Origin of the sequence: Rhodococcus sp. 05-2256-B1 (assembly GCF_002258465.1) — a bacterium.
In the GTDB taxonomy this organism is placed as follows: Bacteria; Actinomycetota; Actinomycetes; order Mycobacteriales; family Mycobacteriaceae; genus Rhodococcoides; species Rhodococcoides fascians.
The window spans coordinates 57,672-115,139 of sequence record NZ_NOZA01000011.1; the positions used below are offsets into that span (position 1 = coordinate 57,672).

52 protein-coding genes (2 of these 52 running past the window's edge) are annotated in these 57,468 nt (G+C 65.5%); 41 read left to right on the forward strand and 11 right to left on the reverse strand.

Annotated features, from left to right (window positions below; genetic code table 11):
* From CH285_RS02185 to CH285_RS02230, 10 genes are all read left to right on the forward strand, one after another.
* Positions 1-1,395, forward strand: partial view of a non-ribosomal peptide synthetase gene (locus CH285_RS02185; RefSeq protein WP_094644427.1) — the end only. It extends 6,243 nt beyond the left edge of the window; the window shows 1,395 of its 7,638 coding nt (coding positions 6,244-7,638); the start codon falls outside the window, past its left edge; its stop codon occupies positions 1,393-1,395.
* Positions 1,396-1,483: 88 nt separating this feature from the next.
* Positions 1,484-2,557 carry an ABC transporter substrate-binding protein gene (locus tag CH285_RS02190; RefSeq protein ID WP_027495815.1) on the forward strand — a complete coding sequence of 358 codons (1,074 nt, stop codon included), beginning with the start codon at positions 1,484-1,486 and terminating at the stop codon, positions 2,555-2,557.
* A 70-nt stretch (positions 2,558-2,627) separates the two neighbouring features.
* Positions 2,628-4,499, forward strand: a complete 1,872-nt coding sequence (locus tag CH285_RS02195; protein ID WP_094644428.1) for a siderophore-interacting protein — start codon at positions 2,628-2,630, stop codon at positions 4,497-4,499.
* 133 nt (positions 4,500-4,632) lie between these two features.
* Positions 4,633-5,991: a salicylate synthase gene (locus CH285_RS02200; RefSeq protein ID WP_032388903.1), complete on the forward strand. Its 1,359-nt coding sequence runs from the start codon at positions 4,633-4,635 to the stop codon at positions 5,989-5,991.
* A complete protein-coding gene (gene panD / locus CH285_RS02205) occupies positions 5,991-6,407 on the forward strand; it encodes an aspartate 1-decarboxylase (protein ID WP_027495817.1) in 417 nt (138 codons plus the stop codon). The genes CH285_RS02200 and panD overlap by 1 nt, the downstream gene beginning before the upstream one ends.
* Complete coding sequence (locus CH285_RS02210; protein WP_032388902.1) at positions 6,404-7,699, forward strand: lysine N(6)-hydroxylase/L-ornithine N(5)-oxygenase family protein; 1,296 nt, start codon at positions 6,404-6,406, stop codon at positions 7,697-7,699. The genes panD and CH285_RS02210 overlap by 4 nt, the downstream gene beginning before the upstream one ends.
* A gap of 11 nt (positions 7,700-7,710) precedes the next feature.
* Complete coding sequence (locus tag CH285_RS02215; protein WP_032367936.1) at positions 7,711-8,769, forward strand: FecCD family ABC transporter permease; 1,059 nt, start codon at positions 7,711-7,713, stop codon at positions 8,767-8,769.
* Positions 8,766-9,827: a FecCD family ABC transporter permease gene (locus CH285_RS02220; protein WP_371829095.1), complete on the forward strand. Its 1,062-nt coding sequence runs from the start codon at positions 8,766-8,768 to the stop codon at positions 9,825-9,827. Before CH285_RS02215 ends, CH285_RS02220 begins: the two co-directional genes overlap by 4 nt.
* Positions 9,824-10,633: an ABC transporter ATP-binding protein gene (locus tag CH285_RS02225; RefSeq protein WP_057473667.1), complete on the forward strand. Its 810-nt coding sequence runs from the start codon at positions 9,824-9,826 to the stop codon at positions 10,631-10,633. Before CH285_RS02220 ends, CH285_RS02225 begins: the two co-directional genes overlap by 4 nt.
* A gap of 79 nt (positions 10,634-10,712) precedes the next feature.
* Complete coding sequence (locus CH285_RS02230) at positions 10,713-11,606, forward strand: siderophore-interacting protein (protein WP_032367547.1); 894 nt, start codon at positions 10,713-10,715, stop codon at positions 11,604-11,606.
* Here the strand turns inward: CH285_RS02230 and CH285_RS02235 are convergent.
* Complete coding sequence (locus tag CH285_RS02235; protein ID WP_094644430.1) at positions 11,603-12,796, reverse strand: FAD-dependent monooxygenase; 1,194 nt, start codon at positions 12,794-12,796, stop codon at positions 11,603-11,605. The genes CH285_RS02230 and CH285_RS02235 overlap by 4 nt on opposite strands.
* A 116-nt stretch (positions 12,797-12,912) precedes the next feature.
* On the opposite strand from CH285_RS02235, the gene CH285_RS02240 reads away from it, so the two are divergent.
* The 3 genes from CH285_RS02240 to CH285_RS02250 are packed head-to-tail and all read left to right on the forward strand — an operon-like array spanning position 12,913 to position 16,583.
* A complete protein-coding gene (locus CH285_RS02240) occupies positions 12,913-13,959 on the forward strand; it encodes an iron ABC transporter substrate-binding protein (RefSeq protein ID WP_094644431.1) in 1,047 nt (348 codons plus the stop codon).
* Between the two features lie 9 nt (positions 13,960-13,968).
* Positions 13,969-15,531 (forward strand): ABC transporter permease, encoded by a 1,563-nt coding sequence (locus tag CH285_RS02245; RefSeq protein WP_255032204.1) that lies wholly within the window; start codon positions 13,969-13,971, stop codon positions 15,529-15,531.
* Between the two features lie 2 nt (positions 15,532-15,533).
* Positions 15,534-16,583 carry an ABC transporter ATP-binding protein gene (locus CH285_RS02250; protein ID WP_255032203.1) on the forward strand — a complete coding sequence of 350 codons (1,050 nt, stop codon included), beginning with the start codon at positions 15,534-15,536 and terminating at the stop codon, positions 16,581-16,583.
* Positions 16,584-16,640: 57 nt separating this feature from the next.
* Here the strand turns inward: CH285_RS02250 and CH285_RS02255 are convergent, their stop codons facing one another.
* Positions 16,641-18,044: an MDR family MFS transporter gene (locus tag CH285_RS02255; protein WP_032371345.1), complete on the reverse strand. Its 1,404-nt coding sequence runs from the start codon at positions 18,042-18,044 to the stop codon at positions 16,641-16,643.
* Positions 18,045-18,107: 63 nt separating this feature from the next.
* Between CH285_RS02255 and CH285_RS02260 the strand changes: the two genes are divergently transcribed.
* Complete coding sequence (locus tag CH285_RS02260; RefSeq protein ID WP_094644433.1) at positions 18,108-18,992, forward strand: phosphoribosylaminoimidazolesuccinocarboxamide synthase; 885 nt, start codon at positions 18,108-18,110, stop codon at positions 18,990-18,992.
* Positions 18,989-21,127, forward strand: coding sequence for a S9 family peptidase (locus CH285_RS02265; protein ID WP_094644434.1), 2,139 nt, complete (start codon positions 18,989-18,991; stop codon positions 21,125-21,127). The genes CH285_RS02260 and CH285_RS02265 overlap by 4 nt, the downstream gene beginning before the upstream one ends.
* Positions 21,128-21,166: 39 nt before the next feature.
* Here the strand turns inward: CH285_RS02265 and CH285_RS02270 are convergent, their stop codons facing one another.
* Positions 21,167-21,841 (reverse strand): response regulator, encoded by a 675-nt coding sequence (locus CH285_RS02270; RefSeq protein WP_027495830.1) that lies wholly within the window; start codon positions 21,839-21,841, stop codon positions 21,167-21,169.
* The gene (locus CH285_RS02275; RefSeq protein ID WP_228139393.1) at positions 21,838-23,331 is read right to left on the reverse strand and encodes a sensor histidine kinase; all 1,494 of its coding nucleotides are present in this window, start codon (positions 23,329-23,331) and stop codon (positions 21,838-21,840) included. The genes CH285_RS02270 and CH285_RS02275 overlap by 4 nt, the downstream gene beginning before the upstream one ends.
* A gap of 233 nt (positions 23,332-23,564) precedes the next feature.
* Between CH285_RS02275 and CH285_RS02280 the strand changes: the two genes are divergently transcribed.
* The 5 genes from CH285_RS02280 to CH285_RS02300 all read left to right on the forward strand — a co-directional run bounded on the left by CH285_RS02280 (position 23,565) and on the right by CH285_RS02300 (position 28,141).
* A complete protein-coding gene (locus CH285_RS02280; protein ID WP_032367551.1) occupies positions 23,565-24,965 on the forward strand; it encodes a cation:dicarboxylate symporter family transporter in 1,401 nt (466 codons plus the stop codon).
* Between the two features lie 131 nt (positions 24,966-25,096).
* A complete protein-coding gene (locus CH285_RS02285; RefSeq protein WP_027495833.1) occupies positions 25,097-25,606 on the forward strand; it encodes a glutathione peroxidase in 510 nt (169 codons plus the stop codon).
* Positions 25,607-25,661: 55 nt separating this feature from the next.
* Positions 25,662-26,363 (forward strand): DUF2334 domain-containing protein, encoded by a 702-nt coding sequence (locus CH285_RS02290; RefSeq protein ID WP_094644597.1) that lies wholly within the window; start codon positions 25,662-25,664, stop codon positions 26,361-26,363.
* Positions 26,364-26,528: 165 nt separating this feature from the next.
* The gene (thiM, locus tag CH285_RS02295) at positions 26,529-27,332 is read left to right on the forward strand and encodes a hydroxyethylthiazole kinase (protein WP_032388928.1); all 804 of its coding nucleotides are present in this window, start codon (positions 26,529-26,531) and stop codon (positions 27,330-27,332) included.
* A 182-nt stretch (positions 27,333-27,514) separates the two neighbouring features.
* Positions 27,515-28,141 (forward strand): LppP/LprE family lipoprotein, encoded by a 627-nt coding sequence (locus CH285_RS02300; RefSeq protein WP_094644599.1) that lies wholly within the window; start codon positions 27,515-27,517, stop codon positions 28,139-28,141.
* Here the strand turns inward: CH285_RS02300 and CH285_RS02305 are convergent.
* Complete coding sequence (locus tag CH285_RS02305; RefSeq protein ID WP_032367483.1) at positions 28,138-28,776, reverse strand: MBL fold metallo-hydrolase; 639 nt, start codon at positions 28,774-28,776, stop codon at positions 28,138-28,140. The two genes, CH285_RS02300 and CH285_RS02305, sit on opposite strands and share 4 nt — an antisense overlap.
* 100 nt (positions 28,777-28,876) lie before the next feature.
* Here CH285_RS02305 and purS point away from each other — a divergent pair, with 100 nt between their 5' ends.
* The 5 genes from purS to CH285_RS27715 are packed head-to-tail and all read left to right on the forward strand — an operon-like array spanning position 28,877 to position 30,522.
* Entirely contained in the window at positions 28,877-29,113 is a 237-nt protein-coding gene (gene purS, locus CH285_RS02310) for a phosphoribosylformylglycinamidine synthase subunit PurS (RefSeq protein ID WP_032371340.1), read from the forward strand.
* A complete protein-coding gene (purQ, locus tag CH285_RS02315; RefSeq protein WP_027495839.1) occupies positions 29,110-29,787 on the forward strand; it encodes a phosphoribosylformylglycinamidine synthase subunit PurQ in 678 nt (225 codons plus the stop codon). The genes purS and purQ overlap by 4 nt, the downstream gene beginning before the upstream one ends.
* A 33-nt stretch (positions 29,788-29,820) precedes the next feature.
* A complete protein-coding gene (locus CH285_RS02320) occupies positions 29,821-30,171 on the forward strand; it encodes a VOC family protein (RefSeq protein WP_032388895.1) in 351 nt (116 codons plus the stop codon).
* Positions 30,172-30,178: 7 nt separating this feature from the next.
* Positions 30,179-30,364 (forward strand): hypothetical protein, encoded by a 186-nt coding sequence (locus CH285_RS02325; protein WP_032388894.1) that lies wholly within the window; start codon positions 30,179-30,181, stop codon positions 30,362-30,364.
* Entirely contained in the window at positions 30,361-30,522 is a 162-nt protein-coding gene (locus tag CH285_RS27715) for a hypothetical protein (RefSeq protein ID WP_155290191.1), read from the forward strand. Before CH285_RS02325 ends, CH285_RS27715 begins: the two co-directional genes overlap by 4 nt.
* Before the next feature lie 25 nt (positions 30,523-30,547).
* Here CH285_RS27715 and CH285_RS02330 read toward each other — a convergent pair whose 3' ends face one another.
* Positions 30,548-31,375, reverse strand: coding sequence for a hypothetical protein (locus CH285_RS02330; RefSeq protein WP_176458420.1), 828 nt, complete (start codon positions 31,373-31,375; stop codon positions 30,548-30,550).
* 118 nt (positions 31,376-31,493) lie between these two features.
* Between CH285_RS02330 and CH285_RS02335 the strand changes: the two genes are divergently transcribed.
* A complete protein-coding gene (locus tag CH285_RS02335) occupies positions 31,494-32,801 on the forward strand; it encodes a M18 family aminopeptidase (protein ID WP_032388926.1) in 1,308 nt (435 codons plus the stop codon).
* Positions 32,802-33,094: 293 nt separating this feature from the next.
* On the opposite strand, the gene CH285_RS02340 is transcribed toward CH285_RS02335, so the two are convergent.
* On the reverse strand, positions 33,095-33,859 hold the full coding sequence (locus CH285_RS02340) for a nucleoside phosphorylase (protein WP_230597351.1): 765 nt from the start codon (positions 33,857-33,859) through the stop codon (positions 33,095-33,097).
* 103 nt (positions 33,860-33,962) lie between these two features.
* Here CH285_RS02340 and purL point away from each other — a divergent pair, with 103 nt between their 5' ends.
* From purL to purM, 10 genes are all read left to right on the forward strand, one after another.
* Complete coding sequence (gene purL / locus CH285_RS02345) at positions 33,963-36,254, forward strand: phosphoribosylformylglycinamidine synthase subunit PurL (protein ID WP_032388893.1); 2,292 nt, start codon at positions 33,963-33,965, stop codon at positions 36,252-36,254.
* Between the two features lie 131 nt (positions 36,255-36,385).
* Positions 36,386-38,062 (forward strand): alpha/beta hydrolase, encoded by a 1,677-nt coding sequence (locus tag CH285_RS02350; RefSeq protein WP_255032209.1) that lies wholly within the window; start codon positions 36,386-36,388, stop codon positions 38,060-38,062.
* Positions 38,059-38,685, forward strand: a complete 627-nt coding sequence (locus CH285_RS02355) for a CPBP family intramembrane glutamic endopeptidase (protein WP_255032202.1) — start codon at positions 38,059-38,061, stop codon at positions 38,683-38,685. Before CH285_RS02350 ends, CH285_RS02355 begins: the two co-directional genes overlap by 4 nt.
* Positions 38,686-38,691: 6 nt before the next feature.
* Positions 38,692-39,078 (forward strand): sterol carrier family protein, encoded by a 387-nt coding sequence (locus tag CH285_RS02360; RefSeq protein WP_027495845.1) that lies wholly within the window; start codon positions 38,692-38,694, stop codon positions 39,076-39,078.
* 124 nt (positions 39,079-39,202) lie between these two features.
* Positions 39,203-40,765, forward strand: a complete 1,563-nt coding sequence (gene purF, locus CH285_RS02365; RefSeq protein ID WP_032367510.1) for an amidophosphoribosyltransferase — start codon at positions 39,203-39,205, stop codon at positions 40,763-40,765.
* 139 nt (positions 40,766-40,904) lie between these two features.
* Positions 40,905-42,548 (forward strand): ABC transporter substrate-binding protein, encoded by a 1,644-nt coding sequence (locus CH285_RS02370; protein ID WP_255032208.1) that lies wholly within the window; start codon positions 40,905-40,907, stop codon positions 42,546-42,548.
* Between the two features lie 3 nt (positions 42,549-42,551).
* Entirely contained in the window at positions 42,552-43,640 is a 1,089-nt protein-coding gene (locus CH285_RS02375; protein WP_045842054.1) for an ABC transporter permease, read from the forward strand.
* The gene (locus CH285_RS02380) at positions 43,640-44,608 is read left to right on the forward strand and encodes an ABC transporter permease (RefSeq protein ID WP_032371337.1); all 969 of its coding nucleotides are present in this window, start codon (positions 43,640-43,642) and stop codon (positions 44,606-44,608) included. Before CH285_RS02375 ends, CH285_RS02380 begins: the two co-directional genes overlap by 1 nt.
* On the forward strand, positions 44,605-46,242 hold the full coding sequence (locus CH285_RS28560; RefSeq protein ID WP_094644437.1) for an ABC transporter ATP-binding protein: 1,638 nt from the start codon (positions 44,605-44,607) through the stop codon (positions 46,240-46,242). The genes CH285_RS02380 and CH285_RS28560 overlap by 4 nt, the downstream gene beginning before the upstream one ends.
* Before the next feature lie 111 nt (positions 46,243-46,353).
* The gene (gene purM, locus CH285_RS02390) at positions 46,354-47,454 is read left to right on the forward strand and encodes a phosphoribosylformylglycinamidine cyclo-ligase (protein ID WP_027495851.1); all 1,101 of its coding nucleotides are present in this window, start codon (positions 46,354-46,356) and stop codon (positions 47,452-47,454) included.
* A 74-nt stretch (positions 47,455-47,528) separates the two neighbouring features.
* On the opposite strand, the gene CH285_RS02395 is transcribed toward purM, so the two are convergent.
* The 3 genes from CH285_RS02395 to ygfZ form a co-directional block, all read right to left on the reverse strand.
* Complete coding sequence (locus CH285_RS02395) at positions 47,529-47,726, reverse strand: DUF3073 domain-containing protein (RefSeq protein WP_072692062.1); 198 nt, start codon at positions 47,724-47,726, stop codon at positions 47,529-47,531.
* 248 nt (positions 47,727-47,974) lie between these two features.
* A complete protein-coding gene (locus CH285_RS02400; protein WP_032371335.1) occupies positions 47,975-48,613 on the reverse strand; it encodes an MOSC domain-containing protein in 639 nt (212 codons plus the stop codon).
* Positions 48,610-49,731, reverse strand: a complete 1,122-nt coding sequence (gene ygfZ / locus CH285_RS02405; protein ID WP_032390843.1) for a CAF17-like 4Fe-4S cluster assembly/insertion protein YgfZ — start codon at positions 49,729-49,731, stop codon at positions 48,610-48,612. The genes CH285_RS02400 and ygfZ overlap by 4 nt, the downstream gene beginning before the upstream one ends.
* A gap of 45 nt (positions 49,732-49,776) precedes the next feature.
* On the opposite strand from ygfZ, the gene CH285_RS02410 reads away from it, so the two are divergent.
* The 5 genes from CH285_RS02410 (at position 49,777) to cydC (ending at position 56,663) form a co-directional block, all read left to right on the forward strand.
* Entirely contained in the window at positions 49,777-50,643 is an 867-nt protein-coding gene (locus CH285_RS02410; RefSeq protein ID WP_032381636.1) for an aminodeoxychorismate lyase, read from the forward strand.
* Positions 50,644-50,774: 131 nt separating this feature from the next.
* A complete protein-coding gene (locus tag CH285_RS02415; RefSeq protein WP_032388921.1) occupies positions 50,775-52,259 on the forward strand; it encodes a cytochrome ubiquinol oxidase subunit I in 1,485 nt (494 codons plus the stop codon).
* A gap of 9 nt (positions 52,260-52,268) precedes the next feature.
* Positions 52,269-53,306 (forward strand): cytochrome d ubiquinol oxidase subunit II, encoded by a 1,038-nt coding sequence (gene cydB, locus CH285_RS02420; protein ID WP_032371333.1) that lies wholly within the window; start codon positions 52,269-52,271, stop codon positions 53,304-53,306.
* Positions 53,303-55,003 (forward strand): thiol reductant ABC exporter subunit CydD, encoded by a 1,701-nt coding sequence (gene cydD, locus CH285_RS02425; protein WP_032371332.1) that lies wholly within the window; start codon positions 53,303-53,305, stop codon positions 55,001-55,003. Before cydB ends, cydD begins: the two co-directional genes overlap by 4 nt.
* Complete coding sequence (gene cydC, locus CH285_RS02430) at positions 54,996-56,663, forward strand: thiol reductant ABC exporter subunit CydC (RefSeq protein ID WP_094644438.1); 1,668 nt, start codon at positions 54,996-54,998, stop codon at positions 56,661-56,663. The genes cydD and cydC overlap by 8 nt, the downstream gene beginning before the upstream one ends.
* A 193-nt stretch (positions 56,664-56,856) precedes the next feature.
* On the opposite strand, the gene CH285_RS02435 is transcribed toward cydC, so the two are convergent.
* Positions 56,857-57,468, reverse strand: the 3' portion of a protein-coding gene (locus CH285_RS02435) for an FABP family protein (protein ID WP_027495859.1). The gene runs 54 nt beyond the window's last position; 612 of the gene's 666 nt are visible here — the last part of the coding sequence; its start codon lies beyond the right edge, outside the window; the stop codon is at positions 56,857-56,859.

A 57,468-nucleotide genomic window follows, 5' to 3' on the forward strand; every position in this document is an offset into this window, starting at 1 on the left:
GACAGCCTCGATGGGTCCGTCGACGAGATCTCGCAGGCGGTGTTGCTGGAGGCTCCCGCCGATCTGACCGAGAACTCGCTGATCGAGCTTCTCGATCTCGTGGTGGCCAGGCACCCCATCCTGCATTCGAGTTTCGAGCGTCGTCCCGGCTCCGAGTCCGTGTTCACCGTGTTGCCGGACGGTACTGCCGACGTGGCCGAGTGGGTCCGTACCGAGTATGTGGACGGGCTCACCGAATCGCTGCTCGCAGAGCGTGTTGCCGCCCAGTCACGCGCGGCACGTGGTCGGCTCGATCCCCGGATCGGCCGGATGGTCGATGTGGTGTGGCTGCGCCACCACGGTGACACCGACTCCTCGGGTGAGCTCCTGATCACGCTGCATCACCTCGTGGTCGACGGGGTCAGCTGGCGAATACTGCTGCCGGACATCACGACTGCGTGGCAGCAGCGGTTGTCGGCGGATCGCGGCCCGATCGGGCCCTCCATGCGGCAGTGGGCGCACGAGATCCACCGCCTCGCCGGCTCTGCCGAGGTGCTCGCCGATCTGGAGTACTGGACACGCGTCGGCGACGGGGCGGAACGGGTTCCGATGGTGCGTCCGGTCGATCCGTCGATCGATACCGGTGCAGGCGTACGCACCACCACGTTCGCGCTCTCCCCTCAGGAAAGCGCGCGGATTCTCGCCGCAGCCCGCCCGCGGCTCGGGGTGTCCGTCGAACATCTGTTGTTGGGAACGTTCGCGGCCGCGACAGTCGAGTGGATGGACAGCGGTGCGGCGGGTCCGCAGTCGTTCGTCGTCGACGTGGAGGGGCACGGGCGGTCGGGAATCGCGTCCGATCGGGTGGACGGCTCTTCCGTGGTCGGATGGCTCACGGCTGTGTTCCCGCTCCGCCTGACCGCTGACGCGACCGACCATCGCGCCCTGATGTCGCACCGGTCCGATCCTGTTGCCGCAGAATCGGTTCTGCGTACGATCGCGACGGACGCGGCTAGGTCGAGGGATTCGGTGCCGGGAGACGGGTCGACGTACGGCATGCTGCGGTGGTGCAGCGGCGAGGCGGGTGCGGTGCTGCGGCACATGCCCACGGCCGACATCGAATTCAATTATCTGGGCCGTTTCGACACCGCGACAGGCGGTCCGTTCGGGGCCAGCCGACTGCGTAGCAGTCTCGACACCACGCCCGGCACCGAGACGCCCTGCGGCTATGCGTTGGTCGTCGACAGCTACGTGCACGAACAGGACGGGGCGTCGGTACTCGGTGTGACGTACACGTGGCCGGCAGGAGTGCTCGACGGTGTGGAGGACCTGGCCGGGCTCTGGCGGGAGGCCCTGTCGGCCGCGTGTCGAATCGTGGAGGACAGGGAGTCCGAGGACGGGCTAATGAGGCAAGGGTAACCTCATTAGTGCTACCTTGTCAGTCGCCTCGCCCGGTCGGGTGTGGACGCAGTCAGTGCGTGGTCGAGTCGAGAGGTTCCGAAGAACGATGAAGGTTCGTACGAAGTGGATGAGGAGCGCCGCGTCGATCGCGCTCGCCGGAGGGCTGACCATCGCCCTCGCCGCCGGATGCAGCAGCGACACCGAGGAGACGCCTGCCGCCGACTCCACGACGTCTGCGCAGGAGTCCGCATTTCCGGTCACGATCGACTCGGCACTCGGATCCGCGACGATCCCCGAGGCACCGAAGCGGATCGCGACCTGGGGTTGGTCGAACCAGGACGCGATTCTCGCCCTCGGAGTCGTACCCGTTGCGATGCCTACATTCGACGGTGCCCAGTACGGTGCGGACGAACGCGGCGTTCTGCCGTGGGACGCGAAGGCTCTTGCCGACCTGGGCGGCGACGCGCCGACACTGCTCTCCGGTGACGGCACCGGAGCGGTTCCGGTCGAGCAGTTCGCTGCCGCCGCACCGGATCTGATCTTCGCGCCGTACTCGGGGTTGAGCCAGGAGGAGTTCGACAAGCTCTCCGACATCGCGCCCGTCGTCGCGTACCCGGACAAGCAGTGGACCACGTCGTGGGAGGACCAGCTGACCATCGCGGGCAAGGCGCTGGGCAAGGAGAAGGAGGCCGCCGACCTGGTTTCCGGAGTCGAGGGCTCGATTGCCGATGCGGCGACGAAGTACTCTGCGCTGCAAGGCAAGACGGTCACCGTCGCGCTGCCCAACGCACCCGGCACTTTCGCCGTCAGCAAGGACAACGACGTACGAGTCGAGTTCCTCGAGCAGCTCGGTCTCGTCAACGAGCCCACCATCCAACAGGCCGACCCGGCCAAGGACCCCGACGCCGTGTACTTCGAGCTCAGCCTCGAACAGGCGTCGTTGCTGAAGTCCGACGTGCTGTTCGTCGTGGCGTACGACAAGGAATCTCTCGCCGGGTTCCTGGCCGAACCCGCCGTGGCCTCGCAGCCCGTACTTTCGCAGGGGCGTACCGCCTCCACCGAGGCCCTCAGCGCCGACAAGAACTTCGCGTTCGGTGGCCTGACGGTGCTGACGATCCCGTACATCCTCGACGACGTGGCCTCGGCGCTGAACACTGCCGCCGAGAACGTTCAGGGCTGACAACACTCGGGCGGCCCACTCGACGCGAGCACAGGCGTATTCACTTTCGACGACAGGAGCGTGTTCCACCGTGGCAAGGTCCCATCGACTTCAGGTCGTCTTTCCCGAAGTCCTGCGCACGGCAACGGTGATCGAAACACGTCAGCTGGGTTCGGGTATGCGCCGAATCGTGTTGGGTGGGCCGCAGCTGCGCGAGTTCTCGCGCGGCGACTACCGGTTCCCGGCGTTGCGCAGCGAAGGATTCGACGACTTCGTTCGGTTGTTCTTCCCGGCGGAGACCGACGGCACGGTGGTGCTTCCGACCCAGCACGAGCGCACCGTCGAATGGCCGCGTGATCCGCGTCCGGTGACCCGCAACTACACCGTGCGCAGCGTCGATCCCGAGACCGCGCAGGTGACTCTCGACTTCGTCACCCACGACACCGGCATCGCGTCGACGTGGGGTCGGCGTTGCCGCGTCGGCGATTCCATCAGCCTGCTCGGACCGGTGCGGTCGGGCCATGCTCCGGCCGATGTCGACTGGGTGTTGCTCGTCGGCGACGAGACCGCGTTACCTGCTATCGCTCGGTATCTCGAAGAGGCATTGCCGGGCCGGCGAATTCGGGTGTTCGTCGAGGTCGCCGACGTCGAGCGAGAGTTGCCGTTGCCGACGGCCGCCGACGCCGAGATCACGTGGGTCCACCGTGACGGCGTCACCGCCGGCACCGGCGACTTGCTCGACAGTGCGGTGCGGGCGGCACCCTGGTGGGACGGAACGGTGTTCGCCTGGGTGGCAGGGGAAGCGACCGCTCTCAAGGGAATCCGTCGGTATCTGCGCGAGGACCGCGGCCTGCCGCCGGAGATGGTCGACGTAACCGGGTACTGGCGTCGCGCCGAGGTTCTGACCCGCGCCGACGATCCCGAGGTGCCCGACCTCAGCGGCGGTGAGTCCGAGCCGTTCGACAGGCTCGCCGAACGTGCGGAAATACTGTCGCCCTTCGCTTTCAGGGCGGCCAACACGTTACGTATCCCGTTGCACGTGTCCCGAGGGGCGTGCTCCGTCGAATCGCTGGCGGAAGCCACCGAGACGGACGCGCGCGCCCTCGCGAAATTCGTGCGCTATCTGCGTGCCGTCGACGTCCTCGCCGAGAACTCCACCGGTGATCTGATTCTCGGCGATATCGGTGAGGCGATGCTCGGCGACGACTGGATCTCGCACTGGCTGGACCTGGACGGGATCGAGGCACGGGTGGAACTGTCGATCACAGGTCTGGTGGACAGCCTGCGGACCGGTACCGCCAGCGCGAGCCTGCTGACCGGCAACACGTTGACCGAAGACCTCGAGGCGTCCCCGCGGCTCGCCGAACTGCATCACAACCACATCGCCGACGAGGCCGCGTTCCTGGGTCCTGCTCTGGTGCAAGACTATTCGTTCGACGGGGTCTCGACCCTGTTGGTGGCGGGGGCAGGATCCGGAGTGGTGCTCGGTTCCGTTCTCTCCCGGTACGACGGAGTATCGGCGGGTGTGCTCGGGTTGCCCAGCGAACTCGACCTGATTCGACGCGACCTCGGGAAATGGCCCGAACTCGAAGGGCGAGTGGTGAATCACCCGCAGAGCGTGATGTCCGAGCCGCATGTGGAGCACGGGAACGGATTCGACGCGTATCTGTTGCTCGAGGTCACCGGACACTATCGAGACGACGATCTCGCACTGCTGTTGCGCAACGCGGCAACAGGATTGGCCGACAACGGAAAATTGGTGGTCGTCGAGCGACTGTCCAACGACGGGTCGTTCAACGAGGACCAGTCGGAATTCGATCTGCTGATGCTCTGCATGCACGGCAGCGGTGTACGAACGAAAGCCGAATTTGCCTGCGTAGCAGCCGATGCCGGCCTCGAGGTCGCGGCGTCGACGCTGGTCGGCTGGGGTATCTCGGTGCTCGATCTACGCCGTGTTCGCTGACACCGAGGAAGCCGTTGTGCTGCCGAGTCGGTTAGGTTAGCGTTCCCTATCGAAGGCGCGCGCCGATGCCGACCGCAGACGTTGCGCGCAATGCGCGGTCACGGACCGATTCACCGTCAGGAGTGCACACACAATGACCGTTGTCGAAGAAACGACGATGGACACGGCCGAGGGGACCGAACTGCAGCGGGGACTGCGTACGGTCGTCGCGTTGGCGGAGTCCGGATTGTTCGACGAGTACGTCGTGTACGAGGACCGGGGGCGCTGGGTGTTCGCGGGCGGCGTGGTCGCTCGCATCGTGCTTCGGCCCCACCTCGTGACCACCAGCTGGGGGGCCGGAGAACCGACCGAGCGGAGCTGGTCCGGTAACCCGGCAGCGGCCCTGAGCGAGGCGTGCACGGGCCTGACCCGAGAACAGTGGAACGCTTACGGATTCGTCGGTTTCGGGTTCGCAGAGCACCTGCACGACGTCGATCGGTCCACTGCCGCCGTGCGCGACGCCGACGACATCCTCGCGCACCTGGTGGTGCCCCGCGTCGAGGTCCGCTTCGGCCGCGAACACGATGCCGTCGAGGTGACCGGCAGCGACGAGGACCGCGCCTCGGTACTGGCCGCGCTCGACGCGATCGGCGGCGACGAGCTGCCGACCGTGTACGCTCTCGACGTCGGCGGAGATCTCGACGACTACCGCGGCCGCGTCGAACAGGCCGTAACGGAAATCCGACGGGGCGACTACGCCAAGGTCATTCTGTCCCGGAGCGTGCGTATCCCATTCGATCTCGACATGCCGGGCACCTACCGCGCCGGGCGTACGGCGAACACTCCGGCCCGCTCTTTTCTGCTGCATCTCGGCGATCTGCGTGCCGCAGGCTTCAGCCCGGAATTGGTCGCCTCCGTCGACGCACACGGGATCGTCACCACCGAGCCGCTCGCGGGAACGAGAGCGTTCGGACTCGGTTCCGATGCCGACTCGGCAGCGAAGTCCGATCTCGAACAGGATCCGAAAGAGATCACCGAACACGCTGTGTCCGTGCGTACCTCGTTCGAGGAACTCGAATCGATCGCCAGCCCGGGGTCGACGGCCGTCTCGGACTTCATGAGCGTGCGCGAACGGGGAAGTGTCCAACATCTCGCGTCCACCGTGCGCGCACGCCTGCGCGAGGACCTGTCCTGCTGGGATGCCTTCGGTGCCCTGTTTCCGGCCGTCACGGCGTCGGGGATCCCGAAGAAGGAGGCCATCGACGCCATCGGTCGGCTCGACGACTCACCGCGCGGCCTGTACTCCGGTGCCGTCGTGAAGGCATCATCGACGGGAGAATTCGAAGCAGCACTCGTGCTGCGCGCCGTCTACGAGCAGCAGGGTTCCGCATGGCTGCGTGCCGGAGCCGGCATCGTCGGCCAGTCCAAGCCCGAACGTGAATTCGACGAGACCTGCGAGAAGCTCGCCAGCGTTGCCCCATATCTCGTCCGTAAGAAGGAGAACGACGCCTGATGCACCGCACCATGCTGGGTGGAAAGATCCACCGTGCCACTGTCACTCACGCCGATCTGCACTACGTCGGGTCCATCACGATCGATTCGACTCTGATGCAGGCGGCCGATCTGATCGAGGGCGAACAGGTCCACGTCGTCGACATCACCAACGGCGCTCGCTTGGTCACCTACGTGATCGAAGGCCATCCGGGATCCGGCGTGATCGGAATCAACGGTGCCGCGGCCCATCTGGTGTCCCCGGGTGATCTGGTGATCATCATGTCGTTCCGTCAGGTCGAGAACGCCGAGCTGCCCACACACAGTCCCTCCGTGGTGCACGTCGACTCGGACAACAGCATCGTCGCCCTCGGAGTGGACCCTGCCGAACCGGTCCCCGGTGCGCTCGATCAGATGTCGGGGGCGAGCATCCGATGAGCCCGAGCGACGACTACAGCAGCGACCTCGACGGCGAATACGACATCGTCGGGGTCGGCTTCGGGCCCTCCAACCTCGGCTTGGCCATCGCGATCGAGGAACACAATCGACAGTGTGCTCCGGCCGAGCGCCTGACGTCGTGCTTCGTCGAGTCGAAGGACGAGTTCGCCTGGCACCCCGGAATGTTGCTGCCGGGAACCACGATGCAGATCTCCTTCCTCAAAGACCTTGCCACCCAGCGCAATGCGAGCAGCGAGTACACGTTTCTGTCGTATCTCGCCGAACGGGGCCGGCTCAACCACTTCATCAATCTGCAGACGTTCTTCCCCAGCCGGCTCGAGTTCCACGACTACCTGTCCTGGGCCGCAGGCAAAGTCGACGCCGCGGTGCACTACGGCACGCGGGCGTCCGCGGTCGTCGACACCGGTGACGGTTACGGCGTCCGCACCGAGGGGCGGCGCACCGGGACCGTCCGCGGCCGCAACATCGTGCTCGCCGGCGGCCTGACCGCGGCCCTGCCGGACGGAGTCAGCGCGTCGGCGCGGCAATTCCACAATCACGACCTGCTCGGCCACCTCGACCGGCTGCCGTCGCGCACTCACCGCACGTTCGTCGTCGTCGGTGCCGGGCAGAGCGCAGCCGAAGTGGTCGACTACCTGCATTCGACCTATCCGGACGCGTCCGTGCGTGCGGTACTGCGCAAGTACGGGTACAGTCCGGCCGACGACAGCCCCTACGCCAACCGCATCTTCGATCCGACCGCCGTCGACGACTTCTACTCGTCCTCGCATTCTCTGCGCGATCAGCTGCTGCACTATCACCGCGGAACCAACTACTCCGCCGTCGACTTGCCCCTGATCGAGGAGCTGTACGCGCGCGAGTATGCCGAGCGGGTCAGCGGACAGCGCCGGTTGTTCGTGCACGGAGCCTCCCGACTGGCCGATGTCACGGAGGAGGCGTCGGGCGTGCGGGCATCGGTGGAACACGGGCCGACAGGACTGGCCGAGGACGTGCTGTGCGACGCTGTCGTCTATGCCACCGGCTTCACGTCCCTCGATCTGCCCGACATCCTCGGGCCGTTGTTCGACGCCGTCGAATTCGATGCGCACGGTCCTCGCGTGACGCGGGACTACCGGCTCGTCACGCGTGGATCGACAGCGGGTTCGATCTACCTGCAGGGCGGCACCGAGCACACCCACGGTCTGACGTCCTCTCTGCTGTCCAACATCGCTGTGCGCAGCGGTGAGATCGTCAAGTCCGCGGTGGGTGCGAGGGTGCGTTCGGTGGTGTGAAACGGCGGGGTATCACTGCGGGCGACGAGCCGGAACAGAGCGATGTTCCGGCTCTCGTCGGTGGTCTGGCCCGAACCGATGCCGGCAGGACCGCCGGTCTGATTCTCGTCGTCGTCGTCCTCGCGATTCTGTGCCTGGTGAGTATCGCTGTGGGAGCCGAGAACATCGCTGTCGGTGACGTGTGGCACGCACTGTGGTCTTCGAACGGTTCCACCGACGCGGTGATCGTCCGCGAGCTCCGAGTTCCACGGACCGTGCTCGGTGTGCTCGTCGGTACCGCGCTCGGCGTCGCGGGCGCGCTGATCCAGGCGATGACGCGCAACCCGTTGGCCGACCCGGGCATTCTGGGCGTCAATGCCGGAGCGGCACTCTTCGTCGCCTTCGCAGTCGGGGTGTTGGGCGTGACCGACGTTCGGTTCTATGTGTGGTTCGCGTTCGTCGGTGCCGTTCTCGCCACCGTCGCGGTGTACGCGCTGGGTTCGGTGGGACGAGCGGGTGCCACTCCGATTCGCTTGACGCTCTCCGGTATTGCCCTCGGTGCGGTGCTCGGCGGCGTCACCTCCGGGATGCTGCTGCTGGACCCGGACGCCTTCGCCAGGATGCGGTTCTGGGGCGCAGGCTCGTTGGCGGGTCGAGGCCTCGACATCGCGGCGGCGACCGGCCCGTTCGTCGTACTCGGACTGTGTCTTGCGGCGCTCGTCGCGCGTCCGCTCAATGCGATCGCACTGGGCGACGAGCTGGCCCGGTCGTTGGGAGCCAATGCGCTTCGGACGCGGACCGTCGGGGTCGTTGCGGTGACCCTGTTGGCCGGAGCAGCGACTGCGGCGGCGGGACCGGTCGGGTTCGTGGGGCTGATGGTGCCGCACATGGTGCGCTGGTTCGTCGGGCCGGACCAGCGTTGGATTCTGATCCACACCGTGTTCGCGGCACCGGCACTGCTGTTGTTCGCCGACGTCGTCGGCCGAATCGTCATCGAGCCGGGGGAGTTGCAGGTCGGTATCGTCACCGCCTTCGTCGGGGCTCCCGTTCTGATCCTGTTGGTCCGCCGAAAGAAGGCGAGCGGGCTGTGATCCGGGCACCGCGCGCCGGGAACATCGACTTCGGCAGAAGGGTGTGGATCGTTCGCACAGTGCTGGGCGCACGAATCGACGTTCGTACGGTCCTCGTCTGCGCGGCCCTGCTGTTGCTGACAGCGGTTGTCGCCGTCCTCGCGATCGGCACCGGCGATTACCACGTTCCACCGGGCCAGGTGCTCGCAGCGGTGTTCGGCGACGCCCCGCGCATCACCGAGATCGTCGTGATGCAGTCGCGGTTCCCCCGGGTTGCGCTGGCATTCCTGTTCGGAGCTGCCCTGGGGGTGTCGGGTGCGATCTTTCAGTCGTTGACGCGAAATCCGTTGGGCAGCCCGGACATCATCGGCTTCTCGACCGGTGCGTACACCGGCGCTCTCGTCGTCATCCTGACGCTCGGCGGCGGTTACTATCGGACCGGAGCGGGCGCGCTCGTCGGCGGACTGGTGGCCGCCGCCGTGGTGTACGTGCTCGCCTACAAGCGCGGCGTGCAGGGCTTTCGATTGATCATCGTCGGTATCGCGGTCAGTGCCGTCCTCGCGTCCGTCAATACCTGGCTCGTGGTGAAAGCCGATGTGTCCGAGGCAATCGCAGCCGCCGTCTGGGGCGCGGGCACACTCAACGGGCTGGGGTGGCCGCAGGTGGTTCCCGTTCTCGTAGCCCTCGCTGTCGTCACCCCCGTGGCGGCGGCGCTGTCGACACGGCTACCGGTACTCGAGATGGGTGACGACGCGGCGAGAGCGCTCGGAATCCGCGTCGAGCCGACGCGTCTGATGCTGGTGATTCTCGGGGTCGCCCTCACGGCACTGGTCACGGCCGCAGCGGGGCCCATTTCGTTCGTTGCGCTCGCGGCACCGCAGTTGGCTCGGCGACTCACCGGTACCTCGTCGGTGGCGATGGTGCCCGCGGCGTGCATGGGCGCTCTGCTCCTGATCGTCAGTGACGTTGCAGCGCAACGAGTGTTCGCACCCACTCAGCTTCCGGTCGGCGTGGTGACGGTCTGTGTGGGCGGCGCGTACTTCGTCTGGTTGTTGGCACGAGAAGGGCGGAAGCAATGACGACGAGGCCACGCCTGTACGCGGACGGCATCACCGTCGGATACGACAAACGAATCATCAGCGAGAAGTTGACCGTCGACATTCCCGACGGCAAGTTCACCGTGATCGTCGGGCCGAACGCCTGCGGTAAATCGACACTGTTGCGCGCGTTGTCGCGGCTGCTGAAGCCGACCGGCGGCACGGTATTGCTCGACGGCAAGTCCATCTCGTCGTACCCGGCGAAGGAGGTCGCCCGCCGACTCGGGCTCCTGCCGCAAACCTCCATCGCGCCGGACGGCATCTCGGTGGCCGATCTCGTTGCGCGAGGCCGCTATCCGCATCAGAAGTTGATTCGGCAATGGTCCGTCGCGGACGAGGCCGCGGTGGTGGAGGCCATGACTGCGACCGGAGTGACGTCGCTGTCGGCCCGTCCGGTCGACGAGCTGTCCGGTGGACAGCGGCAAAGAGTGTGGGTGGCAATGGTTCTCGCGCAACAGACACCGCTGTTGCTCTTGGACGAGCCGACGACGTTTCTCGACATCGCGCACCAGATCGAACTTCTCGACCTGCTGGCGACGTTGAATCGGGACAACGGCAACACCCTCGTCGCGGTGTTGCACGATCTCAACCACGCATGTCGATACGCCGACCACATCATCGCGATGAAGGACGGCGCGGTGGTCACCGAGGGCCCACCGGCGGAGATCGTCACCGCCGACTTGGTCGAGGCGGTGTTCGGACTGCCGTGCCGCATCATCGACGATCCGGAATCGCACACCCCGTTGGTGATACCCAAGGTGGCCGCTGGCAGGCTAGGCAAGGCTTAGTTTAGAATTGACCAAAGTTGCCGCCGAGTTAGCCTGAGGGTTCTCGCACAGTCGGACGAGAGATGTATCGAGGACGAAGATGACCGATCAGCAGCGTGGTTTCCACTACGCCGACGTCGTTGCGGTGGAGCAGCTCACCGTGCACATGGTGCGCGTCACCTTCGGCGGCGAGCACGTCGCCGGTTACCGCACGCTCGGGGCACCCGACGAGTGCGTCGGGGTCTACTTTCCGCGTGAAGGCGAGTCGGCACCGCCGCCGATGACCGAGGTCGACGGCCTGTGGTGGTTCCACGGCCTCGAGAACGCGCCGGAGGGCCGGAACTACACGATCCGACGCGTCGATCCCGACCGCGGCCAGTTGACCATCGACTTCTTCGCACACGAGGGTGGCGTCGCGGCCACCTGGGCCCAGCAGGCCGCCCCCGGTCAGACGGTGCTCTTCACCCGTCCGCGGTCGTGGTACTCACCGCCCGCCGACGTCGATTGGCTGCTGCTGGTGGCCGATATGACCGGAGTTCCAGCACTGGGTCGACTGGTCGAACAGTTGCCCGCAGGCACCCGCGCACACGCGATTGTCGAGGTACTCGAACGCGGTGACATCCAGACGTTCGAGACAGCCGCCGACGTGACATTCGATTGGCGTATCGGATCCGGAAACGGAGACAGCGCCAGCGTGCTCGACGACGCGGTGCTCGCCTACCCGCTACCCGAGGGGCGCGGCTACGTGTGGTTCGCCGCAGAGGCGTCGTCCTCGCGCCGGGTACGCAAGTACTTCCGCAAGGACTTGGGTTACGACAACAAGTATTTCGACATCATCGGCTACTGGCGCGCTGACTCGGAGAAGTGGCTCGAAAAGTACAAGCAGTACCAGGAGGAGGCGCTCGCGGTGTACAACGGCGTCATCGAATCCGGCCGCACCGAGCAGGAAGCCAGCGAGGCGTTCGACGCGCTGCTCGAGCGGGTCGGGCTCTAACGCCGAAATTCGTAGTCGGGCAATTCCAGCGTCGCCGCGTCGGGACCGAGGAATCTGCTCGTGACCGCCTGGACCGGCTTCGATCCGGCCAGGCGCAGCACGGTGCGAAAAGCAGCTACTCCCACAGTCGTTTTCGGATGCGCGACGCGAGGCACGCCGGGCGGAAGCTTCTGAGCCTGATTCACGAACGGACGCATGCGCGCCTCGAAGGCCTCGAACCCGGTGCGATGATCGCGCGCTCGGGCGAGTTCCCCGGCGAGCACGTAGGCCCCGGTGACCGACAACGTGGTGCCCATCCCGCTCAATGGTGTTGCGCACCAGGCGGCGTCGCCGAGCATGCCGATTCTCCCGTTCGACCAGCGCGGAGCCTTCACCTGCGCGAGGTAGTCGACGTAGAGTTCCGAGTCCGGACCGAGCGAGTCGAGAATTCGGGGCACTTCCCAACCGGCGTCGGCGAACTTCGCTCGCAAGGCGGCAACCACCTGTTCGGTGGACGCGCCCTCGTACCCGCCATCGTCGGACACCCAGGACAGGCTGAAACGCGTCGTGCCGAGGTTGTCCGGGCGCAGATTGGCGACCCTGGATCCGGCGGCGTTGTACCACCGCCACCAGCCGTCGTCACTCGGTCTCTTCGGCAAAACCCCGTAGGCGGTGTACAGGCCGACCGGCGTGGTCTCCGCCTCGGCAGGAAACGCCAGTTCTCTGCTACTGGAACGGATTCCGTCGGCGAACAGGACGAGGTCGAACCTTTCCGCTGCGTTCGACGCGAACGTGACATCGACGCCGTCGGCATCCTGAGCCACGTCGACGACGCGATCGCCGTACCGGTACTCGGTTCGCGGACCGGCTGATTCGACGAGAATCCGCGCGAACTCGCCGCGCAGAATCTCCATCTCCGCCGTCGGCCCGTCGTGTGATCCGTCTCCGGCCGGAAAGGCCGCGATGGTGGCGTCGGAATCGTCGACGAATCTGGTGCCCTTCTCGGTGGTGCCGTTGGCCAGCAGGGTCTGCTCCAGGCCCATGCGCCGCAGCACCTCGCGTCCACTACCGCGGACGTCGATGTTCTGGCCGCCCAGACGCAGCTGCGGACTGCGCTCGACGACGACGACGTCGTATCCCGCTCTGTCGAGCCAGTAGGCGACGGTGGGGCCGGCGATGCTGGCACCGGTGACGAGCACGCGTTCGGTCATCGGGCGGGAATGCCCGGGCTGCCGGTCGTTCAATCCGGGGGGGAAAGTAGCTGAGCCTCACCTTGGTGGTGTACTTTCTCGAATTGTCCGTTTGACCCGTTTTCGTCAGGAGAACCGTGTTCACCGTTCGCCGTCTGGCGCTGCTCTCGTGCAGTGCAACCCTTGCCCTCGGTTTGGTCGCCTGCAGCTCTTCGGACTCCGGTGACACCACCTCCACCTCCACCTCCGAGTCCGCCACCGCAGAGTCCGCCCTGGTGGTGTACTCCGGCCGCGGCGAAGAACTCGTCGACCCCCTGATCGAACGCATCGGCGGCGGCATCGAGGTCGACTACTCGGGCAACACCAACGCCCAGGCCGCGAAGATCTTCGAAGAGGGCGACGCGACGCCGGCCGACGTCTTCTACGGCCAGGATGCAGGTGCACTGGGGGCCCTCGACGAAGCAGGGGCGCTCGCACCGCTGCCCGAGGACATCCTCGCGCTCGTCCCCGAGCAGTACCGCGGCACCGACGGCACCTGGGTCGCCACGTCCGCACGGGCCCGCGTGCTGGCCTACAACTCCGATTCGGTGCAGGCAGCAGACCTGCCCACCGGTATCGACGGACTGCTCAACCCACGCTGGCGCGGACAGATCGGCTACGCACCGACCAACGCGTCGTTCCAGGCGTTCGTCACCGCGCTGCGCGTGCAGCGCGGCGAGGAGGGTGCTCGCACCTGGCTCGAAAGATTCGTCGCCAACGAGCCGGTCGCGTTCGAGGGCAACGGTCCGCTGCTGACCGCCGTCAACGACGGGCAGGTCGCCACCGGCCTGCTCAACCACTACTACTGGTACCCGTTCAAGGACGAGAACGGTGCCGACGCTCCCGTCGAGCTGCACTACTTCGAGCCCGGCGACCCCGGCGCATTGATCAACGTCGCCGGTGCCGGTGTGCTGGCGGCGTCGGACAACCAGGAAGCGGCATTCGATTTCGTGCGCGAGCTGCTCTCGACCGAATCGCAGACGTACTTCGCCAACGAGACCGCCGAATACCCCGTCATCGACGGCGTCACGTCCGACTACGACCTGCCGCCGCTGTCGGACCTGGGTTCGACCGACCTCGACCTGGGCCGACTCTCGTCCCTCGAGGAGACCCAGACCCTGCTCACCGACGTCGGCATCATCTAGTCGGTGTTCGTGTCCGCACTCCAGCCGCTTCTGCGGCGCCACTTCGGCGGTCGTCCCGTTCTCGGGACGACCGCGTTGTGCGTGGGAGCGCTGACGCTGACACCCTTGGTGTACCTGTTCGTTCGAGCGTTCGACGGCGGAACCGAGAAGGTACTGCGGCTGCTCCTGCGGCAACGCACCCTCGACCTCGTTGTCCGGACGGCCACGCTCGCGCTCACCGTGGTGGTCGCCTCCGTCGTGGTGGGCACGCTGCTCGCCTGGTTGACCGTCCGAACCGATCTACCGGGTCGACGCATCTTCTCGATGATCCTCACGGCACCGCTGGCCATCCCGTCGTACGTGTCCGGTTATCTGTGGATCGCTGAATTTCCCTCCCTTGCAGGATTTTCCGGTGCTGCGCTGGTGCTCACGTTGTCGTGCTTCCCGCTGGTGATGTTGCCGGTGTCCGCGGCGTTCGCCACCGCGGACCCGTCGTTGGCCGAAGTGTCCCGCACCCTCGGCCGCGGGGCGGTACGCACCGCACTGACCGTCGAGTGCCGTCGCGTCGTTCCGGCTGCGGCAGCAGGCGCGTTGTTGGTGGCGCTGTACGCCATCAGTGACTTCGGGGCGGTGGCACTGATGCGGTACGACGCCTTCACTCTGGGCATCTACAGCGCCTACCGCGGCGGGCTCGATCGCACCGCGGCCGCTGTTCTCGGGTTGGTCCTCGTGGTGGGCGCGTTGGTGTTGACCCTCCTCGAACGGCGTGCTCGACGCGGGGCCACGGCGCGGGTGGGATCGGGAACCGACCGGATGGCCGAGCCTGTGGTTCTTGGCCGGTGGCGCGTGCCTGCTCTGGCCGTTATCGTTGCAGCCCTCGGTGTTTCGGTGCTGGTACCGATTCTGGCCCTGGCGCGATGGCTCACTCGATCGCTGCGCTTCACCGTCGACTGGTCGGACGTGCTGGCTGTCAGCGCAAAGACGGTCCAGTACTCGGCGACTGCTGCTCTGCTGGTCGCCGTGCTTGCGTTGCCGGTGGCGTTGTTCGCGGCCCGGTCCACGTCCCGCAGTGCGCGCACCGCCGAGTTGTCCACGTACATTGCGCACGGTCTCCCGGGTATCACCGTGGGACTGGCGACGGTGTTTCTCGGAATCAGATTTCTGCCGTCGTTCTATCAGACCGCGGTGCTGCTGGTGCTGGCGTACGTGGTGCTGTTCCTGCCGTTGGCCGTCGGCAGCACCCGATCGGTCGTCGACGCCACTCCGGTTGTGCTCGAGGATGTTTCACGGACCCTCGGTGCCGGGCGAGTGCGCACCGACCTGCGGGTGACGATTCCTGTCGCCGCGCCCGGCATCGCGGCCGGAGCCGCCCTGGTGTTCCTGACCGTCGCCAAGGAATTACCGGCGACGTTGATGCTGCGTCCCCGCGGTGTGGACACGCTCGCGACCACGCTGTGGTCCACCACCGAGGCATTCCGCTACGGCGAGGCAGCCCCTTACGCCCTCGCATTGATCCTGATCTCTGTCGTCCCGACGATCGTCCTGACCCGGGCGCTGCGGCGTACGACGCGAAAGCGAGTGACACTGTCATGAGCATGGTGATGTCCGATCTCGTTGCCTCGTACGGCAGTACGACGGTGCTGCACGGAATCGATCTCGACCTCGGCGACGGTGAGATGCTCGCCGTTCTCGGACCCTCCGGCTGCGGCAAGACGACTCTGCTGCGATCGATCGCAGGCCTGCACCGTATCGATGCGGGCCGCATCACCGCCGACGGGCGCGACCTCTCCGTCGCCGGGCGTGTTCAGGTGCCACCGGAGAAGCGGGGGGTGGGCCTGATGCCGCAGGAAGGTGGACTGTTTCCGCATCTGACGGTGCGCCGGAACATCGAATTCGGTTTGCGCACAGGGTTCGTGCGGCCGTACCTGTCCGGCCGAGCCGAGCGGGCCCGACGCGTCGACGAGATGCTCGAGCTCGTCGGACTGCCCGACGCCGGTGCGGTTCGACCCAGCGAACTCTCGGGCGGGCAGCAGCAGCGGATCGCGTTGGCGCGCGCGTTGGCCCCGGCTCCCTCGGTGGTGTTGATGGACGAGCCGTTCGCTGCTCTCGATGCAGGTCTGCGGACCTCGATTCGGCAGGACGTGCGAGAGTTGTTGCTCACCAGCAAGACCGCGTCGATTCTCGTCACCCACGATCGGGCCGAGGCTCTGGGCACCGCGGATCGGGTTGCGGTCCTGCTGGGCGGGCGCTGTGCGCAGGTCGATACGCCGCGTGCACTGTACGAGCGGCCCACCACGCCGGCTGTGGCGAGCTTCGTCGGCGACGCCTATTACGTCGACGCTGCCGCGCGCGACGGTTGGGTCGACACCGTTCTCGGTCGTCTCGAATCCACCACCAGGGCAACGGGTATGGGGCAGGTCTTGCTCCGGCCCGAACAGTTGGTGGTCTCGGAGCGCGAGGACGGCGAATTTCTCGTCGAACACGAAGTGTTCACCGGCCCCGAATGCTCGGTCACTGTGCGACACCGCGATACCGGGCTCCGGCTGCGCGCCGTCGCTCGGGCCTGCGACCGATTCGCTCCCGGTACAGCCGTAAACGTCTCGGTGACCTCGCCGGTGCACTGGTTTCCGCGTTCGGTGAGTTGATGCCGTGACGCAGGGTTCCGGTCGCGGTACGCGGCGGAACCCTGCGCAGTGGGCGAGTTATCGGGCCGTGCGCTTGGGCATGAACACCGCAGCGACAGTCATCAGGACGGCGGCGACCAGCACTCCGATGAAGACCAGATGGATGGCGTCGGACAGTTGTTCGGGTTCTGGATCTCCGGACACACGGGCGTTGACGATGGCACCGAACACCGCGACGCCGACGGCGCTACCGAGTGAACGGGCGAACATGTTGGTGGAGGTGACGACGCCGCGTTCGGCCCACTCGACGCTCGACTGTGCGGCGATCAATGTGGGGCTCGCGATCAACCCCATGCCGAGGCCGATGACGAAGCACATCGCCGCGACGTGCCAGATCTGCGAATCGGCGTCGAGCAGAGTCGTCAGTGCCGTGCCCACGATCCCGATCGAACCGCCGACCACTGCCGTCGTGCGGAAGCCGAAGCGCAGATACACCCGCCCGGACTGGGATGCCGCGATCGGCCAGCCGAGGGTCAGCGTGGACAGCGAGAAGCCGGCGATGATGGCTCCTGTGCCGAACACGCCCTGTACGAAGGTCGGGACGTAGGACGTCAGTCCCAGGATCAATGCGCCGACGAGCAACGAGATGAAGCTGCTGACCACCAGCACCCGCCGGGTGAACACCCACAGCGGCAGGATCGGCTCCTCGGCGCGGGACTCGACCCATGCGAACACCGCCAGCAGTAGGAAGCCCACGACGAAGATCGCGATGCTGATCGGCGAACCCCAGGCCCAGGACTGGCCGCCTTCGAGCAGGCCGAGGAGCACCATCGTCGCGCCGACGGTGAGCAGAGCGGCACCGAGGTAATCGATCTTCGGCTTGGCGCGTTCGACTGCGCCTTCCTCGAACTTGCGCAGCAACATGAACGCCGCCACCGCGCACAGCGGAATGTTGATGAAAAAGATCCACCGCCACGACAGGTACTCGGAGAAGACGCCACCGAGGGCGGGGCCGAGCACCGAGGAAATCGCCCACACGCTGGCCAGGTAGCCCTGCACCTTGGCGCGCTCGGGCAGCGTGTAGATGTCGCCTGCGATCGTGATGGACATCGGCTGGACGGCACCCGCACCGAGTCCCTGAATCGCGCGGAAAGCAATCAGAGCAGGCATGCTCCACGCCAGGCCGCACAGAATCGAGCCCAGGCAGAACACCGCGATGCCGAACACCATGATCTTCTTGCGCCCGAACAGATCGGACAATTTGCCGTAGAGCGGCACCGAGACAGCCTGTGCCAGCAGGTAGATCGAGAACAACCACGGGAACTGCGCGAACCCGCCGAGGTCGCCGACGATGGTGAGCACCGCAGTGGCGATGATCGTCGCGTCCAGCGCAACCAGCGACGAGCTGAGCATCAGCGCGATCAGGATGGGACCGCGTTCGGAGCGGAATCCGATGTCCGGGGTCGATTCGGTCGTTGCCATTGCTACTCATTGTGATCCCTGCCCGCTGACGTGGCGGCACCGGCCCAGATAGTGTTGAGTCTCGTGCGACCATCACTGAGTAGCTACGAGCATCTGGCCGGCGGCAAGGTCCGCGATCTGTACACGATCGACGACGCGCATCTGCTGCTCGTCGCGAGCGATCGAATCTCGGCCTACGACCACATCCTCGACACCCCGATCCCGGACAAGGGACGGGTGTTGACGGCGATGAGCGTGTTCTTCTTCGAGGAGCTCGGCGGCGTCAACCACCTGGCCGGTGATCCGCTCGACGAACGCATCCCCGCCGAACTGCTCGGCCGCGCCCTGGTGGTGAAGAAGCTGAACATGGTGCCGATCGAGTGCGTTGCTCGCGGCTATCTCACCGGATCCGGGTTGGCGGATTACAACGCGACCGGTGCCGTGTGCGGCGTCGAACTGCCGCCCGGCCTGATCGAATCGAGCAAACTCGACGAGGTCATCTTCACTCCTGCCGCCAAGGCCGAACTGGGCGAGCACGACGAGAACATCAGCTTCGACCAGGCCGTCGAACTGGTCGGTGCCGAGCTGGCCTTCAAGCTCCGCGAAGACACCATCGAAATCTATTCGCGTGCAGCCAACTTCGCTCTGGAACGCGGAATCATTCTCGCGGACACCAAGTTCGAGTTCGGGACCGATGCCGACGGCAACCTCGTTCTCGCCGACGAGGTGCTCACCCCCGATTCCTCGCGCTACTGGCCTGCCGATTCGTACGAAGAAGGTCGCGTTCAGCCCAGTTTCGACAAGCAGTTCGTTCGCGACTGGCTGACCGGCGAATCCGGCTGGGACCGAGCGTCCGACACCCCACCGCCACCGTTGCCCGACGACGTCGTCGCCGCAACGCGCAGCCGCTACATCGAGGCCTACGAGCGCATCTCGGGCCTGAACTTCGACGATTGGGTCACGCCATGACGATCACCCCTCCCATTGCCAAGAAGGTGCCGCAGGAGCGCACCCATCACGGCGACACGTTCATCGACAACTACGAGTGGTTGCGCGCCAAGGAAGACCCCGAGGTGATCGCCTACCTCGAAGCCGAGAACTCGTACACCGAGCAGCAGACGGCCGGACTGGAAGCACTCCGCGGCAAGATCTTCGACGAGATCAAATCGCGCACCCAGGAGACCGACCTGTCCGTGCCGACGCGCATGGGCCAGTGGTGGTACTACTCACGCACCGTCGAGGGAAAGTCGTACGGCCTCCAATGCCGTTGCCCCGTCGACTCTCCCGACGACTGGACACCGCCGACACTGTCGTCCGACGTGGATGTGCCGGGGGAGCAGATCCTGCTCGACGCCAACGTCGAAGCCGAAGGCCACGACTTCTTCTCGCTCGGGGCCTTCTCCATCAGCCTCGACGGCACGTTGCTGGCGTACTCCACCGACACCGAGGGCGACGAGCGGTACACGCTGCGTTTCAAGAACCTCGAGACCGGTGAACTGCTCGCCGACACCATCGAGAACGTCGCGCCGGGAGCCACCTGGACCGCCGACGCCACGCATGTCTTCTACCTGACGGTCGACGAGTCCTGGCGTCCGGACACCGTCTGGCGGCACAGGCTCGGTAAGGCCGAGGACGTCAAGGTCTTCCACGAGCCCGACGAGAGCTACTGGGTCGGATTCGGTTCCACCCGTAGCGAGAAGTACCTGATGATCTGGGTCGGCTCCAAGATCACCTCCGAGTGCCTCGTCCTCGAATCCACCGATCCCGAGGACGAATTCCGCGTCGTGCTGCCGCGCACGGACGGCATCGAGTACAGCATCGAACACGCCGTCGTAGCCGGTGAGGATCGTTTCCTGATCACCCACAACGGCTCGGTCAACGGCTGGGGCACCGAGGGGGAGAAGGCCGAGAACTTCCTGCTCGCTGAGGCCCCGGTGAGCGATCCACTCGATCAGCGCATTCTGGTTCCGCATCAGGGCGACGTCCGAGTCGAGGACATCGACGCCTTCGCCGGCCACCTGATCTTCACCTACCGCCGAGAAGCGTTGACCCGCATGGCGATCTGGCCGCTGACCGACGAGGGATACGGCGAGTACCGCGAGCTCGAGTTCGACGAGGAGCTCTACTCCGTCGGTGCGGGCTCGAACCCGGAATGGGATCAGCCGTTGCTGCGGATGGTCTACACCTCGTTCATTACGCCCGGTCAGGTCTACGACCTGGATATCGCGAGCGGTGAACTGCTGCTTCGTAAATCGCAGCCGGTGTTGGGTCAGTTCGATGCCGGTGACTATGTGCAGCACCGAGAGTGGGCGACCGCGCCGGACGGAACACAGATTCCGCTGTCGGTCATCGCTCGCAAGGACGTCCCCGAGGGGCCTGCTCCTACGCTGCTGTACGGCTACGGATCGTACGAGGCATCGATGGACCCGTCGTTCTCGGTAGCACGTCTGTCCCTGCTCGACCGTGGCATCGTCTTCGTCGTCGCACACGTGCGCGGCGGCGGTGAGATGGGTAGGCACTGGTACGACCAGGGCAAGACGCTGCAGAAGAAGAACACGTTCACCGACTTCATCGCTGCCGCACAGCATCTGATCGACACCGGCCGTACCTCACCGAAGCATCTGGTTGCCGACGGCGGCAGCGCAGGTGGTCTGCTGATGGGTGCGGTGGCCAACCTCGCAGCCGAGCTGTTCAACGGCATCCTGGCCAACGTTCCGTTCGTCGACCCACTCACCTCCATCCTCGACCCGTCGCTGCCGCTGACGGTGATCGAATGGGACGAGTGGGGAAACCCGTTGGCGGACAAGGAGGTGTACGAATACATGAAGTCGTACAGCCCCTACGAGAACGTCGAGGCCAAGGACTACCCGTCGATCCTCGCCATCACGTCCATCAACGACACCCGCGTCCTGTACGTCGAACCGGCCAAATGGGTTGCGGCCCTGCGTGCCACGAAGACCGGTGACTCGGACCTGCTGCTCAAGACCGAAATGAGCGCCGGACACGGCGGAGTCAGCGGACGCTACGCGAAATGGAAAGAAGCGGCTTTCGAATACGCCTGGATCGTCGAGAAGACCGGTGCCCATGTGAGTGGAAATTCGTAGCCTGCTACGAGTTTCCACTCACATGCGGCGCCAGCCGCTCTAACGCCACACATAGCGGACCTGTGGTCGCCCGGCTTTGCCGTATTCGGTGTGCCGGGTGACCAGGCCGTCGTCGGCCAGTCGTTCGAGGTAGCGCCAGGCCGTCACCCGGGATACGCCGACAACCTTGGCCGCCTCGGAGGCGTTGAGGCCGTCGACGGATTGCTTGACGCTGGCGGTGATGCCGTCCATCGTCTGTGGGGCTATGCCTTTGGGGGTGGAGACGCGTTCGTCGGCCGTGCGTAGATGCGCCATCGCACGGTCGATGTCTCGCTGACTGGACGCGTTCTCGCCGGCGGGTAATGCATCGTGGAATTCGCGATAGCGCTCGAGCTTGTCGCGGAACGCAGCGAACGTGAACGGTTTGAGCAGATACAGCACGATGCCGTGCGCCACTGCCGAACGCACCACCGACAGATCACGTTCGGAGGTGATGGCAATGACGTCGGGGCTCGGACGTAGACCGCCGAGCGCCGCAGCGACGTCGATGCCACTGGCGTCGGGCAGGCCGATGTCCAGCAACACCAGATCGACTGGTTCGGTGCTGGCGAATCGCATGGCCGCAGCGCCGGTGTGTGCGACTCCGGCCACGTCGAAACCGGGCGTCCGCTCGACGTACGTCTTGTGGGCCTCCGCGATGAGCGGTTCGTCGTCGACGATCAGTACGCGGATCACGACGTCGCTCCCGGGATGGTCGCAACCAACACCGACCCGTACGTCACTTCCGAGGTCAACGTGCCACCGTGCCGCGTGATCACCTGCGTCACCAACGCGAGGCCGAGTCCGCGAGATCCGGATTTGGTCGAATATCCGCGCCGGAGAGCAGCTTTCAGGGTTTCCGGTGGCATGCCGGGACCGCTGTCGGCCACCCGGACGACGAGTTCGCCGTCGGCGTCGCGGACCGTCACTTCGACCCACGGCTGGTCGGATTCTTTCGAGGCATCGATCGCATTGTCTATCAGATTGCCTACCAGCGTCACCAATTCGCGAGCAGTCAGAACCCCTTCGTGTTCCATCGCCGTGTCGTCGGTGATCGTCAGCTCGACGCCCTGTTCGGCAGCCTGGCTGACCTTGCCGAGCAACAGCGCCGCGAGCGCAGGCTCGCCGACCGCGTTCATCAACCGGTCGATGAGAGTCTGCGAGAGTTCGAGATCGGCCGTCGCGAATTCGACGGCTTCTTCGGGCCGACCGAGCTCGACCATCGTGATGACCGTGTGCAACCGATTCGCCGCCTCGTGCGCCTGCGAGCGCAGTGACTCCGCGAAACTGCGCACCGAATCCAATTCGCCCATCAACGAACGCAACTCGGTCTGATCGCGAATCGTCAGGACGTTACCCAGGCGTTTGCCCTCCCACATGACCGGATCCTGGTTGACGACGAGTACACGATCTTTCGTCAGATGCAGCTCACCGCGGACGATCCCGGTGTCCATTTGTTGCATCGACTCCGGCAACGACGTCAGCGATACCGGCCCGTCCGGTAGGTCGAGAAGGCGTCGGGCCTCGTCGTTGACCAACTCCGCCTCGTCGCTGCGTCCGAACACCAACAGGCCCTCGCCGATGGAATGCAGAACGGCGTCGTGATGCTCGTACATCGTCCGCAATTCGGCCGGAGCCATTCCCAATGTCTGACGCCGTAGCCGGCGGCTGAGCAGCGTCGAACCGGCCGCAGCCACGACGAAGGCCGCGAGCACGACGGCGAGGATCAACGGCAGGCCTTGCAGGAACTGATCGCTGATCTTCTGGCGGGTGACTCCAGCGGACACGAGGCCGACGATCTCGCCGTCGGTATCGGTGACGGGTGTGACCGCTCTGATCGACGGGCCGAGAGAGCCCACGTACGTCTCGGTGAACGTCTCGCCGAGCAGTGCGCGATCGATGTTGCCGCTGAACGGTTTACCGATCAGGTCGACGGTGGTGTGCGTGAAGCGGGTGCGATCGGGAGCCATGACGACGATGAAATCGACCCCGGTGACCTGCCTGATCTTCTCCGTTTCCGGCTGCAGACGAGACGTCGGGTCGTCGGATTCGATGGCCAGCGGCGTCGACGGTTCGTTGGCAATACTCACCGCTATCGCCGTCACCTCACGTCGGGTGGCGTCGTCGCTGTTGGACCGTTCGTTGAGGATCGTCAGTATCCCGCCGGCGAGAACGACGACGGCCATGACGACCAGTTGCAGGACCAAAACCTGGCCCGCCACGCTCAGCGGCCGCTTCGAGGACAACACATTCCTTTCGGACAAGAAACATCGATGTGAACAGAATGAACGTATAGGTGACTCCAGTCACTGGGTGCAGCAACATCATCTCTCAGCAGGGGTGACCCACCTCACTCCACTCCGGCGATCACGAAGCCACCAGCCACATTCACGCACCACCGGAACACTAAGGAACGTCCATGACTATCAGCACCGACGCTGAGCGGAACGACAATCCGTCGTCCGAGCCGAAGAAGAAGCGCGACAGAACGCACTGGCTCTACATCGCGGTGATCATCGCCGTCATCGCCGGCATCATCGTCGGGTTGGTGGCCAAGGATTTCGCCTCCGACCTGTCGATCCTCGGCACGCTCTTCGTCAGCCTGATCAAGATGATGATCAGCCCGGTCATCTTCTGCACCATCGTCCTCGGCATCGGGTCGGTACGCGCCGCAGCCAGCGTCGGCCGAGTCGGCGGCCTGGCGCTCGCTTACTTCATCGGCATGTCGACCATCGCCCTCGGTATCGGCATGGTTGTCGGCAACCTCATCAAGCCCGGTGACGGCCTGAACATCACGCCGAACGACGCCGGACTCAAGCTCGCCGACACCGCCCACGAGGCCGGCGGGACGATGGACTTCATCGCCGGGATCATTCCGACGTCGCTGCTTTCGTCGCTGACGGCCGGTTCTGTTCTGCAGACGCTGTTCGTCGCAATCCTCGTCGGTTTCGCACTGCAGGCCATGGGCAAGCAGGGTGAAGGCATCCTCAAGGGCATCGGCGCAGTACAGAAGCTCGTCTTCCGCATCCTGACGATGATCCTGTGGCTCGCCCCGATCGGTGCCTTCGGTGCCATCGCCGGTGTCGTCGGCAAGACCGGCTTCGACGCAGTGATTCAGCTCGGCACTCTGATGCTGGCCTTCTACATCACCTGCTTCATCTTCGTCTTCTTCTTCCTCGGCCTGATTCTCAAGTTCGTCTCCGGCTTCTCGATCTTCAAGCTGGTCAAGTACCTGGCCCGGGAGTACCTGCTCATCGTTGCCACGTCGTCCTCCGAATCGGCCCTGCCGCGTCTGATCGCCAAGATGGAGCACGTCGGAGTCGAGCGCACCACCGTCGGCATCGTCGTCCCCACCGGTTACTCGTTCAACCTCGACGGCACCGCGATCTACCTGACCATGGCCTCGATCTTCATCGCCGACGCCATGAACATGCCGCTCTCCATCGGGGAGCAGTTCTCGCTGCTGCTGTTCATGATCATCGCCTCCAAGGGCGCAGCCGGAGTGTCCGGAGCAGGCCTGGCGACTCTCGCCGGCGGCCTGTCGAGCCACCGCCCGGAACTGCTCGACGGTGTTCAGCTCATCGTCGGAATCGACCGCTTCATGTCCGAAGCCCGCGCCGTCACCAACTTCTCGGGTAACGCCGTTGCCACCTTGCTGGTCGGCACCTGGACCAAGACGATCGATAAGGATCGGGTCAACACGGTGCTCGACGGCAACCTGCCGTTCGACGAGGAGACCATGGTCGACGACCACCTCCCCGAGGACGAGCGACCCGCCGACAAGCAGGTCATCATCGAGAAGAACGCCGCCAAGGCATAAGAACCTGCCGGGCGACGCGCATCCCCCCGTCGCCCGGTTCGGAAGAACGCAAGTACGGCCCTGCCACCAGCGGGGTCGTACTTGCTTTTGTGCGTCGGTTCCATTCTGTCGGTACTCACAGGTAAGTTCGGATGATGACTGAAGTTCAGAACATCGGCATCAACACGCTGGGTGGTGCGCCCACCTCGCTCGACGAGTACGCCGGACGGGCCGTCCTCGTGGTCAATGTCGCATCCAAGTGCGGACTGACCCCGCAGTACGAAAAGCTGGAGAAGCTCGCCAACGAGTACTCCGCCAGTGGCCTGTCGGTCGTCGGGGTGCCGTGTAACCAGTTCGGTGGCCAAGAGCCCGGCACCGCCGAAGAAATCGAAACTTTCTGCTCCACCACGTACGGCGTCACGTTCGCGATGACCGAGAAGGTCGACGTCAACGGTGACAACCGGCACCCGCTCTACGCCGAACTGACCAAGACCGAGGACGCCGACGGCACCGCCGGAGACGTTCAGTGGAACTTCGAGAAGTTCCTGATCTCCCCGGATGGCGTCGTCACCAACCGGTTCCGCCCGCGCACCGAGCCGGACGCACCCGAGGTCCTCGCCGCGATCGACAAGATCCTGCCGAAGGAAACGATCGCCGTTTAGCTTCTGTCTGCATCGACGTCGAGCCTCGTTCACGCTGGTGTGCGAGGCTCGAGTCATGTCTGGACGCCTGATCGTGTCGGTGAGCGGAATCAAGAACGACACCTACGAGCATGCCGCCGAGTTCGCGCGAGAACTCGAGGGACGGGGCGTCCCGCTGTCGCTGCTCGTCGCACCGCGGCTGAAAGACAAATACCGGCTCGCAGCCGACGTTCCCACCCAGGAATGGCTGCGGACGCGACGCGACGGAGGCGACGCCATCGTTCTGCACGGCTACGACCAGGCCGCGACGAAGCGTCGACGCTCCGAATTCTCTGCACTGCCGCGTCACGAAGCTCGACTGCGCTTGATGGCCGCCGACCGCGTCATGGAACAGACAGGCCTGCGTACCCGAGTGTTCGCCGCTCCGCGCTGGATCGCCTCACCCGGAGCGATCGAGGCGCTCCCGGATGCAGGATTCCGAATGATCGCCTCGCTCAACGGTATTCACGACCTCGACCGAGACGGCACCATCCGCGCCCGGGTCTGGGGAATCGGCGAAGGCTTCAAAGCCGAACCCTGGTGGTTCAAAGCACTCGTACTCGGGGCCGGCCGCACCGCCCGACGCGGGGGAGTGGTGCGCCTGGCCATCAGCGCCAAACAACTCGGACGCCCCGCGCCGCGCCAGGCAATCCTCGATGCCATCGACCTCTCCCTGCACCACAACGCCGCAGCGGGAATCTACGAATGGATCCCGCGCACCAAAACTCGCGTGGCCTGACTCCTCGCTTCCTCACCCCGCCCCGCCCCCGGCTTGCTCTGTACCTCCAATTGGGATCAATGTGGCTTTCAGTCACTCAGATTGCAAGAAAGGCGCATTGATCCGAAGGGGGTGGGGTGGTCCATTGACGCGAACGGGGTGGGAGCGGTCGTAGACTCGACAGCGATGAATGCCTCGAGTGTGACCCTGGACGACATCGTTGCCGCGCATCGACTGCTGCGTGATCGCAATCCGCTGGTGCAGTGTCTGACCAATACGGTGTCGGTGCAATTCGTCGCCAACGCCCTGCTCGCGGCAGGTGCGGCTCCGGCGATGGTCGACAATCCGGAGGAAGCGGCCGGCTTCGCCGAGATCGCCGACGCGGTGCTGGTCAATCTCGGAACTCCGACGGCCGCGCAGGTGGAAAGTTCTCGTCTGGCGTCCGCTGCCGCGCGAGCAGCGGGGAAGCCGTGGGTACTCGATCCGGTGGGCGCGGGCGGTCTTCCCTGGCGGACTCAGGTGGCCGTCGAGCTACTTGCCAATCGGCCCAGCGTGATTCGCGCAAATGCTTCCGAGGTGATGGGACTCGCGGGCGCCGAGGGTGGTTCGAGAGGCGTGGATTCGTCTGCGCACGTGGCGGACTCCGTCGACGCGGCGCGTTCTCTCCTCGACCGTGCCGAGGTCGTAGCGGCCTCGGGGGAGGTCGACCACATCTTTGCACAAGGCTCGACGGTGAGGATCGGCGGCGGAAGCGCACTGCTGCAACGAGTTACAGCCACCGGATGCGCATTGGGTGCGCTGACGGCTGCGTACTGTTCCGTTTCTCCGTCTGCGTTGATCGGTGCCGTCGCCGCGCACGCGCACGTGGCGGTCGCGTCGGAGATTGCGGCTCGCTCGACGTCGCGTCCGGGTACCTTCGCTGCTGCATTCTTGGACGGACTCGACGCGGTGGACGAGTCGGCACTGCAGGAATTGGTTCGGCTCGACTGACGAGTGCAACTGGCGCTCCACTCTGTGGCGGCTTCCGCTGAAATACCGCGGAGCGAGCGAACAGTGGAGCAGAAGTTGCCTGCGCCGGCAGGGTTCAGGCCCCTTGATCGAAATGTGATGTAACGGAACGCGTTTGCGAGTGGACATACCTGACGTCGGGCAAATCGAACCAGGTGGTCTTCATGAAACGACTTCTGCTCCTCGCAGTCGGTGCAACAGCTCTCGTCGCGTGCGGCGGATCGGAGCAAGGAACGCCGTCGGCAGCACCGTCCTCGGCCGTTCCGACGACCACAGCGACGAGCTCGGCACCGCTGACACCCGCCCCGGCCACCGTGACCGAGGGAGCGCAGCCGCAGCGAACGCCACCCGAGGAGGCCAGCGACCTGGTTCCCATGGGTCCGTCGGAAGCCGAGCCGCTGTGCCTGGATCTGACGTGGGGGCCGGTACCGCAGGCGGTGGACTCGCTGCCGCTCGTGTTCGCAGATTCACCGTGGGTCGCCACCGACATGGGCGATCCCTGTGCGTCGTTCACCTGGGTCGAAGCCCTCCCGTACGGCGCGACGGTCAGCTCGCCGACGCATCTGCTCTTCTTCCACGACGCCGAGTACCTCGGCACCGCGACGCTGGAGCCGTACGGGTTCACGTCGGTGGCGGCACAGTCCGCCGACACGATCACAGTGAACTACCGCTGGCCACTCGCCGATGACGCCAATGCGAACCCGACCGGCGGACCGGCGACGATCGACTACCAGTGGGACGGAACGCAAGTGACCATGATCGGCACCCTCCCGCCCGAGGTCACCGGCTAGATCGAGACGGACGATTCCTCGGGGAGTTCGCGGATTTCGGCGTCGGACATCTCCTTGAAGCGTCCGTAGTAGATGCCCCTCGCCTGTTCCGCGACGACGGCCTGGTGAATGGGGAACGCCATCCTCGGTGCCACCGCACGGAGGAATTCGACCGTCTCGGACAGCTTCGACCACGGCGCTGCCGCGGGCAATGCCAGTACCTCGACCTGTTGCTCGGGAACGAACAACGAGTCACCCGGATGGAACAGTTGCCCCGGGTTCTCCGGAGTACCGAGCAGATAACCGGTGTTGTCGATCTCCGGCAATTCCGGATGGATGACGGCGTGCGTGCCGCCGACTCCGGTGACGGTGATGCCGCCCACGGAGAAGTCCTTGCCCGCCGGGGCCGCGATCCATTTCCCTCCGAGCTGGCCTGCCGTCATGGGATCGGCGTGCAGCTCGGCGCGGGGATTGGCGTCGAGAAGCGCGGGAAGTCGCTGCAGATCAACATGATCCGGGTGCTGGTGAGTGACCAGGATGGCGTCGAGCCCGGTGATGCCCTCGAATCCGTGAGAGAACGTGCCGGGATCGAACAGCACCGTGGTGCCGTTGAGTTCGACCAGAACGCAGGAATGTCCGAAGTGTGTCAGCCGCATGCACTCCACAGTAAGCGCGGTTTCGCTCCGCTGGCCAGGGCTGCGTAGACTCCCACCTGCCGGTAACTGTCTTGCTGTACGTATTTCAAGGAGCGCTTTCGTGGCCCGAGTCGTAGTCGATGTCATGCCCAAGGCCGAGATTCTCGATCCGCAGGGTCAGGCCATCGCAGGTGCGCTGGGCCGGCTGGGAATCTCCGGTGTGTCCGATGTGCGTCAGGGCAAGCGCTTCGAGCTGGAGATCGACGATTCCGTCGACGACGCCGAACTCGAGAAGATTGCCGAATCGCTGCTCGCCAACACGGTGATCGAGGACTGGAAAGTGACTCGCATCTCATGAGCGCCCGCGTAGGAGTCATCACGTTCCCCGGAACTCTCGACGACGTCGACGCATCCCGCGCCGTGACTCTCGCCGGCGGCGAGGCCGTCAGCCTGTGGCACGCCGACGCCGATCTGAAGAACGTCGACGCCATCGTCGTCCCCGGCGGATTCTCATACGGCGACTATCTGCGAGCCGGTGCGATCGCCCGCTTCGCTCCCGTGATGGAGTCAGTGGTCAAGGCGGCAGAGGGCGGGATGCCGATCCTGGGGATCTGCAACGGTTTTCAGGTGTTGTGCGAGGTCGGACTGCTTCCCGGAGCGTTGACGCGCAACGAGGGCCTGCATTTCGTGTGCCGCGACCAGTGGTTGAAGGTCGAGAATGCCGGCACGGCATGGTCGTCGCGATACGAGCAGGATGCCGAGATCCTGATTCCGGTCAAGAACGCCGAGGGCCGATTCCAGGCATCGCAGAGCGTGCTCGACGAGCTCGAAGGTGAAGGCCGCGTCGTGTTCCGCTACAGCGGGAGCAACCCCAACGGGTCGCAGCGCGGTATCGCCGGAATCTCGTCGGCAAACGGTCGGATCGTCGGCCTGATGCCCCACCCCGAGCACGCCACCGAGCCGTTGACCGGCCCGAGCGACGACGGGCTCGGCATCTTCTACTCGGCACTGGACGCGATCGTCAACGCCTGATCTTCGGTCGGTGGGTGGGTCTAATCTTCCGCCATGACACTGACCCTGGGCATGATCACGTTCGATTCCACCGACCCGGGCCCGCTCGCTCGCTGGTGGGCCTCACAGGTCGACGGATCGATCGTCGAGGAGAACGACGGCTGGTTCTACGTCGTCGCCCTCGCTTCGGCCCCGTATCGACTGGCCTTCCAGAAGGTCGACGACCCGTCGCCGGGTAAAAATCGCGTCCACCTCGACGTGACGACCGAGAACCTCGACGACGAGGTCTCTCGGCTGGTCGAGTCGGGTGCGACCGAGATCCAGCAGCACACCATGGGTGACTTTCGCTGGGTGACGCTGAGCGATCCCGACGGCAACGTGTTCTGCGTATCCGGGGCGCACTGAGCAGGGGATGCCCGCCCAGTCGTGGGTCACCCTCGTCGTCGGCGTTCTGGCCGTCGTCGGGGTCGCTCTCATCACCAGCACCGAACGCAAGGTGCTGCTGGCCGTTGCGGGCCGGTCTGCACGTCGCGCACTGGCGCAACCGCGCGAAACCGAGGACACTGACGGCGAGAGCGAGCAGGAGGATCCGCGATGACCACCACCGACGAACGCAACGTCAAAGCACCACGGCCAACGGTCGCCGCTGCCGCTGCCCGCGCGTACATCACCATGGCCGAACGCGATCATCAACCCGTCCCCGACTGGATTCGCGACGCTGCAGCGGGACAACCGACCACCCCGCCGCCTGAATAGCGGGTCTGTCGGCACGTGATCTCGGTCAGGCCGCGCGTGCGCGTAGTTCGGTCAAAGCTGAGGTGAAACTACCCGTAGGCCCGTACGTCACATCGCAGTACTCGCCGTCTCGCCAGAAGAACACCGAGCGCGACAGTGGGCTCGGTGTATCGCGAGAGAACACGTCGGCCAGCTCGGCGAGTGCGGCGGCTGCCGCGACTGCGTCGTCGGCGTCGCGGGGCCGGTGAAAGGCGAATTCGTACGCGTTGGGGACGGCGAAGAGTACGCCGTACAGGCTTTCGCCCAGATGCGACGAAATCAACGCGGGCATATCGGCGATCTTCGACGCAAGATAGATCGAATCGCCGTCGAGCACCTCGATGCAGACCCCCTCGCGTTCGAGCAACTGCGCTCCCTCGAACTCGATCGCCGCAGTGTTCTTCCGGCCCGCAGCCCACGCAGCGTCGAGGTCGCGACCCTTCAAGTGACTGTCGGACAACGTCAGAGCTCGATTCGGAGACGACAGATTCAACACCCGCCTCGGCGCATCGGGTGCCGCGAGAAGGGGAACCGAATAACTGTACGAACCCGCCGATTCCAACACGCACGGCGCGACGACGCGTTCACGCAGTTTCGAATGGAACTCGTCGTCGGACAGGCCTGCGATGAACGCCGGAGCGGACTCGCGCATCGCCTCGATCATGACCTGGACATGGCCGCCGATGATGCCGTCCCACGCCGACCGGGGCGCACCCGAGCAGCGGGCGAACACGTTGTCGAGCGGGAAGCGTGCACCCGACTCCGCACCGAGCGTGGTCGCATCCTCACGGTGCACCACCATTCCGCGGGTACGAAATGCTTCGATCGTTTTCATTCGTACGATGGCGAGTGTGGTTGCGTGAGCGACGTGTTGGTTCGGTGTCGGCTCGATCTTCATGTTTCTCCCCCGGTCGGTGTGTGCTCTCGGGGTGTTCGACGCGGCGGCTGACACAATGGTTCCCATGTCGTCCTCTGCCTCTGCTGCCGGTCTCTGCAACTTCGTCGACGTCTCGCCGTCCCCGTTTCATGTGTGTCGGACGGTGTCGGTTCAGCTCGAGGACGCCGGATTCGTGCGTCTGGACGAGACCGATGCCTGGCCGACCGAACCAGGCCGCTACTACTTGATCCGCGGCGGTTCTCTCGTCGCGTGGAGCACCGAGCACATCAATTCGGGTCGTTCCGCAGGCTCCACTCCTGATGGCCCCTTCCGCATCGTCGGCGGACACACCGACAGTCCCAATCTCCGGGTGAAGCAGCATCCCGATCTCGAATCGGCGGGTTGGCAGATGGTCGGCCTGGAGCCGTACGGTGGTGCCTGGCTGAACTCCTGGCTCGACCGCGATCTGGGCATCTCCGGCCGGCTCAGCGTGCGTGACGGCAACACCGCCCGCGAGGTACTCGTCAAGGTGGACGAGCCGATCCTTCGCGTTCCGCAGCTGGCGATCCACCTGTCCGAGGACCGCAAAGGCGTGACGCTCGATCCGCAGCGGCACGTCAATGCCATTTGGGGAGTGGGTAATTCGCCACGGTCCTTCGTCTCCTACGTCGCCGAGCGAGAAGGCGTCGATCCCGGTTCGGTGCTGGGCTGGGAACTGATGACACACGACCTGGCACCCAGCGCGGTGGTAGGCGTCGAATCCGAGTTCATCAGTGCGCCGCGTCTGGACAACCAGGGCACCTGTTACGCCGGAACGCAGGCTTTGCTTGCGGCAGTGGAGAATCCGACCGACGTCACTCCGGTGCTGGCGCTGTTCGACCACGAGGAAGTCGGTAGTATGTCCGACCGCGGCGCGTTCTCGGACCTGCTCAACACCGTGCTCGAACGCATCGTGCTCGGACGCGGCGGCGGCCGTGAGGAATTCCTGCGCACGATGGCCGGATCCATCTGTGCTTCGGGCGATATGGCGCACGCGACACACCCGAACTACCCGGATCGCCACGAGCCCGCCCATCGCATCGAACTCGGCGGCGGACCGGTACTCAAGGTCAACCAAAACCTGCGCTACGCAACCGATTCCGCCGGTGCCGGTGCATTCGCACTGGCCTGCGAGCAAGCCGACGTACCGTTGCAGCGCTACGTCCATCGCGCGGATCTACCGTGCGGATCGACCATCGGACCGATCACCGCGTCGCGCACCGGGTTGTCGACGGTCGACGTCGGCGCAGCGCAACTCGCCATGCACTCGTCCCGAGAGTTGATGGGAGCCGGCGACGTGAAGGCATACGCCGACGCGTTGGCGGCTTTCCTCGCCCCTGCCTGAGCCAGATCGGCGTCGCAAACGCGCGCGCAATTGTCAGGTGCGCGCGGATTCGTGCCCGATTCCGGGGCTGTTTCGCTCGCGTTCGGCAAACGCGCGCGCGTTTGCGAGATCCGGGGGCGGACGTCGAATGTTGGTGAGCCTTGGACCGCGAAGCTCGTGATCATCGTTCGGCAATCGCAAACGCGCGCGCATTCGTCAGGTGCGCGGAGTCTCGTGCCCGATTCCGGGGCAATTCGGCTCGCGTCTGGCAAACGCGAGCGCGTTTGCGAGATCAGGGGGGGTGGGCCGAAGACCTAGACCGGATCGAGTTGCAGGCAGGCGTCGGCAGCGAGCCAGAACAACTGTTCGCGCACCGTTGTTGCCTTGGTCCAGCCGCGGTGATCCCAGTCGGCGGCCAGGGAGTCTCCCGCGTACAGCAGTTGCGCGAATCGGACTCCACGGAATCGGGCGACTGCGCAGAAGGCCGACGCTTCCATGTCGACCGTTCGGCAGCCTTCCTCGACGCGGCGCGAGACTCGGCCGCGGGTTTCGCGGTAGAGCGCATCGGTGGTCCAGGAGCGGCCGGTGACGAAGTCGATGCCGGCATCGGTCAGTACCGACTGGAGTACGGCGACGCCTGCGGGATCGGCGTCGACCACCCGTCCGGGCGGCAGGTAGTGGAACGAGGTGCCCTCGTCGCGCAGGGCGCTGTCGACCACCATGACGTGTCCCATGCCCAGGTCGTCGGACAGCGCCCCGGCACCGCCGACAGCAACGAACTGTGTGCAGCCCATGGCGATGGCTTCTTCGAGGAACAGTGCGGCCAGTGGCGCTCCGACGCCGGGATGGAAGACGGCAAGTTTCTGTCCGCCTCGTTCGATCTCGTAGACGGGGTGTTCGCCGTGCTCGGAGCGCATGATCGACACCACTCGGGCGTCGCCTTTCGCGCAGATGCTCTCGATCACCTCGGCGAAGAAACAGACGACGGCTTTCGGCGGTACGTCGACTCCCTTGGCCACCATCGACGGGTCGATGACGCCCGTTTCGTCCAGATCGTCCTCGGTCAGTGCAATGTCCATCAGGTGATGTTCGCACGAGGCCGATACGTCCGATGCCGTACATGTCGGCGGCACCTTATAGACTCTCCCTGGCATTTCGCTCCATCGAAGGGACCTATTCCTCGTGTCCGCTAGCTCTGTACCCACAGACACTGTCTCGAACGCCGTCGCCACCCCCGACGTTGCGCAGCCGTACAAGGAACTCGGACTCAAGGACGACGAATACGTCCGCATCAAGGAAATCCTCGGCCGCCGGCCCACGGACGCCGAATTGGCGATGTACTCCGTCATGTGGAGCGAGCATTGCTCGTACAAGTCCTCGAAGGTGCATCTGAAGTACTTCGGCGAGACCACCACCGACGAGATGCGCAAGCCGATGCTCGCCGGTATCGGCGAGAACGCGGGCGTCGTCGACGTCGGCGACGGCTGGGCCGTCACGTTCAAGGTCGAGAGCCACAATCACCCGTCGTACGTCGAGCCCTACCAGGGTGCGGCGACGGGCGTCGGCGGCATCGTCCGCGACATCATGGCCATGGGCGCTCGCCCGATCGCCGTCATGGACCAGCTGCGATTCGGTGCTGCCGATGCACCCGATACGCGCCGTGTCCTGAGCGGCATCGTCGCAGGCGTCGGTGGGTACGGGAACTCCCTCGGTCTCCCGAACATCGGCGGCGAGACGGTGTTCGACGCCTCCTACGCCGGTAACCCTCTGCTCAACGCCCTGTGTGCCGGCGTCATGCGGGTCGAGGACATGCACCTCGCGTTCGCGTCGGGCCTGGGTAACAAGATCATTCTGTTCGGTGCACGAACGGGTCTCGACGGCATCGGCGGCGTGTCCGTGCTCGCGTCGGAGACCTTCGACGGCGACGAGACCGGTGGGGGCCGCAAGAAGCTTCCCGCTGTACAGGTGGGCGATCCGTTCACCGAGAAGGTGCTCATCGAAGCCTGCCTCGAGCTGTACTCCAACAAGCTCGTCGTCGGCATCCAGGACCTCGGTGGTGCCGGGTTGTCCTGCGCCACATCGGAACTCGCGTCCGCCGGCAGTGGTGGCATGCACATCGAGCTCGACAAGGTGCCGATGCGCGCCACCGGCATGACTCCGGCCGAGGTGCTCTCGAGCGAATCCCAGGAGCGCATGTGCGCCGTGGTGACCCCCGAGAACGTCGACGCATTCATGGCCGTCTGCAAGAAGTGGGACGTCCTGGCCACGGTCATCGGTGAGGTCACCGACGGCGAGCACCTCCAGATCACCTGGCACGGCGATACCGTCGTCGATGTACCGCCGAAAACCGTTGCGCACGAAGGCCCGGTGTACAACCGTCTGGTGCAGCGTCCGGATACCCAGGACGCGTTGATCGCGAACAGCACGGCGTCGCTGAAGCGTCCGGAAACCGCGGACGAGCTGAAGGCCACTCTGCTGAAGATGATCGGCTCGCCGCAGCTGTGCAGCCGTCGATTCATCACCGAGCAGTACGACCGCTACGTCCGCGGCAACACCGTGCTGGCGGAGAACGCCGATGCAGGCGTCATCCGCATCGACGAGAAGACCGGTCGCGGAATCGCTTTGGCCACCGACGCGTCGGGCCGCTACACCGCACTCGACCCGTACCAGGGCGCGCAGCTGGCTCTGGCCGAGGCGTTCCGCAACGTCGCGGTCACCGGCGCCACTCCCAAGGCCGTCACCAATTGCCTGAACTTCGGTTCGCCGGAGGACCCGGGTGTCATGTGGCAGTTCCAGCAGGCCGTACGCGGTCTGGCGGACGGGTGTGTCACCCTCGGCATCCCGGTCACCGGCGGCAACGTCAGCTTCTACAATCAGACCGGCGCGGAGCCGATCCTGCCGACCCCCGTGGTCGGAGTACTGGGCGTCATCGACGACGTCCATCGCCGCATCCCGACGGGACTCGGCCTCGAGCCCGGCGAGACACTCATCCTGCTGGGGGAGACCCACGACGAGTTCGACGGGTCCATCTGGGCGCAGGTCGAGCACGATCACCTCGGCGGCGTTCCGCCGAAGGTCGATCTCGCTCGGGAGCAGTTGTTGGCAGACATCCTGCTCGCATCCTCCCGCGACGGCCTGGTCTCGGCTGCACACGACCTGTCCGAGGGTGGTCTCGCTCAGGCCGTCGTCGAGGCAGCATTGGCCGGCGAAACCGGGTGCCGCATCATCGTTCCCGAAGGCGCAGACCCGTTCGTGACCTTGTTCTCCGAATCCTCCGGCCGGGTGCTGGTCGCCGTGCCGCGCACCGAGGAGACCCGGTTCACCGGCATGTGCACCGCACGCGGACTTCCGTGGGCGCGCGTCGGCGTCGTCGACGAGGGCTCGGATTCGATCGAGGTCCAGGGACAGTTCTCCGTGCCGATGACGGAACTGCGAGAGACATTCGAGAGCACTCTTCCCAGACTCTTCGGCTGACCGAGGTGGGGGGACAGGTATCGGAGCGTCGAAGGGGGACCGAGCCCACACTCGAGCAGGATCAGCATCATCGGTATCACTTTCCGACGGTGGAGTTCTCGGCTCCGTCGCCGGAGAAGCATCCGTTCGTCATGTGGTCGTGGGGCCTGCTGCGTCTGGACTTCACCGGAATCGCGTTCAGCGCGTTGTTCTTCTGCTGGTCGCTGACGCCGTCGCTGCTGCCTCGTGGATGGCTGTTCCAAGGCATCATCGGCGGCATCAACTCGGCTATCGGATACGCCTTCGGGGTGGCCGTGGGATGGGCGGTGGCGCGATGGTGGCTGTCGTCGCGTTCGTGGTGGCCGTTGCCGCGCAAGGTCGAACTTGCGGTCAAGGTCGTCGTACTCGTCGTCGCCGTCGCTGCGTCGATGATCATGCTGGCGGTCTCGGCGCAGTGGCAGCGTGAACTCGCCGCGCTCATGGACGCGGAGGGGACCACCACGACGGGGTACCTCCGCACCGGAGCATTGAGCATTGCCATTGCCGCACTGCTCATCTCGATCTCGCGGGTGCTACGCGACGTCGTCCGGTTGCTGGCCCGTCAGATCAATCGCATCGTGAAGATGCCGCGCGAGGTGGCCAATGCACTCGGCGTGATCGTTCTGGTGGTGTTGGTCGTCGCCCTGGTCCAGGGTGTGCTGTTGCGTGCGGTCTCCGAGGTGACCAACTCGGTGTTCAGTCTGCAGAACGACGAAACGCGAGAGGGCACAGAACAACCCGTCGCCGACGAGAGGTCGGGTAGCCCGAATTCGTTGGCACCGTGGGACACACTCGGATTCGAGGGCCGCAACTTCGTCTCCAGCGGCCTGCGAGCCGACGAGATGGAACGGGCCACCGGACGTCCGAGCCTCGAACCCATTCGGGCCTACGCCGGACTGGAAACCGCGGAGACTCAGGACGAACGACTCGACATCGTCGTCGCCGAACTCGAACGCACCGGCGCGTTCCAGCGCAAAGCGCTCATCGTCGTGCCGACCACCGGCACCGGCTGGGTCAACCCCACCGCCGTCGAGGCCGAGGAGCTGATGTTCGACGGCGATGTCGCCACCGTCGCCTCTCAGTACTCGTATCTGCCGAGTTGGATCTCGTTCATCGCCGAGGGCGACAAAGCCGCCCAGGCAGGCAAGGCGCTGATCGACAAAGTGCACGACCGCTGGCTGCAGGAGCCCGAGGCCACCCGCCCCAAGTTCTACGTCTACGGCGAAAGTCTGGGGACGAAGTCCGGTGAAGGCGCGTTCGACGGGTTGGCGGACATCCGCGCCACCACCGACGGCGTCCTGTGGGTGGGTCCGCCGAACGACAACCGCATCTGGAGCCAGTTCGTCAGCAGGCGTGATCCGGGCAGCCCCGAAGTTCGGCCGGTGTACTCCGAGGGCCTGACGGTTCGCTTCGCCGACAATTCGTCGGGCATCCCACCGGAGGATCAGCCCTGGTACGCCCCGCGCATCCTGTACGTCCAGCATGCGTCGGATCCGGTGGTCTGGTGGTCACCCGACCTGCTGTTCGAGCGCCCGGACTGGCTGTCCGAGCCGCCGGGGCCGGACCGACTGCCGAGCATGCGTTGGTTCCCGGTGGTGACCTTCTGGCAGGTGGCAGCGGACCTGACCAACGCAGCAGGCGTCCCCGACGGCCACGGTCACAACTACGGAACCCTCGTGCTCGACGGCTGGGTGGCCGTCGCCGCCCCCGAGGGGTGGACCGACCGCGACACCGAACGAGTGCGCGGCGTCATGGAGCAATTCGCCGGACGTGACGGTCCCGAGAAGTGAGAACCGCTCTGGCAACCGGAGTGGAGCCTGCGGAACGACCCATTCTGACCGGACTCGTGACAACGGCGTGGAGCACTTACGTGCTGCCTGCGGCCGGGCTCGGAGCCCGCGGGCGGGCAGTGGCCAACGCGTCGTTCGCCGTCGCTGTGGCTGCGGTGTCGGGATCGAATGCCGAACGGCTGGGCCTGCGTAATTCCGCATCCGGGCTCAAATGGGGTGCGGCTGCGGCAGCGATACCCGTCCTGGGGTCTGCGGTGGTGGCCGCCGTACCCGCACTGCGTCGGCGCGTCCGACCGTCCGAGGACGATCTCGCCGAATGGGTGCTGTTTCGGATTCCGGTGGGGACGGTGCTGACCGAGGAGCTGCTCTTCCGCGGTGTGCTCGATGCTGCATCGCCGGCCCTGTCGCCGGTCTTCTTCGGACTGTGGCACATTCGTCCCGCCCGCGCCGCCGGGGATTCGGTGGCCGGGACCGTCGCCGCGACGACCGTCGCCGGGGTGGTGTTCTCGTGGCTGCGGGCGCGCAGCGGCAGTGTGCTCGCCCCTGCTGCGCTGCACTACGCACTCAACGCGAGCGGTGCCGTGTTGGCGCATCTCGCGGCTACCGAACGTGAGAGGAGCTGACCGGAGATGCCACCGCACAAGGAGGTCGGTCCCGCCGAGGTTCGCGAGGCCGTTCTGGCCGTCGCCGACTGGATCCGAGGTGAGGCCGAGAAGCCGCCACGCGCGCAGATCGCCGCCGCCGTGCGCACCACCGCCAGAACTCTCGGTCAGAACGCACCGGGGTCGTCGGTGGAGGTGCGGGTGCCGCCGTTCGTCGCGGTGCAGTGTATCGTCGGGCCCCGGCACACCAGAGGAACCCCGCCGAACGTCGTCGAAACCGATGCTCTGACATGGCTTCAGGTGGCTACCGGGACCCGGGATTTCGCCGAGGCGCTCGGCGACGGCTCGATCGACGCGTCCGGCAGCCGGGCCGTCGAGGTGGGTCGTTGGTTGCCGTTGCTGACCATCACCTGACCGCCGGATTTCAGCGGCCGTTCGACCGTCGGGAATCTCCTGGACACACGATGCGTTGTGTCAGCCCGTGTGCCCGTAGACTGGGCACGGCCCCCCGTCCCGGACCCCCTAGGGAGCAATGCCCGTGACCAACGCCGATTTGTCGGTCGACAGTCCGAATCTTCTGGTAGGCAAACCCATCGACGAGCCGGAGAACGAGCCGCGCGAAGAGTGTGGAGTGTTCGGTGTGTGGGCACCGGGCGAGGACGTGGCCAAGCTCTCGTACTACGGCCTCTACGCACTGCAGCACCGTGGGCAGGAAGCCGCAGGCATCGCGGTGTCCGACGGCTCCCAGGTGCTCGTGTTCAAGGATCTCGGCCTGGTCAGTCAGGTGTTCGACGAGCAGACGCTGGGCGCGATGCCCGGGCACGTCGCCATCGGTCATTGCCGTTACTCCACCAGTGGGTCGGTGACGTGGGAGAACGCGCAACCGATCTTCCGTACCACCACTGCCGGTACCGGTATCGCGCTCGGGCACAACGGCAATCTGGTGAACTTCGCCGAACTCGCCACCAAGGCTCGCGATGCGGGCCTGATCAGCGATCGATTGCAGGGCAACGGGACGTCGGATTCCGATGTCGTGACGGCACTGCTGGCGCACAAGGCCGCCGACTGCACCATCGAGCAGGCGGCCATGGAATTGCTGCCCCTGCTCAAAGGCGCGTTCTGCCTGACCTTCATGGACGAGCACACCCTCTACGCCGCGCGTGATCCGCACGGCGTACGGCCGCTGTGCCTCGGTCGCCTCGATCGCGGCTGGGTCGTCGCCAGCGAGACCGCAGCACTCGACATCGTCGGTGCGGCGTTCGTCCGCGACATCGAGCCCGGCGAACTGTTGGCGATCGACGCCGACGGCGTTCGGTCCTCGCGTTTCGCTGCCCCCGAGCCCAAGGGCTGCGTGTTCGAGTACGTCTATCTCGCACGGCCCGACAGCGTCATCGGCGGTCGCTCGGTGCACTCGACTCGGGTGGAAATCGGACGTCGTCTCGCCAAGGAGCATCCGGCCGAGGGTGATCTGGTCATCCCGGTGCCCGAGAGCGGAACTCCGGCAGCCGTGGGCTTCGCCCAGGGCTCGGGAATCCCGTACGGCCAGGGGCTCATGAAGAACGCGTACGTGGGCCGCACGTTCATTCAACCGTCGCAGACCATTCGCCAGCTCGGTATCCGGCTCAAGCTCAACCCTCTCAAAGAGGTCATTCGCGGCAAAAGGCTCGTGGTGGTGGATGATTCGATCGTTCGCGGCAACACGCAGCGGGCGCTGATCAGGATGCTGCGCGAGGCCGGCGCCCTCGAGATCCACGTACGTATCGCGTCCCCGCCGGTGCGGTGGCCCTGCTTCTACGGCATCGACTTCGCTTCTCCCGCAGAGCTGATCGCCAACGGCGTCGATTCCGAGGACGGAATCCTCGAAGGCGTCCGGCAGGCCATCGGTGCCGACTCGCTGGGCTACATCTCCATCGACGGCATGATCGCGGCGTCGGAGCAGCCCGAATCGCGCTTGTGTGCAGCATGTTTCACCGGGAAGTACCCCATCGATCTGCCCGCGGACAATGCACTAGGCAAGCACGTGCTCGAGGGTCTGCTGGCGTCGGCCGCTGGGCAACCGGTGGACAACGACGCGAATGTGAGCGCTCTCAGCCGTCCTTGACCTGGTCTTTTCCGTTAGGGAACAGCAGGGTTTTCTCAATGCCACATATTGGAAACAGTCCATCGGTACTGTCCCGAGTTACATAGGACACACCGATTGGATAGAGGCTCAGATGACCCTGTCGCCCGACGACGGACGCATGCAGCGCTACAGCGCCGCATCACGAACGGCTGTGCGTAAGCACGGCAAGAAGACCGCCGCAGTGGCCGCACTGTCGGTACTTGCACTGACCGCCGCAGCGTGCGGCTCGGGACGCACCGACGCCGGTGGATCCGGCGACGGCGGCGGCGGTGAGACCATCACGGTCGGCACCACGGACCAGGTCACCTCGCTCGACCCGGCCGGCTCGTACGACAACGGATCGTTCATGGTGATGAACCAGACGTATCCGTTCCTGATGAACTTCGCTCCCGGTAGCTCCGAGCTCGAGCCCGATGCGGCCGAGAGCTGCGATTTCGCGGAGCCGACCGTCTACAAGTGCACGCTCAAGGACGACCTGAAGTTCGCCAACGGCAATCCGCTGACGAGCGAGAGCGTCAAGTTCTCGTTCGACCGCATCGTCGCGATCAACGATCCGAATGGGCCGGCGTCGCTGCTGACCAATCTCGACAGCATCGCGACACCGGACGAGAAGACCGTCGAGTTCACCCTCAAAGCGGCCAACGATCAGACGTTCCCGCAGATCCTCGCGACACCCGCGGGCCCGATCGTCGACCAGACGGTGTTCCCGGCCGACAAGGTGCTCGACGACGACGCAGTGGTTGCGGGCAAGCCGTTCGCCGGCCCGTACTCCATCTCCAGCTATGGCAAGAACTCACTCGTCAGCTTCGTGGCCAACGGGGACTACAACGGCATTCTCGGCACCCCGAAGACGTCGTCGGTCAACGTGAAGTACTACACCAGCTCCGACAACCTCAAGCTCGATGTGCAGAACAAGGCCATCGATGTGGCATGGCGCTCCCTCACCCCGACCGACGTCGAATCGCTGGGAGCCGTCGACGGCCTGACGGTGCACGAGGGCCCCGGCGGCGAGTCCCGCTACATGGTCTTCAACATGAACACGATGCCCGGCAACACCCCCGAGCAGAAGTTGGCCGTGCGCGAGGCGATTGCTGCCTCGGTCGATCGCCAGGCGCTCTCCGACGGCGTCTACAAGGGCACCTACACCCCGCTGTACTCCGTGGTGCCGACCGGTCTGGAAGGCTCCAACAAGGCCTTCTCCGACGTCTACGGTGAGACACCGAACAAAGACGAGGCTGCCGGATTCCTTTCCGCTGCAGGCGTCGCCACTCCGATCCAACTCAACCTGCAGTACAACCCGGATCACTACGGTTCGAGCTCGAGCGAGGAGTACGCCGCGATCAAGAGTCAGCTCGACGCGACGGGCTTGTTCAATGTGAACCTGCAGTCCACCGAGTGGAGCACGTACACCAAGGAACGCGTCGCCGACGCGTACCCGGTGTACCAGCTCGGCTGGTTCCCGGACTACCCCGATGCAGACAACTACCTGACGCCGTTCTTCGGACCGGACAACTTCCTCCAGTCGCATTTCGAGAACCCGGAGATCACGTCACTGCTCGACCTCGAGCGCACGACGGCCGACGAGAACGCACGGATGCAGATCATCGGACAGATTCAGACCGAGCTCGCGACCAACTACCTGCCCACCCTTCCACTGTTGGAGGGCAAGCAGATCGCCGTCGCCACCGATGAGATCAGCGGTGTGGACGAGACCCTCGACGCCTCGTTCAAGTTCCGCTTCGTCACTCTCGCCAAGAGCTGACCGGTGCCCGCTACCGCACAGACGCCGGTAGGGGAGAAGAAAGCGCAGCAGGCGAGCGCGCCGTCACGATACGGCGCGCTCGCCCGCTATCTCGGGATCAGGTTTCTGTTGATCATCCCGACTGCCTGGATTCTCGTCACCGTCGTCTTCTTTCTCATGCGTGTGATCGGTGACCCGATCACCGCCGCCCTCGGCGGTCGACTACCCGCCGAACAGATCGCCCAGCGCAAGGCCGAGGCCGGATACGACCGGCCGATCCTGACGCAGTACTGGGAGTACCTGACCGGATTGTTGCGCGGCGACTTCGGCCGCTCCGCCACCGACAATCGCGCGATCAGTGACGTCCTGCTCGTCAACGGTGCTGCCACACTGGAATTGGCGTTCTGGGCGCTGCTCGTCGCGTTCGCGGTCGGCATCCCGCTCGGGTTCTACGCCGCCACCCATCGCGACCGGTTCGGTGACGCGTCGCTGCGAATCTTCGCGATCCTGGCGTACGCGGCCCCGGTATTCTTCGTCGGCATGCTGCTCAAGCTGCTGTTCGCCGTCAAGCTCGGCTGGCTGCCGGTCGCCGGGCGGGCCAGTACCAATGTGGAACTGGCACTGCAGAACGTCTCCCCGAAGACGAACATTCTGATCATCGACTCGTTCCTGTACGGCGACACCGGTTACACCGTCGACGTGCTCGAGCACGCGGTTCTGCCCGCTCTTGCGCTCGGCCTGCTGACGGCCGGTGTGTTCCTGCGATTGGTGCGAGTCAACCTGATTCAGACGTTGCAGGCGCCGTTCGTCGACGCCGCCCGCGCGCGCGGGTTGAGCGAGGGCACGGTGACGAGGCGACATGCGTTCCGCAACGCCATGATTCCCATCGTCACCGTCATCGGACTGCAGATCGCCGTCCTCCTCGGCGGTGCCGTACTCACCGAGACGACCTTCGAGTGGCAAGGACTGGGCTACGAACTCGCCCGTTATCTGCAGGCCCGCGATTTCGTTGCCGTGCAAGGCATCGTGACGTTCCTGGCCGTGGTGGTCGCCGTCGTCAGCTTCGTCACCGACGCGATCGTCGCCCTCATCGACCCGAGAGTGAGGTTCTGATGAGCACCGAAGTCGTGCTGTCCGACGTCCCTCCCACCCGTCCGCACCGCAGAGGGTTGCCCGGCGTCGCGTTCGTGAAGTCCACCTCGGGATTGCAGCGGGTCACGCTCATCGTCGGGTTGGCGCTGATGGTGGGGTTCGTGATCGCGGCGCTGTTCGCGCCGATTCTCGCGCCGTACGGTTTCTCGCAGACCAGCGACGCCGGTGCGGATTTCGCCCGCCAAGCCGCGCCGTCCGCGGACCACTGGTTCGGTACCTCGGTTCGCGGTGAGGACGTGTTCTCGCGCGTGATCTACGGTGCCAGAACCGCATTGATGGTCATCGCTTCGTCGCTGGTGCTGTCCCTGATCATCGGCGTTCCCCTCGGTCTGGCCTCGGGCTACATCGGCCGCTGGTTCGACCGGGTGCTCGTGCTGTTCATGGACGCAATGTACGCATTCCCGTCTCTGCTTCTCGCGGTGGTCATCTCGATCGTCGTGGCAGGCGGTCAGTCGTCGAGTTTCGGCGGTATCGCCTCCGCGGCCATCGCCATCACGGCGATCTTCGTGCCCCAGTACTTCCGGGTGGTCCGCAACGCGACGGTCGCCGTCAAGACCGAACCGTACGTCGACGCCGCGCGGGTGACCGGAGCCGGCACGCCGCGAATTCTGTTCCGGCACATACTCGCCAACGTGGTGCAGACACTGCCGGTCATCATCACGCTCAACGGAGCCGAGGCCATCCTCACCCTCGCCGGGCTCGGTTTCCTCGGGTTCGGGATCGAGCCGACCTCCGCCTCGGAGTGGGGATACGACATCAACAAGGCCCTACCGGACATCTCCAACGGCATCTGGTGGACGTCCGTGTTCCCAGGCCTGGGCATCGTGCTGGTGGTCCTCGGTCTGACCATGGTCGGTGAAAGTGCAAGCGAGACACTCAATCCGCTGCTGCGCACTCGCAAGAAGTTCAAGAAGGCGGTGAAGGTATGACATCGAGTGTCGTGACTGAAAGCGAGTCCGCATTGTCGGTGCAGTCGTTGTCCGTTTCGTTCGTCACCGATGCCGGCGAAGTCGATGCCGTCACCGAGGTCTCGTTCGAGGTCTATCCCGGTGAAGTTCTCGCTGTGGTGGGGGAGTCGGGGTCGGGTAAGTCCGTCAGTGTGCGCTCCGCCATCGGGCTGCTGCCCGATACCGCGCGGGTCGACGGGCACGTGGTTCTCGGCGGGCAGGACGTCACCACGCTGAGCAACAAGGCGTGGGCGCAGTTGCGCGGCAACAAGATTTCGATGGTGTTCCAGGAGCCGGGCAGCGCTCTCGATCCGCTGTTCACCATCGGGTATCAAATCGTCGAGGCGTTGCGCGCGCACACCCGCGCAGACGGAAAACGGATGGGCAGTAAGGATGCCAAGGCGCGGGCCATCGAGTTGTTGACGATGGTGGGGTTGCCGAACCCCGAGCAGCGCTTCTCGTACTACCCACACGAGCTCTCCGGTGGCCAGAAGCAACGCGTCATGATCGCGATCGCCATCTCCTGCGAGGCGAAAGTCATCATCGCCGACGAGCCGACCACCGCCCTCGACGTCACGGTGCAGGCCGAGATCCTCGAGCTGCTGCGCGATCTGAAAGACCGGCTCGGGTGCGCCATCGTGCTGATCACCCACAGCATGGGCGTCGTGTCCGATCTGGCGGACCGCGTCGTCGTCATGCAGAACGGCCGCGTCGTCGAGGAAGCGCCGGTGGCACAGCTGTTCGACGCCCCCGAAGACGAGTACACCAAAAAGCTGCTGGCCGCGGTGCCGACCCTTGCTGCAGTGGAGTCGGACAAGACCGTCGACACGTCGGGCGAGCCGGTACTCGAGGTCTCGCAGCTGGTGGTGCAGTTCTCCGGTGGGGTCGGCTCCTCGGCATTCCGAGCGGTCGACGACGTCTCGCTGACCATCCACCGCGGCGAAACCCTCGGTCTGGTGGGCGAATCGGGCTCGGGTAAGTCGATGATCGGCAGGTGCGTTGCAGCGCTCCAGAAGCCGACCAGCGGCAGCGTGACGGTGATGGGACAAAACATTGCCGGCGTGAGCGAGCGCAAGCTCAAGCCCTTGCGCAAGCGATTCGGCTTCGTCTTCCAAGACCCGTCGGCGTCGCTGAACCCGCGGCTCACCGTCGGACAGTGCATCGCCGAGCCGATGATCGTGCACAAGTACGGCTCCAAGGATGCGATCGCGGCCAGGACCACCGAGCTGCTCGACGCCGTGCAACTACCGTCCGGCACCGACAAGCGTTACCCGCACGAGCTGTCCGGTGGGCAACGGCAACGAGTCAGCCTGGCGCGGGCACTGGTGCTGGGACCGGATCTGGTGGTCGCGGACGAGCCGACCAGTGCACTCGACGTCTCGGTCCAGGCGGCCGTGCTCGACCTGTTCGAGGCGCTGCAGCGGGAGTTCGGTTTCGCCTGCCTGTTCATCAGCCACGATCTGGCGGTGGTCGATCGCGTCGCACATCGGGTGGTGGTGCTGCGGGGCGGCCAGGTCGTCGAGCAGGGCACGCCGTGGAAGATTCTTCGCTCGCCGGAGGAGGAGTACACGAAGAAGCTGTTGGCCGCCATCCCGGGCAAGCGGCTGCGCACGTAAATTCTTCCCGCCAGCGGGCACTCCGGTACCGTTAGGGCGCTATCTGCGCCGCTACGCACGGTTCGCGTGCTTGGGGGCGCTGACATGAACGAGTACACAGGCTGGAGCCGAATGACCGAGGAATCCCAACCCACGAGCGCAACTCACTCGGGCGGTGCCTCCTACGCGGCGGCCGGGGTCGATATCGCCGCAGGAGACCGAGCAGTTCAACTGTTCGCGCCACTCGCCAAGAAGGCCAGCAGGCCCGAGGTCATGGGCGGTCTCGGTGGTTTCGCCGGTCTGTTCGCGCTCAAGGGCGACTACCGCGAGCCGGTCCTGGCTGCCTCGACCGACGGAGTCGGCACGAAGGTCGCCGTCGCCCAGGCCCTCGGCAAGCACGACACCCTGGGTCTCGACCTCGTGGCCATGGTCGTCGACGATCTGGTCGTGTGCGGAGCCGAGCCGCTGTTCCTGCAGGACTACATCGCCGTCGGCCGTGTCGTTCCCGAGCAGGTCGCGGAACTGGTCAAGGGCATCGCCGAGGGCTGCATCATCGCCGGTTGTGCCTTGCTCGGCGGCGAGACGGCCGAACACCCGGGGCTGATGGCCGACGGTGACTACGACCTTTCTGCCACCGGCATCGGCGTCGTGGAGGCGGACTCGATCCTCGGACCCGAGCGCGTGCGTCCCGGCGACGTCGTCATCGGCATGGGATCGTCCGGTCTGCATTCCAACGGCTACTCGCTCGCTCGCAAGGTGCTGCTCGAGATCAACCACATGGATCTCGGCGGACACGTCGAGGAGTTCGGCCGCACACTCGGCGAGGAACTGCTCGAGCCGACGAAGATCTACGCCAAGGACTGCCTCGCACTCGCGGCCGAGACCGACGTGCGCACGTTCTGCCACGTGACGGGCGGCGGACTCGCCAACAACCTCTCGCGCGTCATGCCCGAGGGTCTCGTGGCCGAACTCGATCGGACCACGTGGAGCCCGGCCCCGATCTTTTCCCTCATCGCGCAGCGCGGACGCGTCGAGCGGGCCGAGATGGAGCAGACGTTCAACATGGGTGTCGGCATGGTCGCGATCGTCGCCCCCGAGGACGTCGATCGTGCTTTGGCAGTACTGACTGCACGGCACATCGACTGCTGGACGCTCGGCACGGTCAAGAAGGCTGCGGGCAAGGACGTCGCCGACGAGCGCGCGCTGCTGCTGGGTAACCACCCGAGGTTCTGACCGGCCGGTCACACGACGAACAAGTGAGGGGGAGCCGCGGTGCGGCTCCCCCTCAGTCGTTCAATGCACAGTTTCTAGCGTCGCCAGTCCTCGTACTCGTCTTCCTCGACTCGGGAATGCACATCCGAGTCAGAGTGGATGCCGCCACGATGGGAGTTGGACGAACCACCGGAGAGCTCTCTTTGCAGACTCTCCAAGTCCGTTGTCGGCGAGCTGTACTTGAGCTCACGAGCGACCTTTGTCTGCTTTGCCTTAGCCCTGCCTCGGCCCATGGCGGTGCCCCCTCGCGGACTTGCGGGGCGGCCTGGGGAAATTTGGCGGCCCCGTTAGAGTTGGTATTTCTTCCTGGCACACACTCTAGCGCGCGAATCGCCGCGATGCGCATACGGCACCACGTGTCGATGCCGGGCCCGGCGGCGCGACACGCCCGGGGCAGGGGTCCGCGCTGCCTGTACCTGCGCATATCCGTGCTCAGGCGAACTATCTTCGCGCTACGACACGAAAACAGTAGTGCTGCGCGTCATGGCCTCCGCGACGATTTCAGCGCCGCCGCCGCGTCGCGGTACACCTTCGGTGCCAATCCGGGCTCGTCCAGAAGAGTCTGCATCGCCGCGGCGTCCCGCCCCTCGAAGAGCATCCGCACCGTCACCGCGTGCCGAGGAACCGATTCGACCGTCACCGAATCACCGGCGGCGAAGACCCCGGGCTCGAGCACTCGGAAGTAAGCGCCCACATCTCCCTGGGCCGTGAATCGGCGAACCCACCCCGGCTCGCCCATCCACCGCGCGAACGTGCCGCAGGGCTTGCGTGCGATGGTTGCCTCCAGCGTCACCGTGCCGATGCGCCACCGCGTCCCGATCACCGCGTCGGTCACCGGGACGCCGCTGGTCCGCAGATTCTCGCCGAACCTTCCTGGCTCGACGGGCGCACCCAGCTGATCGGCCCAGTACCGGGCCTCTGCCTCGTCGTAGGCGTACACGGCTTGATCGAGACCACCGTGGAACTTGGTGTCGCGACAGTGGTCCCCGCCGATGCCGAGCTCGTGCACATCCACCGGGCCGTGCACGGGCCGCTTGTCGATGCCGCTGTCTACGACGCCGCGCCGCCCGAACGGGACGTCGGCATGCACCACGCAGACCGCCGAGACGGTCCCGGTCACCGGCCGCGTAGGCGATCGACGGCCGCGCGGCCGGCCTGCACGTCGTCGTACGAGGGGATGGAGTCGGGGTCGATCGACGCCGCACACGGACCCGCCTCCAGGGCGGTGTCCACCGGAATCGTTCTCTTGACCAGCGCGAGGGCAACGGGCCCGAGCTCGAAGTGGTCGACAACGGTCCCCAGACGCCCCACCGCGCGGCCACCGGCGGTGACGGGGTCGCCGGTCACGGGCCGTCCATCGGCGGAACCGTCGAGATGCAGGAGTACCAGGTGACGCGGCGGTCGACCGAGGTTGTGCACCCGCGAGACGGTCTCCTGCCCGCGATAGCAGCCCTTCTCCAGATGAACCGCGCCGAACTCGGCTGCACTGCCGATCCATCGGACCTCGTGCGGAATGGTCTTCTCGTCGGTGTCCACGCCCACCCGCGGTCGCACCGATTCCACCCGCAACGCCTCGTACGCCCACGTTCCGGCCGGGGCAGCACCGGCGTCGCGGAGGCGAAGGAACCAGTCGCTCAGGCCTGCTCGGGGGACGACGACGTCGTACGAGTTCGGACCCGGCCAGGGCATCCGTCGGACGAAGCCGCCGCCGTCCACTGCCGACGCGCCGTAGATCTCGCTGGGAACCGGGAGGCCTGCCTTGTCGAGGATCGACGCCGCGTCGGATCCGAGGACGGAGAGAACGACGAGTTCGTCGGCCTCTCTGGGTTCGGCCTTGGCCCAGAAGACCATCTTCTTCAGGAACGACAGCAGATCCGGTCCCTGTGCGTGTTCGGTGTCGATGTAGGTGATCCCGCCCAGATCGGTCTGAACGAAGTGATGCTCGATGCGGCCGTTGACGTCCAGGCTCAGGTTTTCGGCCGAGCTGCCGTCGGGCAGATCCGACACGAGTTGGCTCGAGATCGTGTTCAGCCAGCTCGAGCGCTCGTCGCCGCTGATGGCAAGCACGAATCGGTGGGATCGATCGATGACGGCGGCTGCGCTGACGGCACTGCGTTGTTCGCCGAACGGATTGCCGTAGTGCCAGGCGACGCCGGCATCGACGCTGTCGTCGGGAGAGGGCACTGCGCCGGGGAGAGTGAGAAGAGGACTCGGGGTGATCGTCACAGGATCGGACACCACTCCATAGTAGGAGCACCCGGCCACAGCCTTTAGGGTGGCGGCATGTCGGAGTCGGTAGTGGTGACGTTGGACGGCCGAGTGCACGACGCGGATCGGCCGTTGCTGTTCGCCGACGATCTGGCTGCCGTGCGTGGTGACGGCGCGTTCGAGACGCTGCTGGTGCGTCACGGCTCGGCCTGCGGCGTCGAGCTGCACCTGGCGCGTCTGGCCGTGTCGGCGGCGGCCCTGGATCTTCCCGTCCCCGATCCGGATGCCTGGCGCGCAGTGATCGAGCAGTCGGTCGGCCTGTGGACGGAGAACTCCACGGACGAGGGCGTTCTGCGGTTGGTGCTGAGCCGTGGTCGTGAGGGCGGCGGCGATCCGACGGCGTTCGTGACGCTGGGGCCACTGCCGGGTCGAGTGCGCAACGCCCGGGAGAACGGGGTGTCGGTGATGACGCTCGATCGGGGCTACTCGGTGGACTTCTCCGCCGGTGCGCCGTGGCAGCTGGCAGGCGCGAAGACGTTGTCGTACGCGACCAACATGGCCGCGCTGCGCCACGCCGCCCGCCAGGGCGTGGACGACGTGATCTACCTCAGCAGCGAGGGCAGAGTGCTGGAGGGACCCCGGTCGACGGTGGTGGTGGCGCGCGGTAAGACTCTCGTCACACCGTCGGTCGAGCAGGGCATCCTGGCGGGCACCACTGTTGCCGCCCTGTTCTCGGTGGCCGAGGCGGCCGGCTGGACGTGCGAGCACGGACATCTGTATCCAGCGGATCTCATTGCAGCGGACGGTGTTTGGCTGGTTTCGAGCGTCACGCTCGCGGCGCGGGTGACATCGATGAACGGCGTCGTTCTGGGTCGGCCCAGCCGCGCGGACGAGGTGCCCGAGATGGTCGATCTCGCGGTGGAGACCGTCCGGATTCTCTGAGGGCCCAATGGCCCTGTCGAAAGACTCTTCCCTACTACTACTCGTAGTAGTACATTCGAATCAGTCGCGGGCCAATGCCCCGACCTGCGGTGTTGCCCGTCACAGCTCGGGTGGAAGAGTTCGGAGTATCGATGGACGCGTTGGATGTCTCGCGGTGGCAGTTCGGTATCACCACCGTTTATCACTTCATTCTCGTACCCCTCACCATCGGCCTCGCGCCGATGGTGGCGGCCATGCAGACCATGTGGGTGATCACCGGCAAGGATTCCTGGTATCGACTGACCAAGTTCTTCGGCAAGCTGTTCCTCATCAACTTCGCACTCGGCGTCGCAACAGGAATCGTGCAGGAGTTCCAGTTCGGAATGAACTGGAGCGAATACTCACGATTCGTCGGTGACGTGTTCGGTGCACCCCTCGCACTCGAAGGGCTGGTCGCGTTCTTCCTCGAGTCCACGTTCCTCGGTCTGTGGATCTTCGGATGGAGCAGACTACCCAAACTCGTTCACCTGGCAACCATTTGGCTCGTCGCCATCGGCGTCAACGCCTCGGCCTTCTTCATCATCGCAGCCAACTCCTGGATGCAGCATCCCGTCGGCGCGATCTACAACGAAGAAACCGGCCGCGCCGAGCTGACCGACATCTGGGCGCTGCTCACCAACAACACTGCGCTGGCAGCATTTCCACACGCGGTCGCAGGCGCATTCCTCACCGCCGCAACCTTCGTCGCCGGCATCTCCGGATGGTGGATGGTGCGCGAGGCGCGCAAGAAGAAGGCCGAGAACGAGATAGCTGCGGTCCCAGCCACCGATTCACGCTCGATGTTCCGATCGGCAGCGCGCATGTCCTTCATCGTCATGATCGTTGCGGGTGGGGCGCTTGCCATCACCGGAGACATTCAGGGCAAGCTCATGTTCGAGCAGCAGCCGATGAAGATGGCCTCCGCAGAATCGTTGTGCGACACCGAAACCGGAGCCAGCTTCTCGCTCCTGACCGTGGGTACCCACAACAACTGCGAATCCGTGGTGCACCTCATCGCGATCCCCGGCCTCACCTCGTTCCTGGCGGAGAACGACTTCGGTGCCACCGTGCAGGGCGTCAACCAACTACAGGATCAGTACGAGCAGCAGTTCGGACCGGGCAACTACAAGCCCAACCTGTTCGTCACCTACTGGGCGTTCCGGATGATGATCGGTCTGGCCGCAGGCTCCGCCCTGCTCGCTGTCGCGGGACTGTGGGTCACCCGAGGTGGCCGGATTCCCGACCAGAAGTGGTTCTCCTGGCTGTCGCTGCTGGCCATTCCGACGCCGTTCCTGGCCAACAGTGCCGGCTGGATCTTCACCGAAATGGGGCGTCAGCCATGGGTTGTCGCGCCCAACCTCTCGGGAGTCGATCAGATCCGGCTCACCGTCGACCAGGGCGTCTCCGACCATCCCGTCGGCCTCGTCGTCGCCTCGCTGGTGACGTTCACACTGCTGTACGCCGCTCTCGGAGGTGTCTGGTTCTACCTGCTTCGGCGCTACGTCATCGAAGGACCTCTCGACCACGACGCGCACCCGCACGTCGACCCACCGGAATCGGAAGACGATGAGCCCAAGCAGCTCTCGTTCGCGTACTAGGGGATAGCAATGTCACTGCCCGAATTCTGGTTTCTCATCATCGCTTTCTTCTTCGTCGGCTACTTCGTGCTCGAAGGCTTCGACTTCGGCGTCGGCATGCTCATGCCCATTCTGGGTAGGCACCCCGACTCCGTGACGGGAGAGAAGCGTCGTCGCGCAGTTCTCAACACCATCGGCCCGGTCTGGGACGGCAACGAAGTCTGGCTCATCACGGCAGGCGGTGCCCTCTTCGCGGCGTTTCCCGAGTGGTACGCCACATTGTTCTCGGGCTTCTACCTACCGTTGCTGTTGATCCTGGTGGCGCTCATCCTGCGCATCTGCGCCATCGAATGGCGCGGCAAGATCGACGACCCGGTGTGGCGCCGACGCTGCGACATCGGCATCGGCATCGGCTCGTGGGTTCCGGCGGTGCTGTGGGGCGTCGCGTTCGCCAACATCGTCCGCGGAGTCGCGATCGACGAGAACAAGAAGGTCACCGCAGGGTTCTTCGACCTCCTCAACCCGTACGCACTACTCGGCGGAGTAACGATGGCCGTGGTGTTCGCCCTGCACGGTGCCGTGTTCATCGCGCTCAAGACCTCCGGCGACGTCCACGAGGACTCGGTGAAAATGGCAGCGTGGCTGTCGGTTCCGGCAGTGCTCGTCGGTGGTGCCTTCGCGCTGTGGACCCAACTCGCGTACGGGAAAACCTGGACGTGGGTACTGGTCGCGGTGGCAGCAGTGGCCCTGCTGCTCGTCGTCGCGCTGACGGCGAAAGTACGTGAAGGCTGGGCCTTCGTCTTCACCTGCATTGCCATCGTCGCCGTCGTCGTGCTGCTGTTCGCGTCCCTGTTCCCCAACGTGATGCCGTCCAGCACCGACGCCGGCTTCGATCTCACCATCGCCAACGCGTCGTCCAGCCCGTACACGTTGACGGTGATGACGTGGGCTGCAGCCTTCGCGGCACCCGTCGTCCTCGGCTACCAGGCGTGGACGTACTGGGTTTTCCGGCAACGTATTTCGAGCGCCCAGATCCCCGACTCGATCGGGCTGTCGGTGAAGTCGTGACCGCACCCACCACTTCGCGGACACGGCCGAAGGGACCGGTCGATCCGCGACTGTGGAAGTACTCACGCTCCGCCCGTGGCTACGTGCTCGTCACGGTCGCGCTGTCGACCGTGGTCACCCTGTGCATCATCGTGAGTGCACTGGCGATCGGACGCGTGCTGGCCGGCGTCATCACCGACCCGACGGCCAGATCGTTGTCCGCATGGACGACGGAACTGGTCGTCCTGGCCGGTGCAACAGTGGTTCGGGTGCTCGCGACCGGAGCCCAGTCTCGTTACGCACACCGGTCGGCGTCGCGGGTCGTCGCCGAGCTGGAGATCGAAGTACTCACGACGGCAACGCGTTTCGAGCCTCGCGAGCTCGACGCCGAGCGCGAAGAACTGGCCGTCGTCGTGACCCGCGCCATCGGCGGACTACGGGCGTACCTCACCGGCTATCTGCCGGCGCTGGTGCTGGCCGTCATCGTCACCCCGTTGGTCCTGATCGTCATCCTCACACAGGATCTGACGTCGGCCGCCATCATCGCCGTGACCCTGCCGCTCATCCCCGTCTTCATGATCTTGATCGGCTTGCTGACCAAGGGCCGGGCGGCCGCCACGCTCACCACGATGACCAGGTTGTCTGCGCAACTGCTCGATCTGTTGGCAGGCTTGCCGACTCTGCGCGCGCTCGGGCGCGAGCACGGACCGGCCGCTCGCGTTCGTGCACTGGGCGACGCCCACCGTCGAACGACCATGCGCGCACTGAAGATTGCGTTCCTGTCGTCGATGGTGCTCGAGTTGCTCGCGACGCTGTGTGTAGCGCTGGTTGCCGTCGGCATCGGGCTGCGTCTGGTGTTCGGCGAGATGACACTCGAAGCCGGCATCATCGCGCTCGTCCTCGCGCCCGAGGTGTACTTTCCACTGCGCGCGGTCGGCACCCAATTTCATGCGGCCGAGGACGGCGTCGAGGCAGCCGATCGTGCATTCCGGGTGTTGGACCGGCGAACAGCGCGGCCGACCGGTGGCCGCACCGTCGACGCGACAGCGGTCGACATCGAGCTGGACGGGCTCGGCGTTGCGAGTCGGGACGGAGCGGCACCAGCGGAGCTGAGTGCGCTGTGCCGGGCAGGCACCGTCACGGTCCTGACCGGACCGAACGGCGCAGGTAAAACGACTGCGCTGCACGCGATCCTGGGCCTGACTCCGCCGTCGACCGGCGCGGTGAGCGTCGGGGGAGTGCCGATCGCCGAACTCGATCTCGAACAGTGGTGGGCGCAGGTGGCCTGGCTCCCGCAGCGGCCGGTGTTGGTGCCGGGCACGCTCTACGACAACGTGACCCTGCACGGAATCCCCGACTCGGCTGCACTGGAACTCGCCTGCCGCGCAGCCGGATTCGACGAGGTGCTTCGAGAACACCCCGAGGGCTGGGACACCCGCGTCGGGCAGGGTGGGGTGGGGCTCTCGCTCGGCGAGCTACAGCGCCTCGCACTGACGCGTACCTTCGTGTCCGATGCTCCGGTGATGCTGTTGGACGAGCCGACGGCACACCTGGATCCGGTGAGTGAAGCGACTGTGCTGCAGGCGGTTCGAGATGCCGCCGACCGCGGCGTCACTGTGGTGATGGTCGGTCATCGGCGTTCGGTGCTGCATGCCGCCGACCGCATCGTCGAGGTGCGCAGCGACTCGACCACGAAGCGGGAGTTCGAGCATGTCTGATCTGCGACGAGCGCTGGCGCTGTTCGAGCTGTCTCCGCGCAGAGTCGTACTGCCCGTGTTGGCGGGAGTAGCGACGCTGGGCAGTGCACTCGCCCTGGCGGCACTGTCGGCGTGGTTGATCACCCGGGCGTGGCAGATGCCACCGGTGCTGGACCTGTCGGTTGCCGTCGTAGCCGTTCGGGCACTGGGTATCTCGCGCGGGGTGTTTCGGTATCTCGAACGCTTGACCACCCATGATGTGGCGCTACGTGGAACGACGACGGCCCGCACGAGGATCTACGAGAGATTGGCGAACGGGAACGGCGCGGTCGCACTGCGACGGGGTGACGTTCTGGCGCGCACCGGTGCGGACGTGGACGTTCTCGGTGACGTCGTCATCCGGGCCGTCGTTCCCATCTGTGTGAGCGTGCTGATGATGCTCGCGGCCGTGGGCCTGCTCGCGGGAATCGCACCTGCCGCCGCATCGATTCTGGCGGTGGCATTGCTGATCGCCGGCGTGGGTGCACCGATACTCGCGGCCCGGTCGGCGAGGATCGCCGAGGAAGCCGGTGTCGAAGCCGACGTGCGCTTCGCCGAGACAGCCGTCCGCGCACTCGACCATGCGGCGGAACTGCGAGTCGCCCGTCGTCTGGACGCGACACTCGCCGAAGCCGAGGTCGCAGCACACGACTCGGTGGTTGCGCGAGATCGCGCGGCGCGTCCGTCGGCACTCGCCGATGCCGCACAGCCACTGGCGATCGGAGCGTCGGTGATCGGGTCGTTGCTGATCGGCATCGGGCTGTACGGCCCGGACGGAGGCACGGCGGGCGGCATGACGCCGATGGCGTTGGCGATCATCGTGTTGGTTCCACTGGCCGCATTCGAGGCGACCGCAGCTCTGCCCGCAGCGGCAATCGCACTGATGCGCGGCCGAATCGCGGCCACCCGAATCATGACTATGCTCGATGCGGCTCCGACCCATGTGAGTGGCAGCCTGAACGGGTCGTTCCGCGGGCTCCACTCCTGCCTGGACGGGTCGTTCCGCGGGCTCCACTCCTGCCCGACCCCTGCTACGAACTTTCGCGCACATGCGCGGAGCGCAATCATCGGGCCCAGCGGATCGGGAAAGACGACGATGCTGCGCGCACTGGCCGTCGAATTCGGCTCGGATGCAGCGCTGTTCGCCGAAGACGCGCACCTGTTCGACACCTCGATTCTGGAGAACCTGCGAGTGGTGCGCGGCGACGTGGACGAAGACCAGGCAACGCAGGCATTGCGACGAGTGGGTCTCGGACCGTGGCTCGACGCGTTGCCCCAGGGCGTTCACGCGACACTGATCGGTGGGGCGCAGGCGGTCTCGGGTGGCGAGCGTCGTCGACTCCTTCTCGCACGCGCACTGCTGAGCACCGCGCCCGTCGTGCTGTTGGACGAGCCGACCGAACATCTCGACAGAATCTCCGGCGAACGGATTCTGCGCGAGCTGCTCACCACCGACGACGGGCTGTTCGGTGCCGAGCGAACGGTGGTCGTCGTCACTCACCAACTGCCCGAGAACACCGACGCCGACCAAGTGATCGACCTCGGAGACCGGACTGCGAAAAAACCCTTTGCCGACTCCCGATCGCGGGCGTACGTTGGGAGTACACGAGAGAGGAGGTGGTCTGAAGTTGATGAACTCTAGGACGCGTGAGGTGGCTGTCAGCTAGCCGCAATCGCTGACGGATTCACTGCGAAGACCGCGCGAGCGGCAGGCGAATCCCAGACAGCTACCCGGCCCCCGAGCCCCCGACCTGTCCGGTCGGGACCTGACATCAGGTATGGCTCGGGGGCCGTTCGCATGCGAACGGCCCCCGAGATCCGAAAAAGATTCTGCGTCAGCCGATGTAGCGGGTGAGGCGGGCCGACAGACGCGGTGCGAGCGGGCCGTCGGCGACGACACGTTCCTCGACGTACGCCAGATCCCCGCCCTCGACGATTCCGTACAGGCGGCGAGCTCCGCCTACCAGTGCACCCGAGGTGCTGCGGATGACGACGTCGGTGGCAAGTTCCCAGGACGACTGGGTCAGGGCGTGACCGTAATACAGTTCGACGACGCCGGTGCTGTGCGTCAGCAGCAGCTCGACGACTTCTTCGTCCTTGGACCCCTTGACTCCGTCGCCGCCGCTGATGCGCCAGAACCCGGTCTCCCGAAGGTCGGGGTGCGCGTAATTGCCGTCGGAATCGAGTCTCCAGGAGCGCGATTCCCAGCTGAGGTAGCTGCCGCCGTCATGGGAGACGACGATCTGCTGACCGAAGGGATAGTCGGTGTCCGTCTCCGGATCGTGCCCCTCGCCCTGACCGCGCCACACGCCGACGAGTGGCAGCAGCGCCAGCATCGACGGGTGCAGATCGGGACCGAGCCGCAGGTTTGCGGTGTCGTCCGGATGGGGGATGTCGGGCAGCACCGGGATGTTGCGCGCCGACGCCTCGGCGAACTTCTGCTCGGC

What these genes read in the sequence shown, in the direction of transcription:
- CH285_RS02235 (WP_094644430.1), bottom strand. Translation starts at nt 12,796, where the DNA reads ATGACCGAACGCGTGCTCGTCACCGGTGCCAGCATCGCCGGCCCCACC.
- CH285_RS02410 (WP_032381636.1), top strand. Translation starts at nt 49,777, where the DNA reads ATGTCGGAGTCGGTAGTGGTGACGTTGGACGGCCGAGTGCACGACGCG.
- CH285_RS02395 (WP_072692062.1), bottom strand. Translation starts at nt 47,726, where the DNA reads ATGGGCCGAGGCAGGGCTAAGGCAAAGCAGACAAAGGTCGCTCGTGAG.
- CH285_RS02275 (WP_228139393.1), bottom strand. Translation starts at nt 23,331, where the DNA reads ATGGCCGTCGTCGTTCTCGCCGGCGGGATACTGACGATCCTCAACGAA.
- CH285_RS02230 (WP_032367547.1), top strand. Translation starts at nt 10,713, where the DNA reads ATGACCGATCAGCAGCGTGGTTTCCACTACGCCGACGTCGTTGCGGTG.
- CH285_RS02190 (WP_027495815.1), top strand. Translation starts at nt 1,484, where the DNA reads ATGAAGGTTCGTACGAAGTGGATGAGGAGCGCCGCGTCGATCGCGCTC.
- CH285_RS28560 (WP_094644437.1), top strand. Translation starts at nt 44,605, where the DNA reads ATGACATCGAGTGTCGTGACTGAAAGCGAGTCCGCATTGTCGGTGCAG.
- cydC (WP_094644438.1), top strand. Translation starts at nt 54,996, where the DNA reads ATGTCTGATCTGCGACGAGCGCTGGCGCTGTTCGAGCTGTCTCCGCGC.
- CH285_RS02415 (WP_032388921.1), top strand. Translation starts at nt 50,775, where the DNA reads ATGGACGCGTTGGATGTCTCGCGGTGGCAGTTCGGTATCACCACCGTT.
- CH285_RS02330 (WP_176458420.1), bottom strand. Translation starts at nt 31,375, where the DNA reads ATGAAAACGATCGAAGCATTTCGTACCCGCGGAATGGTGGTGCACCGT.
- purM (WP_027495851.1), top strand. Translation starts at nt 46,354, where the DNA reads ATGACCGAGGAATCCCAACCCACGAGCGCAACTCACTCGGGCGGTGCC.
- thiM (WP_032388928.1), top strand. Translation starts at nt 26,529, where the DNA reads ATGAATGCCTCGAGTGTGACCCTGGACGACATCGTTGCCGCGCATCGA.
- CH285_RS02320 (WP_032388895.1), top strand. Translation starts at nt 29,821, where the DNA reads ATGACACTGACCCTGGGCATGATCACGTTCGATTCCACCGACCCGGGC.
- purQ (WP_027495839.1), top strand. Translation starts at nt 29,110, where the DNA reads ATGAGCGCCCGCGTAGGAGTCATCACGTTCCCCGGAACTCTCGACGAC.
- CH285_RS02305 (WP_032367483.1), bottom strand. Translation starts at nt 28,776, where the DNA reads ATGCGGCTGACACACTTCGGACATTCCTGCGTTCTGGTCGAACTCAAC.
- CH285_RS02325 (WP_032388894.1), top strand. Translation starts at nt 30,179, where the DNA reads ATGCCCGCCCAGTCGTGGGTCACCCTCGTCGTCGGCGTTCTGGCCGTC.
- CH285_RS02225 (WP_057473667.1), top strand. Translation starts at nt 9,824, where the DNA reads ATGACGACGAGGCCACGCCTGTACGCGGACGGCATCACCGTCGGATAC.
- CH285_RS02380 (WP_032371337.1), top strand. Translation starts at nt 43,640, where the DNA reads ATGAGCACCGAAGTCGTGCTGTCCGACGTCCCTCCCACCCGTCCGCAC.
- CH285_RS02360 (WP_027495845.1), top strand. Translation starts at nt 38,692, where the DNA reads ATGCCACCGCACAAGGAGGTCGGTCCCGCCGAGGTTCGCGAGGCCGTT.
- CH285_RS02370 (WP_255032208.1), top strand. Translation starts at nt 40,905, where the DNA reads ATGCAGCGCTACAGCGCCGCATCACGAACGGCTGTGCGTAAGCACGGC.
- CH285_RS02290 (WP_094644597.1), top strand. Translation starts at nt 25,662, where the DNA reads ATGTCTGGACGCCTGATCGTGTCGGTGAGCGGAATCAAGAACGACACC.
- CH285_RS02285 (WP_027495833.1), top strand. Translation starts at nt 25,097, where the DNA reads ATGATGACTGAAGTTCAGAACATCGGCATCAACACGCTGGGTGGTGCG.
- CH285_RS02280 (WP_032367551.1), top strand. Translation starts at nt 23,565, where the DNA reads ATGACTATCAGCACCGACGCTGAGCGGAACGACAATCCGTCGTCCGAG.
- CH285_RS02340 (WP_230597351.1), bottom strand. Translation starts at nt 33,859, where the DNA reads ATGGACATTGCACTGACCGAGGACGATCTGGACGAAACGGGCGTCATC.
- panD (WP_027495817.1), top strand. Translation starts at nt 5,991, where the DNA reads ATGCACCGCACCATGCTGGGTGGAAAGATCCACCGTGCCACTGTCACT.
- CH285_RS02335 (WP_032388926.1), top strand. Translation starts at nt 31,494, where the DNA reads ATGGTTCCCATGTCGTCCTCTGCCTCTGCTGCCGGTCTCTGCAACTTC.
- CH285_RS02300 (WP_094644599.1), top strand. Translation starts at nt 27,515, where the DNA reads ATGAAACGACTTCTGCTCCTCGCAGTCGGTGCAACAGCTCTCGTCGCG.
- CH285_RS02250 (WP_255032203.1), top strand. Translation starts at nt 15,534, where the DNA reads ATGGTGATGTCCGATCTCGTTGCCTCGTACGGCAGTACGACGGTGCTG.
- CH285_RS02255 (WP_032371345.1), bottom strand. Translation starts at nt 18,044, where the DNA reads ATGGCAACGACCGAATCGACCCCGGACATCGGATTCCGCTCCGAACGC.
- cydB (WP_032371333.1), top strand. Translation starts at nt 52,269, where the DNA reads ATGTCACTGCCCGAATTCTGGTTTCTCATCATCGCTTTCTTCTTCGTC.
- CH285_RS02265 (WP_094644434.1), top strand. Translation starts at nt 18,989, where the DNA reads ATGACGATCACCCCTCCCATTGCCAAGAAGGTGCCGCAGGAGCGCACC.
- CH285_RS02200 (WP_032388903.1), top strand. Translation starts at nt 4,633, where the DNA reads ATGACCGTTGTCGAAGAAACGACGATGGACACGGCCGAGGGGACCGAA.
- CH285_RS27715 (WP_155290191.1), top strand. Translation starts at nt 30,361, where the DNA reads ATGACCACCACCGACGAACGCAACGTCAAAGCACCACGGCCAACGGTC.
- CH285_RS02350 (WP_255032209.1), top strand. Translation starts at nt 36,386, where the DNA reads ATGTGGTCGTGGGGCCTGCTGCGTCTGGACTTCACCGGAATCGCGTTC.
- CH285_RS02210 (WP_032388902.1), top strand. Translation starts at nt 6,404, where the DNA reads ATGAGCCCGAGCGACGACTACAGCAGCGACCTCGACGGCGAATACGAC.